This window comes from Enterococcus sp. AZ163, from assembly GCF_050498925.1.
GTDB lineage: Bacteria > Bacillota > Bacilli > Lactobacillales > Enterococcaceae > Enterococcus_A > Enterococcus_A ferrettii.
Genome location: NZ_JBIPAO010000001.1, coordinates 2,355,498 through 2,413,168, shown reverse-complemented (window position 1 = coordinate 2,413,168; position 57,671 = coordinate 2,355,498). Strand labels below are relative to the sequence as shown.

Genomic DNA, 57,671 nt, shown 5'->3' with positions numbered 1-57,671 from the left:
GGCAAAGTAGTCCGCGCCAGCCTCCTCAAAATTTAATCCAATTTTTTCTTTAGCGACAATCCCTTCATAAGTTTTAACATCTTCTTCGGTTAATTTAGATTTATCGTAATAAAGCATCATGCTTTCTACCCCATAAGGATAGCCATATAGTTTGTCTTGATAAGTAGCACCGTTGACAGCCTGTTCAGTATTGTTTTTGTTTACATCATCTGCATACTTCGTGTTCTCATAAACCACCCCAGCATCTACTAGCTGACCAAGCTGATCATGAGGCATACTGAATACATCGGCAGCAGCATCCGGGTCCTTCTTAACGAATTCCTGAGCCTTTCCAGTGTCAGACTCAATCACATCAATCGTGTAGTCAATTCCATTGCTCGCTTTGTAATCCTTTACGACATCCTTATAGAAATCACCTGTACCAGGATCTACCCAGACCTTTAAGTTCACATCGTCTGAATCTGTTTGGCTGTTAGAGTTGTCTTCTCCTCCACCGCACCCTGTTAACAGTAACGCTGCAAAAATCGTAACAATACTTAAACCTACTTTTTTCTTCATGGCTATTCTCCTTTAATTTTAATAAATTGTGAAAACGATACCTCATCATTTAACAGCAACCAATAGAAGGCGTTTTCTTTATAGATCGAGTATATGTCAATCGTTTTCATATGTCAATCGTTTTCATAATATTTTTTTGTTGCTATATAGGCATTTTAGTCTATAATGAGTATAAGAATTCATAAAAAATAAGGAGTAAATTAGATGGCAAGTATCGAAGATGTAGCTAAAAAAGCCAAGGTTTCAGTCACCACTGTTTCTCGGGCTCTCAATAATCATCCCTATGTGTCAGACAAAACTAAAAAGAAAATTTATAAAGCCATGGAAGAGTTAAACTATTATCCAAATAACGTTGCTCAACAACTGAGAGGCAAAGGCTCTAAAATGATTGGTGTGATTATCTCATACATTACGAATCCTTTTTTTGCTTATTTGGTTGATGCGATTGAAACGACGGCTTTAGATTTGGGATATCACCTGGTAGTCATGCAAACCCGCGGCAATCCTACTATGGAAAAGTTTTATATCGAAATGGTTCAGAAGAAGCAGTTAGATGGCATAATCATGACCAATTTAGAAACTGCGACTAAAGAGGTAACCGCTTTAATTGAAGAAGGAAAAATTGTCCTATGCAATCGTTACATTGGCAACGAGAGATTACCCGTTATTCACATTGATGAAGCAGAAGCAAGCTACAAAGGAACCGACTATTTAATCAGACAAGGTCACAGAAAAATTGCTTTTTGTACTGGTAATGTGATGAATCCTCATGATCATCGCTTTAAGGGATACCTGCAAGCATTGCGAGATAACAACTTGACGTTTGATGAAAACTGGTTCTTCAATGATACTTTAGGCATTGAAGGCGGAAAAAAATTCCTGAGATGGTTGGTAGAACATCCGGAAACCGGAATAACTGCTGTTTTCTCTAATGGAGATGAAGTTGCGGCTGGAATTATTAGCGAAGCTCGCAAATATCAAGTTAATGTTCCTGAAGACTTAGCTGTTTTAGGCTTCGATGATCAACCAATGGCACTGTTAACCTCACCAGAAATCACAACAATTCGCCAGCCAATTAAAAAAATGGGTGAATACACGACGAAAGTCCTAATCGCTAAGATAGAAAAAAGGAAACTCTCTCTTATTGAGAAACCTGACCTAAAAACTGAATTAATCATTCGCGAATCCGTTTAGTATCAAACGTCACAATGAATTAAGCATTGCGGCGTTTTTTTATGCATTCAATCACATACTAGATGTTTAAGAAAATCAGTAACTTTTTTTTAACTGCAAAATTGTTCTACTTTACTAATTAAAGCAGAATATAACTTTCTATTCTCATTAGAAACCACAACTTTCTCAATCAACAGAACGATATTTAATAAAAAACTGTTCTCATTAAGCAAAAAAATAACGTTGGGAAATGGTTTACAAAGCGGACTTCCTCCACTTTTTTTGAAAAGATTGAAAAAAAATTCAGATTTTTGATAATTATTCTTAATTAGGTCTGAGTTTTCTGGTATAATCTTCTTGAGAACGGTCACATTTATCTCTTGTTTGTAAAGAAGAAAAGTTGATAAACGTCTCATCGTGCTCAAGGAATAGGTAAACCCGCGGTTTTAACCAGCTGCACTTTATTGTCCGTCACTATTATTGTGAAAAAACAAGCAAAGATTCTATCTACTATTTGAAAGAGAGGTTTTTTGATGTCTAAAACAGTAATTATTGGAGCTAATCATGCAGGAATCGCTGCAGCAAACACGTTATTGGATACTTACAAAGATCAGGAAGTTGTGATGATTGACCGCAATACCAACTTAAGCTATTTAGGTTGCGGAACCGCACTTTGGGTGGGACGCCAAATCGATTCATATGAAGGGTTATTCTATACGAAAAAAGAGGATTTTGAAGCAAAGGGCGCTAAAATTTCTATGGAAACAACAGTTGATCGTATTGATTTCGCAAAAAAAGAAGTTCACGCGGTCAAAAAAGATGGCGAAAGCTATGTTGAATCCTACGACAAATTAATTCTTGCTACTGGTTCTGTACCTATTTCGCCAAACGTACCAGGTCGTGACTTGAACAACATCCATTTCTTGAAACGATTCCAAGACGGCCAAGCCGTAGATGAAATCCTTTCTAAAGACACTATTGAAACAGTTGCTGTAATCGGTGCCGGCTACATTGGTGTCGAAATTGCTGAAGCAGCAAAACGGCGTGGTAAAAACGTACTATTGTTTGATGCTGCAGGACGTTCTCTGCCAAATTACTATGATAAATGGTTTACAGATGATATGGATAAAGTACTAGCTGATCATGGTATTGAATTGCACTTTAATGAGCTTGCTCGCGAATACAAAGGTCGCGATACAGTTGAAGCCATTGTTACTGATAAAGGGGAATATCCAGTTGACTTAGTAATAAATGCGATCGGCTTCCTGCCAAACAATGCACTTGGTAAAGAACATTTAGAATTGTTTGCTAATGGTGCTTACTTGGTTGACCTGCATCAAAAGACCAGTGATGATTCAGTTTATGCTGTAGGAGACTGTGCAACAATTTACTCAAACGCATTGAAGAAAACCACTTATATTGCCTTAGCAACTAATGCCGTTCGTTCCGGAATTGTAGCAGCTCACAATATCGGTGGCACTCCTTTGGAATCGACCGGGGTTCAAGGTTCAAACGGTATCTCAATCTTTGGCTATAATATGGTATCAACTGGTGTTTCAGTGGAAGCTGCTGAGAAAAATGGTCTGAAAGTAAAATATACAGATTTCCAAGACTCTCAAAAACCTGGATTTATGAAAGAAAACGATGATGTGAAGATTCGTATCGTTTACGAAGAAGATTCTCGCCGGGTTGTGGGTGCACAATTAGCATCTACCACAGCAGAAATTGCTATGGGCATTCATATGTTCTCCCTAGCAATTGAAGAAGGCGTAACTATCGACAAAATGAAACTATTGGACATTTTCTTCTTGCCTCACTTCAACCAACCTTATAATTACATCACTATGGCGGCATTAAGCGCTGAATAATTTAAAAAGCGATCTGTTCAAATTTCGAACAGGTCGCTCTTTTTTTACTATTAAAATTATAGTGAAAAATGTAGATTAACTTTTTAACGATCAATAATTGTGGTGTAATCCATCTCCGTCGAAACTTCCATATAAGCTGGACGAATAATTTTTTGAACATTAATCAGCTCTTCTATTCGATGGGCAGACCAACCGACAATTCTGGCAATTGCAAACATTGGCGTGTACAATTCTTGAGGCAAATCTAACATGTGGTAAACAAATCCGCTAAAGAAGTCAATGTTAGCACTAACCCCCTTATATACTTTGCGTCGTTTAGAGATAACCTCTGGAGCTATTCGTTCCACTTTACGATAAAGATTGAAATCCGCTTCAGCACAGGCACCCTTCTCACTTGCCAGCTTTTCGACGTAACGTTTAAAAATTTCGGCACGCGGATCAGACTCTGCGTAAATCGCATGCCCCATACCGTAAATCAATCCTTGTTTGTCAAAAGCTTTCTTACTCAAAATCTTTTCTAAGTAAGCAGCAATTTCTTCGTCGTCCTCAGGATCTTTAAGATTATCCTTCAAATCATCCATCATTTGCGTTACTTTGATATTCGCACCACCATGTTTAGGTCCTTTTAGCGAGCCTAAAGCTGCTGCTATGGTTGAATATGTATCCGTTCCACTTGAAGTAACTACCCGTGTTGTAAAGGTGGAGTTGTTACCGCCTCCGTGTTCCATATGTAGAACGAGTGCCATATCTAAAGTCTGTGCCTCTTGGAAGGTATACTTCTTATCCGGCCGCAACATCGTCAAAATTGCTTCCGCCGTGCTCAAAGATGCATCTGGGCGATGAATATACATACTTTCTCCTTTTGCATAATGATTGTAGGCATGATAAGAGTACACAGCAATCATCGGAAAGATACTAATTAATGACAGGCTTTGATCCAAAACATTTTCAATACTGATATCGTCCGTTTTATCGTCATAACATCCCAGTGTCAGGATACTGCGAGACATCATATTCATAATGTTGTGAGAAGGAGCCTTCATAATAACATCCCGTACAAAGTTTGTTGGAAGTGTTCGTCTTTTAGCAATTGTCTCAGTAAAGTCGTGTAGTTGTTTTTTGGTAGGAAGATCTCCAAATAATAACAGATAACTGACTTCTTCAAATCCTAGACGCTCTTCTGAAACAAACCCCTTCACCAAGTCGTTCACGTCAATCCCCCGGTAACGCAATTCCCCACGATTAGAAACCACTTGATCTCCTACCATTTTTTGGGGATGAATCGTCGATATATTGGTTAATCCAGCTAGCACACCTTTACCATCTAAGTCACGCAAACCCCTTTTCACATTATGTTTCGTGAACAAGGAAGCATCCAAATGATCCTTTTGACGGCATACCTCCGCCATTAACTCTAAATCTAACATGTTGATGTCCTCCTAACTTTCCACTTCTGGTGTTTTTCATTCAAGAAACATTATAACACCATTATTTTAAAATGAAATAGTTTTAATAAAGACATTTACTTTCTTTTTCTTTCTTCGTATAATATACCAACAAGCAAGTATCAATAACAGAAGGGAAGGATTATCAAAATGAACTGGACAAAGCAATTAACCATCAACAACGAACAATATACCTATCTTGATCTTTCATCGGTCGCTTCCTCCTATAGTAAGGAGCTATCAAATTATCCCTTTAGCATCCGTGTTTTGCTGGAGAGTTTAGCCCGTCATAAAGAACTGGAAGCCTTGGAAGAGCTGATTGAATACGATGCACAGAATCCTGAGGGAGTTATTCCTTTCCGACCATCACGTGTAATACTCCAGGATTTCACTGGCGTACCTGCCGTTGTTGATCTAGCAGCTATGCGGGATGCTGTGGTAAAGCTTGGCGGAAAAGCCGAGTATATCAATCCAGAAATTCCTGTGACTTTAGTCGTGGATCACTCGGTACAGGTTGATTGTGCCGGGACTCAAGACAGTTTAACCTACAATACCGAAAAAGAATTTGAACGGAACCATGAACGTTACCAATTTTTAAAATGGGCACAACAAGCCTTTGACAATTTCGATGTCGTTCCACCAGAAACCGGAATTATCCATCAAGTAAACTTAGAATTTCTTTCTGATGTCATCCTAAAACAATTAAAAGACGGACAAAACTGGCTATTTCCAGATTCATTAGAAGGAACAGACTCTCATACAACCATGATTAATGGATTAGGTGTACTAGGATGGGGAGTTGGCGGGATCGAAGCAGAAGCCGCTATCTTAGGTGAAGCATCTTTCTTTCCTACACCAGAAATCATCGGAGTCCAACTAACTGGTGCTTTGTCACCAACAGCTACTGCTACTGATTTAGCTTTACACTTAACACAGCTGTTAAGAAGTGAAAAAGTAGTAGGTAAATTTGTAGAGTATTTCGGTGAGGGGTATCAAAAATTAAGTCTATCAGATCGAGCAACCATTGCTAACATGGCACCAGAATACGGTGCAACTTGTGGTTACTGTCCAATTGACCAAGAAACCTTAAATTATTTGCGGGTTACTGGACGAACACCTGATCAAATTAAACTAGTTGAAACCTACGCTAAGGAAAATCACCTATTCTATGATGGAACAGAAACACCCAGTTATACGCGAATTATTCAGCTGGACTTAGGCGAAATTAATTCCTCACTAGCGGGACCAAAACGTCCACAGGATCGAATTCCTCTAGGCCAAGTTGCAGAAAATTTTACTGCCTCTTTGACTAATCCAAGCGGTCCTCAAGGTTTTGGCTTGTCTAAGCATGAGATAAATAAAAAAGTGGCGGTTACCAACAAGGATGACAAACTGCAAACAGGCGACTTAGCTTTAGCTGCTATTACCAGCTGTACCAACACTAGTAATCCAAGTGTAATGGTCGCCGCTGGACTATTAGCTAAAAAAGCTGTTGAAAAGGGCCTTCAGGTTCCTTCAACCATCAAAACCTCCTTGGCACCAGGTTCAAAAATTGTAACCTCCTATTTGGAAAAAGGACAATTACTGGAGCCTTTGGCATCGTTAGGTTTTGATATTGTTGGTTACGGTTGTACTACCTGCATAGGGAACTCTGGTCCCCTATCTGACGAAATTGAACAAATCTTGAAGGAAAATGATTTAGTTGTATCAGCTGTTCTGTCAGGGAATCGTAACTTTGAAGGTAGAATTCATCCATTGATTAAAGCCAATTATCTAGCTTCGCCACCACTAGTTATCGCTTATGCTTTAGCTGGTACAGTAACAAAGGATTTAACTACTGAGCCGATTGCTGAGACAGCAGATGGTCCAGTTTACTTAGAGGATCTATGGCCAAGTAAAGAGGAAATTGATGCATATATTCATGCTCATCTAGATCCAGATGATTACCAAGCCGCTTACGAAGATGTGTATCAATCCAATGAACGCTGGAATCAAATCCAAACTTCAGAAGGCGCCACATATGGCTGGGATGAAGCATCAACTTATATTGCAAACCCGCCATTCTTTGAAACCCTTAGCAAGACTTTGGACGCTCCTCCTTCACTAACTGGATTAAAGGTTTTAGCAAAATTTGGAGACTCTGTAACGACCGACCATATTTCCCCAGCCGGAAATATTTCTCTTAATTCACCGGCCGGACAATACCTTAAGGACCGTGGATTGGCTTATAAGGACTATAATTCTTATGGTTCACGTCGTGGAAATCACGAAGTTATGATGCGAGGAACCTTCGGAAATATTCGCATTCAAAATCAGTTAACTCCTGATGTTACCGGTGGATACACACGTTCAGCATTAACAGGTGAAGAAATGAGTATTTACGATGCGGCCATGGACTATCAAAAAAATGGGATTGGCACAGTTATCTTGACTGGCAAAGACTACGGTATGGGCTCGTCTCGTGACTGGGCTGCCAAAGGAACTTCATTACTTGGTGTTAAAGCCGTTATTGCCGAAAGCTACGAAAGAATTCACCGTAGCAACTTGGTAATGATGGGCATTGTGCCTTTGGAATATCTAGAGGGGGAAACAGCAGAAACCTTAGGCTTAGACGGTTCGGAAACCTTTACCATTGATATGCCGGAAGAACCAGTTATTAATCAACTGGTGGACGTAACGGCGGAAAAAGATAAAACAATTACCTTTCAAGCGAAACTGCGTTTTGATTCCAAAGCAGATGTAGACTACTGGAAAAACCAAGGGATCTTGCCATTGGTTATTCGTAAAAAGATGAGTGAGGAGATAAAATAAATGACAAACACTCCAATTATTCCTTACATTGAAGGCGACGGTATTGGACCTGAAATCTGGGCGGCAACGCAAGCGGTTATAGATACCTCTTTAGAAATTTGCTATGGTTCAGATAAAAAAATTCAATGGTTAGAAGTTTTAGCTGGTGAAAAAGCCTTCAACCAAACCGGCGAATGGCTTCCTGATGCGACTGTTGCTGCAATTCAAGAACATAAATTAGCTATCAAAGGTCCTTTAACCACTCCAATTGGTGGTGGTATTCGTTCGCTAAATGTGGCATTGAGACAAACACTCGATTTGTATGCTTGTGTACGCCCCGTCCGCTATTTTAAAGGGGTTCCTTCTCCTTTAAAAGAACCTGAAAAAACTAATATGACTATTTTCCGTGAAAATACCGAGGACGTCTATGCGGGTATAGAATTTGCGTCCGGCTCGGACGAAGCAAAAAAATTACTCGCTTTCCTTAGAGACACTTTATCGGTCAACAAAATCCGATTTCCAGAAACCAGCTCCCTGGGAATTAAACCAATCTCAAAAGAAGGCAGTGAGCGATTGGTCAGTTCCGCAATGGATTATGCAGTGGAAAACAAACTGACTCGTCTGACTTTAGTACACAAGGGTAATATTATGAAATTTACTGAAGGCGGCTTTAAAGCTTGGGGATATGATTTACTGGAAAAAAAATATCCTCAAGCATTCACAATGAACCAATATAAAAAAATTGCTGCTGAGAATAGTGTTGAGGCAGCAGATGCTGCCTTAGCAGCAGCCAAAGAAGAAAAAAAAGTAATCGTGGATGATGTGATCGCAGATAATTTGCTGCAGCAAATTCTTTTGTACCCTGAGAAGTTTCAAGTGATTGCTACGACTAACCTAAATGGTGATTATATTTCGGATGCACTAGCAGCTCAAGTTGGCGGTATCGGCATCTCACCTGGTGCCAATATCAATTATCAATCTGGCCATGCAATTTTTGAAGCGACTCATGGTACAGCGCCTGATATTGCGGGCAAGGGCTATGCTAATCCTTGTTCGCTTTTGCTCTCAGCAACTATGCTTCTAGATCATTTAGGCTGGTACGAAGCAAGTCGAAAAATCACTGTGGCAATTGAAACAGCTCTTGAACAAAAAGTTGTTACTAAGGATTTTGCTCAGGCATTAAACATTCCAGAAGTTTCAACTAGTGAGTTTGCAAAAGAATTAATTAAACTGATGAAATAAAGAAATGACTCTTTAGGGATGTCCTAAGGAGTCATTTTTTAATGGGAACTTTTTGGGGTTCTCTACATGCTTTTGACTCCAATCATACCAGCCACCGTCAAATAGTCGTACTTTTTGCCACCCAAGCTCTTTAGCAATAAAGAAAGCCACCGACGCTCGCCAGCCGGTTCCGCAATAAAAAACCACTTCTTTTTCTCTAGTAATCCCATTTGCTTTCCAAGCTTTTGCAATGTCGACTAGAGGTTTAATTTTCTTTTCTAAAGTCAGTAAATCAGCGACATCATTCTTGCCACAACTTGCTTTAGCCCATACTGCTCCAGCTGGCTCACCCGCTTGCTCAATATATGCGTAGCAACTGGTAGTACCTTGATATTCTGTGAGACTTCTTACACTGGCTAAAACCAGCTCAGGGTTGTCTTTTTGGGCCTTCAGCAAATCCTCCGAAGTAGAAATAAGAATTTCTGACCTTTTAGGATCATGCAATCCAAACGAACTCGCTTTTTCGCAAGATGTCCAGTCGCTTTCCAATGGATAGTTTAACTTTTGCCAAGAAGCTAAGCCGTCCTCCAAGATTTTTATATCTGTAAGTCCCAGCCAATAAGCAATAAAAGCAATACGACAAGCAGCACTTAAACTAGATGAATAAATTAATAAAGAGGTGCTACTGGTGATCCCCTTATCACTCAACACACGCATACAGAATTCCGCCGATAAAATGTTCCAGCCGTTCTCCTCGGATTCAATTTCATTTGTATTTAGATAATAAGAACCTGGTAAATGGTCGAGTCCCGCTATCCGTGAGTGACTTCCCACCTCAAGAGCTTGATATCCCATCTGCAGCAGCTGGTAAGCCACGTTAGCATCAGTAAAAAAATGAGTATCAGATTTCGTTATTAACACCTCCTATTTTGATCATACCCCGCTTTTCTTTGTGGAGCAACTTGCTGAATCGTTTATTTTTTTTTACAATAGAGAGGGAGGAATAATTATGAACTATTACGATTCTATTAGCGACTTAATGTTAGATTTAAGAGGTGACCTAGATGAGATCGGAAACGAAGATATTTGGGTTTATTATGATGAAAAAGGCAATATAACAGATTATCGTTATAAAAATACGCCTGATGAAGCTAGACCAAAAGAGCGGGAAAATCAAGTAATCAAAGAAATGCCTGCACTAAAGCTTTTAAATGATTTGTCTATTTAAAAAAACGAGTGTTTCTGCTTGATAGTCAAGACTAGAAACACTCGTTTTGTGTCATCTATTTAACTGAAAAAACACTTAGAAGAGACAATTCCTGCTACTTCGTTGTATCTAATTAAAACTTTACCGTCAACCTCGTCAATTTTGTCTGCATCTAATCCGTAAAACCGCTCCACATTTACGATACAGCCTTCATCGGTCTTCTGTAAAACTTCCCCAATAATCGGGCGGGCAAAATCTTGTTTTCGACACTCATAATTTTCTCCAACAATAATCGCTTCTTTATTCATTTAATCACCTCAATGGACGTATTTACTACACATTAATAGTACCATTAATCTGATTAAAAGACTACATTAATCCTTTTTTTCCTCAAAAAGTGATTATATCTGAACATTACTCAACATTTTGCAGCAATAACGTGACGTATTGTTCTAAGTAAAACTGATCAATCTGATCATACATACCAATTTCCGAACTATCTAAATCCAAAACTCCAATCAGCTGGCTGCTTTTTTTCATGGGTACGACAATTTCCGATTTTGCTTTCGAATCACAAGCAATGTAATTGGGGTGATTAGTCACATCCTCAACAATCAGTGTTTGATTTTTTTCAGCAGCTTCTCCGCAAACACCTTTTCCTAACGGAATGTGTACACAAGATACACCTCCCTGAAAAGGGCCTAAAATGAGTTCACCATCTTTAAAAAGATAGTAACCGGAGAATACCGTATCTTTTAAAGTTAGTTTCAGCAAGGCTGAAGAATTGGCTAAATTAGCAATTAAATCTGTTTCTCCTTCCAGCAATGCTTTTTGCTGTTCTAGCATTAACTGATAGGCTGCTTCTTTTTCCTCTTGACTACTCCAAGTCATAAATAAATTCCTCCTTTTTCCTAACTTATATTTTACTGTAAGAACTACCATAACACCATTTATATAAATAGAACAATTTTCATTAATCTCCATAGAGTTCTAATAGCTTTATCATCAAACCAAAATAAAGTCAATAGGAGTTTTACGCTTTTTCCTGAAATCCATATTTCAATTTCTTTACAAACTATACGGTTACATAAAAGTTTAATCTTTCTCAACTTTTTCTTCATATTTTCTTATATAATCAAAACGTTGATAATAATTAGAATCTATAAGTATAAGTGAGGAACGAAATGATCAAGTTGAAAAAATACACAGCACTAGCTTTATGTGCTGTCACTCTGGGTGCGCCATTGAGTGCGAGTGCAACTGAATTTGACCAAAAAATCGCCGATCAAGATAAAAAAATTGAGGGCCTACAACAAACAGCGCAATCTGCTGAAGCACAAAAAGCAGCATTAGAGCAAGAAGTTGCAGCCGTTGAAAAAGAAGTCAAAGATGTGTTGACTAAAAAAACGCAAGAAGAACAAAAGTTAAGCGAATTAACTGCTAAGATTCAAGATCTTCAAGCAAAAATTCAAAAACGTGAATTACAGTTGAAAGAACAAGCAAGAAACGTTCAAACCAACAACAGTGCAGTAGCATTAGTAAATACTGTAATGGAAGCTAAATCGATTAGTGAAGCTGTTGAGAAAACCATGGCTGTATCCACTATTCTGTCTGCTAACAAAGAAGCTATGGAACAGCAAACTCGTGATAAAGCTGAGCTTGAAAAACTACAGCAAGAAGCACAACAACGTTTGGCAGTTGTTACTAAAAAAACAGAAGAACTAAAGGTGAAGCAAGAGCAACTAGTTGAAGCCAAGCTAGACCAACAAGTAAAAGTAAATGAGATCCAAGCAAGTATAGCTTCTGAAACAGCACAAAAGGATAAATTCCAGCAACAAAAGGAAGACGCTGAAAAGAAACGTCAAGAAGCCTTAAAAGCTTTGGAAGAACAAAAGAAAAAAGAAGCTGAAGCTCGTGAAAAAGCGCAAGCTGAAGCTGAAAAGCAAGCAAAAATTGCCGCTGAACAAGCTCAAAAAGCTTTGGAAGAAGCGGCAGCTGAACAGGCGGCGGCTGAGAATGCGCAGCAAAAAGCGCAAGCTGAAATTGCAGCCTTGGAAGCAAAACAACAAGAAGAACAAGCTAAGCAACAGGCTCAGCAAGTTCAAACTGTTACAAATCCCGAAGCGGCTCAAGTGCCCTCAGCTCCAAATACTGAAACAAGCACTCCTGCTACTAATAGTGGCGGCTGGGCTTCTCCACTTTCAATTGGTTTAGTTGTAACCAGTCCATTTGGTCCACGAGTTGATCCTACTGGCTTGTCCGGTTCACAACATGATGGTATCGATTTTGCTGGCGCTGCGGGTACATCCATCCATGCAGCAAAAGCTGGAACAGTTGTCGAGGCTGGTTTCCATTGGTCAGCTGGTAATTATGTCATCATTCAACATTCTGATGGCTACTATTCTTACTACATGCATATGATTTCTACACCGAACTGCAGTGTCGGTCAGCAAGTAAGCCAAGGTCAAGTTATTGGTGGTATGGGAACTACTGGTAACTCAACTGGTGTTCATTTACACTTCGGTGTATCTACAGCTGTTTGGTCTGGATTTGTTAATCCAGCACCACTATTAGGTGTATAATTCAAAAGCCATCCAACATTGGATGGCTTTTTTTATTCTGCCTCAGCGATATCCTTTGCAATTTCGTCACTATTGATCTTATGTTCTAAGAATTCCTTGTTGTGGATCGGAAAATGTTGACGAAATTCTTCAATTTCCATCCATTCAGCAGTACCCTCTTTCAAGATATAATCCATTACATGTCCACCAAAAGTTCGATCCTTACTAATGAAATGTAAATGAAAGCCTGCTTGGGCAGCTCCTTGGAACAATTCAGGAGTAAAAAGACCAACGATTGTTCCCTCAACCTTTTCCTCAGAAAACTCTGGTTGGTTGCGCGCTGCCTCAACAAATTTTGGATAAGGTTTTTCCTGTTTAGGAGAGACTCTCACATGCATAGAAGAAAAGACACCTGAAATTTTCACTGCTGCAAAAAGATTATTACTCATTTTCGCTAACAATCGATTAATCATTTCTTCCGCTTTCATTGGTCTGTCAATTACTACTTTTTGAAGAGACTTAAATTCTGTAACTGCTGCATAAGGTGTCCATTCATTGCCAGTCAGAATAGTAACATTTCCTGATTCGTTGACATGATACATCGTATGGTCCAAAATAATTACTTCCCCATTTGAACCTGACAAAGTGCCTAAACCAAAATCACCGTATTTGCCTAATTCACCGATCTTCTCAGTACCATCCATTAGATCACTCATGAGTGCGCCTAGAGTGCCATGTTGATATAAGTAACTCATTCTCTCCACCTCTTAATAAAATTGATCAGGTAATACAATCTTACCCAATTCCTTATTGTCACGATAATCAATAGGAATATCAATAATCACAGGACCTTCTGTTTCCATGCCTTCTGTTAAGGCAAATTCCAATTCTTTTGGGTTCGTCGCTCTTAATCCTTTTGCTCCAAAGGCTTCAGCGTATTTTACAAAATCAACCGGACCAAAGCTAACTCCTGCTGAGCGATTGTACTTCAGCTCTTCTTGAAAACCGACCATATTGTAGCTGCCGTCATTCCAAACTAAATGCACAATTTTTTGTTTTAAGCGGACCGCGGTTTCTAGCTCTTGTCCTGAGAATAAAAATCCACCATCGCCGGATACTGAAATAATTTGAGTATTTGGACGAACAAGGCCAGATGCAATTGCCCAAGGCAAAGCTACACCTAACGTCTGCATTCCGTTACTGAACAACAAATGACGTGGTTCATAGCTTCTAAAATGACGAGCCATCCAAATATAATGACTCCCTACATCCACTGTTACCGTCATCTCATCTGTTACTTTTTTCTGCAAGGTATGAATCACATCTAAGGGATGAATTCGACCATTTACTCCGTTCGTGACAGGCTCACTAATTTCTTTTATTTTTTCGTGCAGTGTTGCTAAGTACTTCAGCGCATCTTCAGGCAGCTGATACCCTTTAAGTACAGCTTTTAATGAACCGATATTAATAGCAATGTCACCAATTAATTCTTCCTCCGGCTGCAAATAAGGATCAATCTCAGCCGAAACCTCATCCAACACAGTAATCCGAGCATCCTTTTCTGCATTCCAATTTCGCGCTTCATACTCGATCGGATCGTAACCCACTGCTATAACCAAATCACTGCGTTTTAACAGCATATCCCCTGGCTGATTACGGAACAAGCCTACTCGACCGAAAAAATGCTTCTCCAGCTTGCGTGAGATTATCCCCGCCCCTTGGAATGTTTCTACAACTGGCAATTCGGTTTCCTCAATTAATTCCCGAATTGCTGCAGTTGGTGCTTCTGCTGAAGCTCGCATGCCTACTAACAACACAGGCAGCTTCGCTTGATTAATTTTATCAGCTAAAATTTGGATGTCTTTTTGAGCTGCTCCTCCTAATTTAGGAACGGATAAGGGGCCAATTACCTCGCCCACTACTTGACCGTCTGTTACATCTTGAGGAATTGACAAAAAGCTTGCACCCATTTTAGCTGTTTTAGCCATTCGGTAAGCATTCGCAATATTTTCAGAAATTGTTTCAGGGTCTTGAATTTCAGTACTAAATTTCGTAATCGGGCTAAACAAAGCCGCATTGTTCATACTTTGATGAGTTAACTTAGACAAATCAGATCGTTTCACTTGTCCAGCAATAGCTAGGACAGGATCACTTTCAGCTGTCGCAGTTACCAGTCCAGTAGCAAGATTGCTTGCACCTAGTCCACTGGTAGCAATTACCACACCTGGTTCACCAGTCAGTCTACCAATAGCCTGTGCCATAAAAGCCGCATTTTGTTCATGTCTTGCAATGATTAGTTTCGGGCCTTTATCCTCTAACGCATCAAATACACCATCAATTTTAGCACCAGGAATTCCAAATACAAATGGTACTTGATGGTTAATCAAACTCTCTATAATAACTTTTGATCCTTTTTTACTCACTGTTATACACCCTCTGCTTTTCTGTATTACCAACAACAAGAAATATAGCACCGATATCTGATTTTATCAAACAAGTAACACTTTTATGAACTGTGTTACAATAAACTTTTATTTTAAAAAAAACTCAAGTGAAATTTCTTTCACCTGAGTTTTTTCTACTATGCTTCAAAATTGAATTCCCGCGACCAATCAAATGATCCTGAATCTTCGTAGCTTTGCGGCCAATGAGAACACCATTCAGGACTACGATAACTCGTGACAATTTCAGAGCTGGGTGTGTAGGGTTTGATATCCAACAGTGGACTACTATCCTCGGCATCCAAATAATCCAAAGTAATAATCCCTTTTTCCTGATCGAATGCAATAATTCCAGCAACTGAAACTGCGATTGGGTTAGGTCTGACAGGTCCTCTTGTAGCAAATATACCCAATGTTTCAGGACCATTAACATAGGGTTTTTCTATTAACCGTTCTTCTCTAAGTTCTGGAACATCCAGCTGATCAAACCAGTATAGAATCATAACATGACTGAATTCACTCAGTCCAGTTAAACCAGCCCTCATTTCCTCCTCCAGTACCAGTGTGGTCTCTCCTGCTTGTTGCGCTACTTTGCCAATTGCCTGTAATTTCATTTTGACATCCCTCCTGTAATAAGAGGATACTCCCTCACGTAGTGTGAGAGTCAAGGGCAATTAACGGAATTTGTAATTCGGTGATATATTCTTCTGAATCTTCGGTTTCATCAGGGCCAATATGACAAACTTGGCGTGTTGTCTTGATCATTTGATATTCTGGATGTTGGTCTAACCAACAAGCAAAGCTTTGATAAACAATTGGTAATTGATGATAATTTCCTTTAACAATAATGCTAGCAGCCAAAGGTATTTTAGGCATTACGTAGCTTACCAGCGGTGAAGATACTGGAACAATCTCCTTGGTTTTCAAAACTATTTCAATATCATTGTTCTGCTCTTTGTATTCCTGATCATAGAAAATTGTAGTACTTCCCATGTCCTCCAGAGCAACAGCAAGCTTTTGCTGAGCCATTTCTTCATAAAAATCGCGCCAAAGCTGACCTTCGTGATAAAAGCTTGGAATAACTTTACGCAAGCCAATTACCGGAAAGCCGGGGATTCCACATAGCCTTATCGGATAGGAAACTGGTTTATCAATTTGATCAACTTTCCGTTGGATCGCTTCAACCCGAAGCTGATCTTGAGCAATTTCTGCTTCAATCTCCATCTGCTTACTTAACAATTGCTTCTTTAAAACGATTGATTCCGCTGACAAAAGTTCCTTTATCTCCTGCAAAGAAAATTTCAATTCTTTCAATAATAAGATGGTATGCAGTTGTCCAAGCTGTCTTACCGAATAATAGCGATACCTAGATTCTTGATCAATTTTTTTAGGCCGTAAAAGTCCGATGTCATCGTAATACCTCAACATGCGAATTGAAACGTGGCCTAATTGAGAAAATTCTCCAATTTTTAGCATAGCTTTCCTCCTCCAACTTCTTCATTATACTGGTACTTTTCCTTGTTGTCAGGAGGATTTTGTGGGATAATCAAAGAGAACAAATGTTCTGGAACAAGGAGGGCTCTTATGCACTATTCCAGCTATAAAACGATTCTTTCCCCAAATAATAATATGAATCTTTTTCGCGGCTGTACGCATGGTTGTATTTATTGTGACAGCCGAAGCGACTGCTATCAGATCAATCATCCTTTTGAAGACATTGAAGTAAAAGAGGATGCCCTTGAAATTTTAGAAAGGCAATTGATGCGAAAACGCAAACCTTGTATGGTCACTACTGGCGCTATGACTGATCCTTACATTCAACTGGAAGAACGTTTGAACATCACGCGAGATTCACTAGCTCTACTTAATAAGTATGGCTTTGGCGTCTCGATTCAAACAAAATCGACGCGTATCTTAAGAGACCTCGATCTGCTAAAACAAATTAACAAAAAAACTAAGGCTGTCGTACAAATGACATTGACTACTTATGATGAAGAACTTTGCAAAATTCTGGAGCCTTATGTTTCTACCACTTATGAACGGTTCGAAACACTGCAGGTATTCCAAAAGGAGCAAATTCCGACAATTGTCTGGTTATCCCCAGTTCTACCCTTTATTAACGATAGTGAAGAGAATCTGGCTGGGGTACTTAATTATTGTTTGAAAGCTGACGTTAAGGGGATTATGTGCTTTGGTTTTGGGATGACTTTGCGGGAAGGCAATCGTGAATACTTTTATCAAAAACTGGAACATCATTTTCCTGGCATAAAGGAAAAGTACCAGCGAGCATTTGGTAATCAATATATTTGCAACAGTCCTAACCATAGTAAACTTATGAAGCAATTCATAAACTTTTGTCAAAAGCATCAAATCATGTGGCGAACCGATGAGATTTTTGCCTATTTAAATAAATTTGAACAAAAAGAACAACAGTTAACACTATTTTAAAAAGGCTGAAATCCTGTTATGTAACCAGGATTTCAGCCTTCTATTTTTAGAGTGTAGGTGATTTCAATTCCAGATAAGCAATTTCTTCTGATGCTAAGTGAACGTTTTGTGCTTTCAAACTAGAAAGCAGTTCTTTTTTATTCCGAGGTCCAATCGAAGCAAAAACATCAAAGCGGTCATTCAATACATAGGCTAACGCTATATTGATTGGCTCTACACCCCGTATTTTCGCAACTTCTTCCACTCGAGCAAGCTTTTTAAAATTATTTTCAGTGAAGAATGCCTCTTTAATATCTTTAGGAGCATCGGCATCCATATCTTTCCATAATGGTACGAAGAATCCAGCGCCTTGAGCACCCCAGCTCATAACGGTAATACCCATTTCATTGTTCTTTTTCACATAGTCGGCATCCACATATACTGATCGATACCAGCGTGGTTTATTGATGTCAGCTAATGTAAAAGACGGACTATTTATGCTTAATCCTAAATAACCCTTTTCTTTACAATAGTCATCTGCTTCCTTAATCCGGTTCACTGACCAGTTACTGACACCATAGGTTACAATTTTTCCTTCTAGACGATGCTGTTCAAAGCAATCCATTAATTCCTCAACTGGCACTTCCTCATTATCTCGGTGCATAATATACATGTCAAAATGGTCAACGCTCATATTTTTCAAGCTATATTCTAAATCCTCAGTGATGTAATCCGCACCAACCCGACTCTCATCTGGAAACTGTACATTATTTTCATCTACGTAATGGTGACAGGCTTTATTTACTAGCAGCAATTGATCTCGATTGCCTCGTTTCTTTAACCATTTGGTAATCACTATTTCAGCTTTACCACCATTGTAAAAACGCCCTGTATCAATTACGTTCCCACCGTTTGCTACATATGCATCCAGCAATTCGAAGATTACTTCTTCATTATCTGGACCAAACCAACCGGTTCCTAAAGCGATTCGTGCAACTTTTGCATCCAATCCTTTAATCTGACAATATTCCATTTTTTCCCTCCTGCTTTTTTATTTAAACAAAATTTAGTCCCTGCTCATTTATTCTATCCAAAAGGTTGATTGTTCTTTGAACTAAAAATAAATCAGCACAAATTCAGTAATTCACAATTTCTTTATATTCCCTATTCTAAGGTATTTCCTTAGTAAGATTCAATAGCACTTTCTTCTATTATTCATAGCACTAAAGTTATCAGTTTATATAACCTCTCGACGTATTTTGATTTCTGCAAAAAAAAGATGCATTTTTTTGATCTTATTGATAAAATAAATTTATAGATGAGGTGAAAGCAATGAATCTGCGACAACTTGAATTTTTCTTAGCTTTAGCTGAAACTGAACATATGACTAAAGCAGCTAAGCAGCTCCAAACTTCCCAACCAAATGTTAGTCATGCTATGTCAACCTTGGAACAAGAACTAGGTGTTCCCTTGTTTAAGAAAAACGGACGAAATATAAGTTTGACAAGGTACGGACGACTATTCTACAGTTATATCTCTCCTTCCTTGAAAGAAATTTATAAGGGACAAAAAATATTAAGCGACATGGCTAACCCCATATCCGGGGAAGTTCGTTTTGGTTTCATTTATACAGTAGGATCAGTTATCGCTCCAAGAATTACACAACAATTTCTTAGTCAAAAAGAGCACCGAAATGTTCATTTTGATTTCCATCAGGGAAACTCCAATCGAATTGTTGAATTGTTAAAAGATGATCTGATTGATGTAGGGATTTGTTCGAAGGTAAAAAATGTTCCTGAAATTCAGTTTTCCGTTCTTTCACGAGAAGAAATGGTGGTTGTAGTTCCTGAAGATCACCCTTTAGCTGCCGAGGACGCGATCTATTTAGAAAGGATCATTCGCTATCCGGTGGTTTATTACCGGAAGCAAAGCGGCTTGCGCCCTTATCTGGATGAGATTATGGCAGACTTAGCCATTCATCCACGTATCGCCTTGGAATTAGATGAAGATCATAGTGTCTTAGGATTTGTAGGACATGGTTTTGGCCTGGCTTTAATGCCAAATATTCCATCCATCTCTTCCTATCCAGTTAAGAAGATTAAGATTTTAGATCGCTTGCCTGATCGTAATCTCTATTTAGCAATTAAGCGAAATCATTTGCACACGGCATTGGTTCGAGACTTTTGGAATTTCTGTCAAAACAAATTTGTATTAAACGAAGAATAAAAATAGATCTTGACCAATGATGGTCAAGATCTATTTTTATATATTTATTCTGCTTCAGATCCATAGTAAACTTCTAAATGTTGAGGCAAAATCTTGAAATGTAATGGCAAACCCGGACCTTCATCACCATCCACACTCGGATGCAACTCTACTTTTTCTTTCACTGCCAGACTTCCTTCAGTGAAAGTCTCATAACCAATGTAATCCGTAGAATGATCAATCCCCTTTAAAATATCAGGCACACTTTTAAGCATATCCGCAACATTATGATTCTTTAAATATAGCAAGTACATTTTACCATCGTCAGGTTTAGCTTCTGGTACAATATGGCTGTAGCCACCAATGGTTTGAGTTAGGACGACTACAACTGCACTGCTTTCCACACTTCGCTTTTCCCCTTCAATGTCCAGGTCGAAATGATAACTTTCATCCTTTATTACTTGCTTGAATCCTGATGTAAAATAAGCTAATTTGCCGAACTTGGTTTTTTCTTCAACATCTACATCACTAATAGCTTCAGGAATTCCACCTACAGCAACAATATTCATGAAATAATCTTCATTGACTTTTCCAATATCTAAAGACATTCGGCGATCTAAATCCAATTCTGCAATTGCTTCTACAGGATCCATCGAAATATGCAGTGAACGAGCTAAATCATTTACCGTACCTAAAGGAAAGAAACCAAATCTCGGTCGATACTCCTGCTCAGCCAACCCACTGATTACCTCATTCACCGTACCGTCACCACCCATTGCAAATACACTGTCCACTTTACTTTCAACTGCCTGTTGAGCAAACTTAGTAGCATCGCCAGCATCTTCTGTATGCCGCACCTCTACTTCGTCAAATATATTGACTAATTTTTCTTTAGCCAGTTTTTCGTATTCTTGTGCATCCTCATTACCCGAGCTAGGATTTACAATCAATACTGCCTTTTTCATTATTGCTCACTTCCTTCCTGATTCTTACTCTTTTCAGTATAGCAGGAATAACCTTTTTTCATGTGTTCTGAGGATTGGGCTATTAAGAATATTTTGATTATTTCTATATTCTGGTGCGAACCACTAGTCCCCAAATTTTCTTTGTACTTTCGAAATCACTTGAGCATCATTTTTTTAAATGCTTCACCTAAATTATAAACTCTAAACAAAAAAAAGCCCTTGAAAACAAGGGCTTTACTACCATTCGATAACGATAAATTAACGACGGATTTCTTTGATACTTGCGAAAGTCATTTTATTGTTGTTATATCAACGTTTCCAGTCAGATTGACTACATTCTGACTACATTTCAGTGATATAGCAGTGTGGTTGAATAAGGAAATCTAGCTTTCCAAATCAATAAATGCTTGTAATGGTTTTAGCCGTTCGTCAGCTGTTAAGTGACGATAAATTTCTGACGTTGATTTATCTGCATGACCTAGCCGAGCTTTTAAAACGTCCCAGCTACAATGCTCTGCCACCAAGCTTGCCATTGTATGTCTTGTTAGGTGAGTATGAAACGGCTTCGTAATGCCACACCTCGCAACACAGGTTTTGATGTGATCATTGACGTACTCTCTTCTAAAAGGAAGGCCCCGTTTAGAAGGATTTAGGTAGACAAACAAATAAGGCTCTTCAATAACAAAATCTAAATTAGCTCTCATTTCATCAAGAACATTGATCAAGTGTTGAAGCTTCTCCATCACAAGCGGAGTAACGACAACTCTTCTTGCCGAACTAACACTTTTGGTTGTCTCAATCCGAAAATCAATTTGCCGCCCACTTACAGCAGTTTGCTTGAAAAAGAGAATTTCATTTTTTCGAAAGTCAATATCTTCAGGCTGCAAAGCCAATGCTTCACTGATCCGGCATCCAGTATAAAACAAAACATGAAATAGGGTGGAAAGAGTTAGCTCTTCGTGTATGACAGAATAATTTAAAAGTGTTCTCAATTCATCAATCGTCAAATATTTTTGATCTAAACTTTCCAAAGAATTTTTCAAGTCTTGTACACTTTTCTGGTACTTCGGAAGGGTTATACCAACTAAAGGATTTTCATTTAATAGATTGCATTTTACGCAATACTTGAAAATTAGATTGAGCGTTTGTTTAAAGCTATAAAGAGTATTTTTAGCGTAACCTTTCTCTTTTAAATCAAAGAAAAGATTGGCTAAGAATTCAGAATCTATATCCTTCAACTCTTTATCACCAATCCACATTGAGAGAGTTCTTACAGATTCTTTTCTCTTATCATAGGTACTTTGCTTTTGCTCTTTTAACTCTCTATAGTGATCAAACCACATCTCAGCAACAACAGCAAATTTTTCATTGCTACCTACAATCTTTTTCCTTCTTTTGTTTTGCTTTTCAAGTTCTAAATATGCAAGCTGCGCTTCGCGTTTTGTTTTAAATCCTCTTCTCGTTGTACGAAATGCCTGGAAGTACCAAGTGACCTGACCAGAAGCAGTAACTTTTCTTTTGAATCTATCTTTTGTCTTCATCGTTTCCTCCTAATATAAGGAGGAGGCGAGGTTATCTAAGACTTTACCGAAGTTTTCTATACTAATCATTATACTATGATCGCCTCCGAAAATAAATTCTACAACGAGCGAAGAGCCCGCATTTTTTCTATGAATAGGTCATAATTTTTATTCCGATACCATTCTAGGATGTCCTCTCTAGAATAATGTCCGCGTATTCCGTACCAGCAGGTAGGAAAGTCAGCTAAATTGATCAAACGATTGAGTGTACTATCACTGATTTGAAACTCCCTTTTTAAATCTTCATTCGTCAGAACTAAAGGTAATTGTTCAATTTTTAGTAGGTGGGAAGTATATTCCTCCAATAACTCTTGAATGATCGGGAAAATTTCATTTTTGAAAAAAGACTCAAAATCTTTGTTAGACATACTTTCACTTCTTTGTTTATAGTTTTTTAGCATTAAACGCTTTAAAATAGATGAACTGATCTAAAGAATAGATAAGCTTAGTAGCAAGAAAATACTGATTTAGCAGCTTTTCAAGCGATTTTTAACTAAATTTTCGACCTCTCCCCTATTTTTTATAATATTTTACCAGAGACCACTACAGTACCTTGGAAATTTGCGATTTAACCACTCTAGTGGTATCATGATTAAAAAAACGGAGGGAGTTCAATCACGCATGAGTACTGGGATTGCCAATATTGACATAATCACGCGAATTTTGAAGCAAAACACTGCAAAAGACATCGCTGAAGGTACCGGAATAAAGATTGGCACCATAAAAAAACTGAAAAGCGGCGAGCGTTCTGTTGACCGAATGAACCTGTCAGATGCTATTAAGCTGACTGAATATGGAAAGAGTAGTTTATCGGCCGAGATCACCATTTGGAGAGAGTAAGTTGGGTTTCTAATTTGCTCTCTTATTTTTTTGTTGGTAAAGTTCTTTTTTAGCCTTGCGTAGCTCGTACTCAAGATACTTATCATCTGAGTTTGAGCTTATCTGAAATATACACATAATTATTACTCCGATAAATCCACCTAGTAAAAAAAGTGAAAATCCAATGACGATGTTCATAAATTTACCTCCATTTTTTCGAAATTAACTGCTAAGTATTCCATCTACTACAATGGAATCATAGGGATTTCACCTCTCCGCTGTTTATGCCGAGCTTCACAGAAGTATCATTATCATTTCAAGTGTCCTAGCAAATATGGTAGCGACATATTAAGCAACGCCTTCTTTTCCGCTCAGTTTTTAATTAAACATCTTGGCGAAAGACTTACTTCGGCTCTACTTGAAATTAAACGTACCTAGCAGTTTGTATTTACTTTTCAAAGAACACTGCTCTAAGATTTACTTTTAGAGACCTTTTGACCTTTACACTAAATAAACATCCATCGGGCGAAAAAAATGAAACTCAATTCAATAATAAATTCTCGAAATTTTCTATCAAACCAGCGTTTGTTATTTATGAACAAAGAAACTTAAAGTAGCTGCAATTGAATGAAAGTATTTGACCAGAATTTTTTTGTATATTTAATTAGTTACGGCTCTTAAAAGCAGCATCAAGGATCTCTTCAATCACGATCTCTCTTAAATAGAAACCAAAGTATTTTGCCATACTGTGGTCATCATAATCACGAAAAAAGAGATCAGAATGTTCCGACTCATATGCTTTAACCCTTCCATCCAGCACCAACGACGTATCCTCCGACTGTTCTGGCTCTTACCAATACCCAATTTAAAAAAAGTCGATAAAACTAGACCTTGAAGTATATTGAACATGCTCTTTCTATAAAAAAGACAGAAACGTTTGACAGTACATAGACATTCATCTATATTATAGACATAGATGAATATCTATATAAGGAGGACCACAAAATGAATTACGAGGAAATGTCTGTCATGCTGAAGGCTCTTGCTGATCCGAAGAGGTTGAAAATTATTGATTTGTTATCTTGCGGTAGCTTGTGCGCTTGTGATATTTTAGCACACTTTGACTTTACTCAGCCTACGCTTTCACATCATATGAAGGTTTTGGAAAAAGCTGGTGTTGTCTTAGTGACTAAAGAAGGTCAATGGCACCACTATCAATTGACCGAAAGCTTTGTAGATAAATTTATGGGTACAATGATGCATTTATTTTCTGATGAGGAAGATTGCGTTTGCCACAATAAAAACTGTAGTTGTAAAGGAGAAAAAAACGATGAAAAAATTGGAACTATTTGAGCCAGCAATGTGCTGCTCCACCGGTGTTTGCGGACCATCTGTTGATGAAGAATTACTGATGGTTACCTCAGTCTTCGAGACATTTGAGGGATTAGACTCGATTGAAGCATCACGTCACAACTTAACCAATGACCCCGATGCCTTTGTTAACCACCCCACCATCTTGAAATTACTTCAAGAAAAGGGCAACGACATTTTACCGGTTACTCTCTTAGATGGTGAAGTTGTGAAAGAAGCTGCTTATCCTACTTTGGAAGAGTTCGGTAAATATGCAGAAGTGCAATTTGTTACACAAGCTGCCAACAATTCTGGCGGATGCTGCGGAGGCGAAGGCTGTTGCTAAACAGCCTTTTCCTAAGCCAAGATTTATACAAGGAGGAAACAAAATGATCCAATACCTTCCCGAACGCATGGGATTAACCAAATATTTGTTCTTTACCGGAAAAGGCGGTGTGGGTAAAACAACGACTGCGTGTGCCACTGCCACTTCTTTAGCACAAGACAATAAAAAAGTTATGCTGGTAAGTACTGATCCGGCTTCTAATTTGCAGGACGTTTTTCAAACCACCTTAACGAACAAACCCACTCCGATTGAAGGAATCGACAATCTTCAAGTAGCTAACTTTGATCCGATTACGGCTGCGGCAGAATACAAAGAAAGTATCGTTGGTCCTTACCGGGGAATACTTCCAGACAGCGCGTTAGCGAACATGGAAGAGCAGCTATCTGGTTCCTGTACGGTAGAAATTGCGGCCTTTAACGAATTTGCCAATTTTTTGACTGATCCTGAAGTTGCCAATCAGTTTGACTATGTCATTTTTGATACCGCACCAACTGGTCACACCTTGCGCATGCTGCAGTTACCTTCTGCTTGGAATAATTACCTGGATGAAAATACAACGGGTGTTTCTTGTCTTGGTCAGTTATCCGGACTGGGCGATAAGAAAGATATGTACGAAAAAGCAGTAGAAACGTTAACGAACGCTGAACAAACAACCTTAATTCTAGTCACTCGCCCACAAAAAGCACCACTGATTGAAGCCGAGCGTGCTTCAGAGGAACTAAGAAAATTAGGGATTCAAAATCAAAAATTAGTTGTGAATGGGTTGCTGGAAGTCCATGATGACGAAATTTCTCAACTTATCTATCAAGAACAGACACATGATTTAGAGAATATTCCGGAACCTTTGAAAGATTTTGAAACATTTTACATTCCGCTTCGTCCGTATAATGTGACGGGGATTGATAAGCTGCAAATTTTATTGAAGGATCAGCAGCTAGCCCTTGAGGAACAGACAAAAGAAGTGACTGATTTTCCACATTTGGATAAGGTAGTTGAAGAATTTATCCGCACAAACAAAAAGATCATTTTTACCATGGGCAAAGGCGGCGTTGGCAAAACGACGGTTGCTATCAAAATTGCTAAAAAATTAGCTCAAGCTGGTAAAAAAGTTCATCTGGCAACCACAGATCCAGCTGATCACTTGAATCTGTTTATCGCAGGAGACCTGCCTATTTCGGTTAGTCATATTGATGAAGAAAAGGAATTGGCTGATTACAAAGAAGAGGTTCTGTCAAAAGCACGAGCAACGATGAACGACGATGATGTAGCCTACGTGGAAGAAGATTTGCGCTCTCCTTGTACTCAAGAAATCGCAGTATTTCGGGCTTTTGCGGAAATTGTTGACAAGTCTGATGATGCGATTGTCGTGATTGATACGGCACCGACCGGTCATACTTTACTGTTGTTGGATTCGACTCAAAGCTATGCTCGGGAAGTGGAAAGAAGCTCTGGTGAGGTACCAGTTTCGATTCAAAAACTCTTGCCGCGCCTGCAAAATTCTGATGATACCGAAGTGTTGATGGTTACTCTACCTGAAACGACACCGGTTTATGAATCCATGCGCTTAGATGAAGATTTAGACCGGGCAAAAATTTCTCATACCTGGTGGCTGGTTAACCAAAGTATGTATGCAGCTGATACGCAAAATGACGTATTAAAGGCTCGTTCCTTCAATGAGTTAGAGTGGATTGAAAAAGTTGCGGAGCTATCTAATGGCCATTTCGCTGTGGAAGAATGGCAAGCAGATTTTAGTCCTGTTGGGGCATAAAAATTTTGATCCATACATAGATAATCGTCTATGTATGGATTTGGACAATTGTGGAGGTTTCAAATGGAAAACGAAGAAAAAAAAGGATTAGGTATCTTTGAAAAATACCTGACCCTATGGGTAATTATTTGTATGGCATTAGGAATACTTATTGGTAAATTTTTGCCGGCTATCCCGAATACTTTAAGTCAATTTGAATACTATAACGTTTCAATTCCGACTGCTATTTTAATTTGGTTAATGATCTTTCCTATGATGTTGAAAATAGACTTTAGTAGTATTGTTAATGTATCGAAAAAGCCAAAAGGCTTAATTGTAACTTGTGTGACAAACTGGTTAATCAAGCCATTTACCATGTACACGATTGCTGCATTTTTCTTTTATGTGGTATTTAAAAGTTGGATACCACTAGATTTAGCAAAAGAGTATGTAGCTGGAGCAGTTATTCTCGGTGCAGCACCTTGTACCGCTATGGTTTTTGTTTGGAGTCACCTCACCAAAGGAGATGCTGCCTATACCCTTGTTCAAGTGGCTGTTAACGATCTGATTATTCTAGTCCTATTCGCGCCGATCGTTGCCTTCCTTTTAGGCGTTGACAATGTCGTGGTTCCTATGGCGACGTTACTGCTATCAACAGTTCTTTTCGTAGTTGTGCCGCTATTCTTAGGTTTCTTAACACGTTCCTTAATTATTAAAAGCAAAGGGCAAGTCTATTTTGAAACGGTCTTTTTGAAAAAGTTTGATTCAGTAACGATTATTGGTTTATTACTGACACTGATTATCATTTTTTCTTTCCAAGGAGAAAAAATACTAGCTAATCCACTTCACATTTTGTTAATCGCTATTCCATTGACGATTCAAACACTACTCATTTTTACTATCGCTTATAGTTGGGCTCGAATCTGGAAGCTCCCTCATTCGATTGCTTCACCAGCTGGAATGATTGGTGCAAGTAATTTCTTTGAGTTGGCTGTAGCGGTTGCGATTTCTCTATTTGGTTTGCAGTCGGGTGCGACATTAGCCACTGTTGTTGGTGTTTTGGTAGAAGTACCAGTGATGTTGCTGTTAGTAAAGATTGCTAATAACACGAAGCATTGGTTTCCTGGCGAAATTGAAGAAGCAGCACGAATCGGAGGGAATCAAGCGTGAAAAAAATCTATTTTCTTTGTACTGGAAACTCTTGTCGCAGCCAAATAGCAGAAGGCTATGCTCATAAACTCTTGCCAAAAAATCAATTTGAAATTAGAAGTGCCGGGATTGAAACCCATGGCTTAAATCCTCGAGCTGTGAAAGTAATGGCTGAAGATGGAATTGATATTTCTAATCAGACTTCTGATTTACTTGATATGAGCTACTTTAGCAAGGCTGATTTAATCGTTACTCTTTGTGGTGATGCAAAGGATAAATGTCCTCTAATCCCCAAAGGAAGAGAACACTTTCACTGGAACTTACAAGATCCTGCTAAAGCAACTGGAACCGAGGAAGAAATTTTAGCGGAATTTAGAAAAACAAGAGACTTGATAAAAAGAAACATTCTAGCCATAAAAAAATAGTTTTACCCAAAAAGATGTCATTAGCATTAGCCTGTAGTGTTGGCATCTTTTATTTTTTTGCGTGATCAACGAGCTTTTCCTGACATATAGATGAAATTAGATAGTATGATTGATAAAATTTTAGAGATTAACACGAATGCTTACAGAACATTTTCAAAGACAAAGTATGTGTGTATCCGCGTATAAAAAGCAGAAAATCCACCCTTAAATTAAAGCACAAAATAGATTAGAATTAGCCATAATTTAGATTTCACCAAAAGCTTGCTAAGGCTATATGAATAATGTCAAGTTGAAACTAAATTACTAAACATGGAATGGTAGTATTACTATTTTCAATAAATATTTCGTGAAGATGGAACGATTCTCTAAGCATCCATCAATCAGTCTTCAAGTAAAAAATCAAGCAACATATAGTTACTTGATAAAAAAAGTATCTGATTGATGATCATCCTTGTTTATGTTGTTAATCATCTAGATTACTAAACGTAATATGCTCCTACCAGTTTCATTTAATAGCTCTTTTGGTGTATAACTTTGAGTATAAATGCTGAACTGTACTCCATGTCAAGGAGTTTCCTTCATATTTTTAAAGGGTTCTGATTTTCCATAAAACGTTATCAATTTACCGCTGTTTTACGAAAATCTATTTGACTATCATTGATATTTTATTTAAAATAGTATTCATATGATAGAGAAGAAAATAAAAAGGCACTTGGAAGATTAGCGCCAACTAATCATCCAAGCCCTGATTAAGTCACATCCCTGACCAATCAAGTTGCCCTTAGTCAATGTGAACCATTGACAATAAACATTTTACTCAATTTCACGGGAAATTTCTAGCTTTTTTCTTGAATTTCCATAATTTGTGAAAATAGGTAAAAGTACATGCTTATTTAGTGTGTTCTGTTATTGAAGGCTAAGCAACAGTATTGGTGATAGTTTGCCAATACTGTTTTTTTATTGTCTTCCCTATCACAAAATTTATGAACAGAATTATTCTACGATTGTTTGTATTTTGCTCCACAACTTATGGACATAATCGAATCTCAATTCTGTTCTGTTTTATTCGTATGAAATGGATATTTTACAATTTATATCCTTGAAAGGTACAACTGTTGATTGTACCTTTCAAGAATCACTTGCTCATTAATGAAACTTAATTACCATCGAATTTTTTTACTGCTTTGATAAATCTTTCTGCTAAAGTTTGATAACAATCTTCATCAATAGATCCATTATCGTTACGTGACAATTTTTTTAGTAGATTATCAAAAGTAGCAATCAATTCAGACATTGCCTCCTCATCTCCTTCTTGTGCACGAAGGATGAGAGGAACTAAACTTGTAAAATTATCCATTTCATCTCCTCCATTGTTAGTTTTTTTACTAACTTGGAGGAGCTCTTATGTTAATGGCGATTGCAGCTATTCTTTTCTGACCTGTAGCTTGAGTTTTTTTAAGATTCCACGTTTTCTTTTTGATACTGCTTGGCTTGATATTCCGAATTCTTTTGAAATTACGGTGTCCTTTTTACCTTCGACATACTTCATGAATAGAATCAATTTTTCTTTACTTGTCAATTTTTCAATGGCAGCTGCTAAATCTTCGTCTGAAATATAATCTTCAAGATTCTCATAATCATGTTTTTCCTCTAAAGAATCGGTATTGTAAATTGGTGAAAAATCTCTTTGGTTTTCATCTGAATAAACAAGGTCCTGGATTAGGGTTTCATCATTAATGACCTTAATACCATTTCTAGCATATCTTTTTTTGTCCGATTTTTGAATGTATTTTATCTTTTCATGGATCATTGCTTGATTGATATAACTTATAAATTCATAGGTGATTTTCTTCTCATTTTGCATATCATTCAATACCTCTTCTTCGATACTGATAGAAACCTCTTATTGCTTTTTCGATAGAATACTTATCAAGATCAATCATTTTCCTTAAAATATTATTTGTTAAGTTTGCGTAACCTATATAGACCTCATAATCACTTTGCAGTTTCTCATGAATCACTTTACTGCTAAGAGGAATCCCTTCTTTTCTCAATATTTCAATTACATAACCTGCTACTCTCTCGAATGGATAGCTTTTCCGTTTTCTAGTAGTAGGTATTGGTAAAGCATATTGTCTTCTGATTTCAGAATGCTGTTCTTTAGCTTTTTCTATCAAGTCATGTTTCAAATTTTTTTGAGCATTTAGAATCGTTGATTCTTGCTCATTAAGAGAATTTAGATGCTCCTTCAATTCAAAGTAAGCTTTGCTAATTTCCCTCCTCTCTTCGATTAGTTGCTTCATTAATCCATAAATTAATCGTTTTTCTTCCTCAATTTCCAAAAAGATTCACTCCTCTTTATTACCGTTTATAAGTAAGCATCCTTTGGAATAAAAAAATGAAACCTAAAACGCAAAAAAAGTGACAATTCATAGAATCATCACTTTTCTTAATATATAGACAATAAAGTCGGATTCCTGCTATATCAAACTTCATTCCTTTTAATCAGCTCAACAAACCTTGTGCTTCTAAGTTTTCTTTAGTAACAGTTTTAAGTGTATCATTCTCAAAATAGTTGAAAATAGACTCACTCCAAATTGACCCTTGAGTCACCTTACTATCGATTAATAATTGATCGTAATCATTAAAAAAATCAGATGGAATAGTATTATAATTTTCTTCAAACACATTTAACGCTTTAGGTAGTCTTGGACTTTTAGTTGGGTTATCCAGAGGCTTACCAATTGATAATCCGAATAGTGGATAGGTAAATTTAGGCAAGTTAAAAAGTTGAATTGTTTCTTTTGCATGATACCTTACTCCACCAACAATTACGCAGCCAAGTTCTAAGCTTTCAATGGTATTTACGGCATTCATCGCAGCTAATCCTGCATCAATTCCTGCCACAAACAAGTTGTCAATATTTTTTCCAAAATCATGTTGGATATCATTGGATTCCATAATAATTCTAGACCGGTTAAAATCCGCAATAAAGAGTAAAAATACAGATGACTTCAGTATATGTCCATTTAATGGATTAAGTTCAACAAGTCTTTTCCTTTTTTCTAAATCTCTTACTACTATTACACTATAAAATTGACCGTTAATATGTGTTGGAGCTTTTTTCAAACAATCAATAATTGTCTGTATTGTTCTATCATCAATCTCAAAATTTTTATCAAATATTCTATGCGTTACGTGATTTAGCATTGTATCAGTTACTTGATTCATTCTAGTTTGTTCCTCTTTCTTTAATATCTTTTTCTTTTTGATTAAATATTCCACTTGATTTGTAAATTATTAATACGATTAAATAAGTAAGAATAGTGAAAAAAGCTATCCCAAAAAACCCGGTGAACCTCGTGAACAGAATTCCACCAACAATTCCACCAATTGTAGTACCGGTATACATGGCTGCATTAGACAATGACGATACAGTACTCCTTGCGGTAGTTGTAGTACTTTGTAAAGTAGTCATAAAAATTGGGAAGATAAAACCATTAACTATAAAAGCCAGAGTAAGTAATACTTCTGCTACATATAACGAGCTTGAAAACGGAGTAGCAAAGTATAATACGCAAAGTAATATTATTCCAATCAACAGTGACTTTGAAAGCCCCCATTTAGCTATAAGTTTGTTACCAAACAATGTACCGAATAAATTACCTGCTCCTATTGCTATCATTGCTGTACCAACTCCAGATACACTCAAATAAAAGTCTCTGGTCAGCCAAGAACCGATGAATGTCATCATACAAAAATTTCCTGTTTGGAATACTAAATAAGCAAATAAGTATTTTAATGCCAATCTGTTTTTTAGCAATGCCCCATATATTTTTCCAATTGTGACATTATGATCAATTTGACTCTGAATATTTAGAGAAGGCAAAAGTATACTCACCACAAGTACCATAACTAGTGAAACAATTGAAATAGCAAAAAATGGTGCTCTCCAAGATATCACAGCTAGATAACTACCGATAGGCACTCCAATTAATTGAGAAACTGCAAGCCCAGCACTAGCCATACCCATCATTTTCACAATTTTTTCTTTTGGAGCAATAACAGGTATTGATGCCCAAACTTGTGGGGTTACAAAAGAAGCACTAACACCAGCTAAAAATCTAAATAATATCATTAGTTGAAAACTTGTTGCGAATCCACATAAAAAAGTAGCTAATGCAAATCCGATAAATCCAAAAATCATTACTTTCTTTCGATCTCTTCCGTCTGAGAATGGCCCGCTTATCAAAGCAAACAGCGCATATCCTAAAGCATATGCACTTACCATCCATCCAGAAATACTTGAAGAAATTCCATATAGTTCTGAAAGCGTTGGTAAAAGCGGTGATACTAAGAAAGTATCTGTTCCAATAAGAAACATGACAAGGAAAAAAATGATTGAATACTTTTTCATAAAAAGCAACTCCTAACATAAATTTGTTTTATTGTTGTGAAACTATCGAAATTTAGATGATAACAGTTCGATTGTTCTATAATTATGAATATATCGTATAGAAAGAAACCCAGATTCTATAAAGAATCTAGGAATCCAGGAAGATATTTATCAAAGGTATCTTTATTTAAGGTGACGAATTTTTCTCTAGATTCTTTTCTAGTTGACGTTAATCCGGCCTCTCTAAGAGCTTTAAAGTGATAAGAAACAGTTGATTTACTTAGTTTAATATTTTCACCAACCTCTCCACAACCAACTTCTTTGTCACTATTTTTTAGTAACCTGATGATCTCTAATCTAGCAGGTTCAGCTAAAGCTTTTAAGATTTTCACTCTGATTTCATCTTCTTGCTGTTGCGATTGTTTTATATTCATGAAACTATCATAGTACTAAATGGCTCGCTTTGCAAGAATAAACAATATTTGTTCATTCGTTTTTTTCTAACGATACTGTTCAATATCGTATAATGGAATAATTTTGATACTTCTATTACTTTAGAAATATAGAAACGAGGTGACAATACATGGATAAGAAGTTGAGTAAACAAATTCTCTTGGACAAGAATGTACGTATTGACAATTCAAGTTTAGGAAACTTTATTTGGATTAGAACAGGTACAACCATCAACAACTCTTTTATCGGAGATGATGTTTTCATTGGTTTCAGATGCAAAGTTAATAACTCTAATATTGGGAACTATGTCCAAATTGCTTCTAAATCTAAAATTGGAGGTGGACTAAAAACTACTAAAATAGAGGATTTTTGTTGGATAGGAGCTAACGTTTCAATCGCTGATGGAGTAACAATTGGTAGAGGCTCGGTTATCGGAGCTAATTCGGTTGTAAAAGAAGATATACCACCAGATACAATTGCATATGGCACAGGGTTATTAGTAAAAAAAACAAGGATGTATATTAAAGATTCTGTTCCAGATTTCAGATCAGCTCTAAAGTCCAATCTAGCGAAACAAGTTCTTGGCGAATATCTTTCTGCTGATAAAAATGGGAATTCCATATCTGCTCATATAATTTGTGAGCATGATTATCAAATTGGTTTTAATAATATACTAATCGGGGATGAATCAACCGGTGGTTATATTCAATTGGGGAATAACGTGTCTATTTCTAATGGCTGCATCTTTGAGGGAGCCGGAAGAATCATTGTTGGGAACAATAGTCAGATTGGGAACAATGTACACATCGTTTCTAACAGTCATGATTATTCACAACAATCACTTCCTATGATTTATCAACCAGTCAAAATCGGAAGTAATGTAGTTATTGATGATAATTGCTTAATTTTAGGTGGAGTTTCAATTTCTGATAATTCATTTATCAGTAGCAACAACTTTATTTTAAAAAATGTATAGGAGGACAAATTATGAGGAAAGTACTTTTAGCCCCAAATCCTACAGGAACAGGTCACAACATGAGATTACTTGCTATTGGTAAAAAGCTTAAACAAACCAACGATAGTTTGGAAATCAAAATTTTGCTAGGATCACGTCAAGATGTGTTTACAGAACTTTTTGAAAAAGCAGGAATAGAAGTTATCGATTTGAATCCTACAGGTATTATAGATTATTCAAACAAATCCCACTTGAGTAGGACTCTTAACTGGAAAACTATGATTACTAATTATTTTATTCCTACCTTTTTCAATGGTGATAAAATCTTAAAGTATGTTGATTTAATCAATACAATCGAGCCTGATTTATTAATCAGTGACTACAACATTAACGCCTCTATCGCCGGAATAACAACAAATACTAAATCGGTCTTTGTAACTGAAAGACATAACTTCACATTAGTTGATGTTGAGATAAATGATTTGATTTCCGGAGGATTTGACGTAGATATTCCCGAAATTACTGCCGCACAGAATGATTTAAACAGACTTTTCTCGTGGCTGATTGAAAACACAGATTTAGTTATTACGGACAAAGTCTTTTTGGAAACTTTCAAAAGTGATGTTCAACTATCGAATAATGACAAAGTGCATTTTGTTGGCTCCATGTATGTAGAGAGAGAAGATACAGAAGCAATAGAGTTTGAGTCTTTACTTATCAATAGAAATGATCCGTATATTGTTGGCACTGTCAGCAATACAACTATGTTGGAAGAAGACAAATTCAAAAATCTTGAGGTTTATATCGATACTTTTAAGAGACTAAAAACGTTTATTCCAAATTTACAACTAGTTCTATTAGGAACTAGTGAACAGCCTAAAAGAGATAGTGGGATTGTTTATTTACCTTATCTTCCAAATTGGAAAACATTAATTGAAAATAGTAATCTTCTTGTCTCGCATCCTGGTTGGATTACTGTAACGGAAGTAGCTTATCTTCACGTTCCAACAGTCTTCTATCTTCCAAACTTCATGGAGTATCATGAGGTCGAGGCATATCGAAGATTGGAGCAGCTCGGATTGCCTGTTTTTTCTGGATACAACACAAATAAATTCAGCAACCTCATTCTTGAGATACTACAAAACGATAAAGATAATCTTTTTTTAGGCTATGAAGCATTGTGCCCTTCCGAAGATGGAATTGATAAAGCAATAGGGTTAATTAACAACTTGATAGAAAATGAGGTGACAGTTTAATGACTAAAATTATTGATAGTTTGGAAATGTTTACTAGAGAAAACTTCTATGATCAAAACTACGGAGGATTCCATGCTGCGATTAATCAATCAAAAAATGATATTGTCACGGAAGATAAAACGTTAGTAGACATTGGATTAGGTCTTTTAGCCTTCTCAAAAACTCAAAATAAAGATATGCTTAGTAAGCTATTATACGATCTAGAACTATTCAAACATTCCAAAACTTTAGGCTTTGATGAGATTATTGATACTGTTTCTTTGCCTTATGATGCCGGTAAAGTGAGAACTACCTTCACACAAATTTTGGTTCAACTAGGTATATTCGAAGCGGCAAAAGTTTTAAGCAAGGAAGAGCTCTTAAATCAATCTGAATCATCAATCAATTCAATTGTTTCTAAATATTTTTCTTTTAATGGTCCATCAAGATTTTCTCGCGATTGGGAAATAGTCATGAATGAAGAAAAGAAACTTACAGATATCTCGTTAATAATTATTACTCTAGACTTAATCAATAATCAAAAATATTTAAAACAAAGTATCGACTTATTAACCAAATTTTTCGATGAAAATCAAGGCGCTTTTTCCTCCTTGAATGATAGTGGTTCTCCTCTAATTTCTAGAGGAAAAAAATTATTAGACATATCTCTACTAATTATTGCACTAAATTCTTTGAAGAAATTTGACTTGCTAAAAGATATTGATTCCATAATTGATTCTAATATTGATTATATCGATCAAAATTTTCGACATCCCTTCACAGGAGGATTTTGGGATAAAGCAAATGTTAATGGGATAGTTTCAGTAGATACAACACCAACCTATTATAGTTATGATGAATCTCCATTTCCGATCAAATCCATGACAAGCCATTCTGTTTTTCTGATTGCTTTAAAAATAATTAACCGAGATCAAAATAAGTCCAAACTAAAATCTATAGAATATGATGTTTCATATCAGTTAATGAATTTTTTTGATCAGAAAAATGGGGGAATAGCTCTTGGGCAAGGCAACTGGTTCTCTACTCCTACAAATCCTACTGTTCCATTAGCTAGACATACAATGGTCCCTGCTTTCACCATAGGGTCATTTTCTGTAGGAAATACAAATTACCTTCCCCTTCATGAAAAAACAGCGTCACTACAATTTTTAGCCATGTTAGCTTTTGATGAGGAAGTATATGAAGATCGAATAAATCTGCGAGAAATAGATTACTTGCCAACCAATTTTGAGACCAAAATGGATTATATTGTCTCAGATCAATTATCAGATAATTATTTTGATAAGAAAAAATATATAGAATGGTCGAAAAAAACTGAATCGGGATATGCTTACGGCTTAACTGCTTATCGATCCCCATTAGGTTTTAAATCGGATAGAAGTCCTCAAAATTTTTCGGCCCTTCATGTTGTGGCGGATATGACATTACTTGGTGAAAGTATTCCAAATTCGACTGAATTAAAAGTGATATTGAATTCTTCACAAAATGACGATGGCGGATTTGCTGAACAAGCATCACTTTTATCTGAACTATTTACAACTTATTGTGTTGTTTTCACCGAATATATCTTAGGCGATAGTACTTATGACGTCGAAAAATGTGTTAATTTTGTTAGAAGCTGTCAAAATCCTGATGGTGGGTTTGGGAATGCACCAGGTTATCCTAGCGACATCTGGCACACAAATTTTGGTACTTTGATCCTGCATGTTCTTGATGCACATCCGAATGATAAGGAACAATTAATTCAATATTTATTAAATGCACAAAATAGTGATGGTGGATTTGGTGTTGTTCCCAACGGTATTTCAGAAACATTTTCAACATTCAGGGCGATTGATAGTCTCTTGGTTCTTGGTGTAGACATCCCTGATAAGAAGAAAACAACCACATGGCTGCAGAATTTACAGGATAATAGCGGTGGTTTTTACTATCAAGAAAATAAAACAGTCAGTTTTGTTGGATCTTATCACGCTATTGGTGCTCTATACTTATTAGGTGAACTACCAAAAAATGTTGAATCTGCAAAAAAATGGATAGCTGACCATCAATCTCCTGATGGAGGATTTTCACGTGCTATTGGTGCACCTTCTGATACCACAGATGAGGGCTTTATCGCAATCCATGCATCATATATGTTAGAAAGAAAAATAAATCCTTACTGGGTGGCGATTATCACATGACAAGAGAAGAAAAGATGAAGTATCTAATAACAGGAGGATCAGGTTTCATCGGATCAAATTTTTTAAATTTGATGGTACCAAATCATCGAGATATTCAATTTTTCAATGTAGATGCCTTAACCTACGCCGCAAATAATAATAACATCATAGTAAGCAACTACGAAAATTATACATTCATCCAATTGGATATATCCGATAAGGAACAAGTAAATCATTTGTTTTCTGAAATTCATCCAGACGTAGTAATCAATTTTGCTGCTGAATCTCATGTAGATCAAAGTATTAAAAATCCAGAAAAATTTATTTATTCAAATATTATTGGGACTTTTAACTTGCTACAAGCAGCATATGCTAGTTGGAAAACCTATGATCAAAAAAGATTCCATCATATTAGTACTGATGAAGTTTTTGGAAGCTTAGGTACAAAGGGAGCCTTTACTGAGCTGACATAATTCGCACCTAATAGTCCCTACTCTGCTTCTAAAGCATCAAGTGATCATCTAGTTAGGGCCTATAATAAAACATTTGGGCTGCCTACAAGCATTTCTAATTGTAGTAACAATTATGGGAAATACCAGCATGACGAAAAACTAATCCCAACTATTATTAGGAGTGCACTCTCTGGAAGGCAAATTCCCGTCTATGGAAATGGAATGAATTTTAGAGATTGGTTATTTGTTGAAGACCATTGTGAAGCAATTTGGAAAATTGTTCATAGTTCACAATGCATAGGAGAGACTTATAACATTGGTGGCTCTAAAGACATAAGTAATTTGAATCTGATTGAACATGTTTTGGAAATTCTTTCTAGTAAAACCAGTGATTCATTAGATTACTATAAATCTTTGATTACCTTTGTAGAAGATAGAAAAGGTCATGACTTCAGATATGCTATTGATTATTCCAAAATTGAGAGACTTCTAGGTTGGAAGCCAAAATCGACCCTATCTGATGGACTGACCACTACCATAGACTATTATCTAAAAAAATATTCAAATTAAAAGGGGAATAATTTATGAAAGGAATTTTATTAGCTGGTGGAACTGGAAGTAGACTATATCCGAATACAATTGCTATCAACAAGCATTTACTACCGGTTTATGACAAACCAATGATTTATTATCCACTTTCTGTGTTTATGTTAGGTGGAATAAGAGATATTCTTATAATATGTAATGAAAGTGATTTAAATCTATACAAGAAAATTATTGGTAATGGTGAACATATCGGACTAAATATTCAATTCAAAGTTCAAAAACATCCAAATGGAATCGCTGAAGCTTTCATTATCGGTGAAGAGTTTATTAATGGTGAAAATGTATGTCTACTATTAGGAGATAATATTTTCCATTCTCCAAATCTTGGTAAAAAAATAAATGATTGTATCAATCTTAGATCTGGAGCATATATTTTTGCTTACCCGGTAGCCGATCCCAGCCGATATGGCATTGTTGAATTCGATGACAAAAACAAAGCAATTAGTATCGAAGAGAAGCCACTTAAGCCACGAACTAACTATGCTGTTCCAGGTATCTATTTTTATGATTCTAAAGTCTCTGAAATTGCCAAAAGCATTAAACCTTCTGATCGAGGTGAATTGGAGATTACTGACATTAATAATTATTATCTTAGTAAAGGCGAACTCAAAGTTAAAAGGTTTGGACGTGGTAGTGTTTGGTTTGACACAGGAACCACCCAAAGCTTATACTCTGCTTCAGAATATGTAGAAATCGTAGAAAAAAGGCAGGGCTATAAGATAGCTTGTCTTGAAGAAATTGCTTTAAATCATAATTATATTCGTAAGGAAGACATGATAAATTATGTAGAACTTTTGCCAAATAGTGACTACAAACAATACGTTGAAAACTTAATCTAAATAAGACAAAATGAAGTGACTATCTTAAGAATGACAATTCTCAAAAATTTAGAAAGCTAGAATAGCTAGAAAATCCTAGAACAAAAGGGTTTTCTGGCTATTCTATTTGTGTAATTACGACATTTTAAATGTGGTATAGAAACTCTTTGTATTTCTCCTTTATATATGCAACTCTTTTTTCTATATCTGGATAAATATTACCTTGATTTATTCCAAGTGCATCCAAGTCTTGCTGTATTTCTTCTTTTTTGATAAGGAATAATGTATCTCATCAATTTACCATCAACTTTATAACTGAAATTCCTTTGAATAGCTTTTACATAATCACTTTGCTCCCCTATGGAACGAATTTTTGTTAGTGAATCCATAATTAACAAAAGCACCAAGCTTATTTGTTATTCAATCGTTATTTCTTAGAGGTAAGCAAATTAAGAACTTAAATAAATCACCAGGATTTATCTTGGCTGAATATAAAAAAACACTTTTAGAAGCTTCATGCTAATAACTTTTCAACCTCCCCTTTCTAGCATCCATATTTATAAGCTCACACAAGAAACCAAACAACGGCAACAACTGTTATAGAAGAGGATTTTAAAAATGCGCTTAGAAAGAATTATGGAAATATACCCCATCAAACAAAATAGCCGAACGATCATAAACCTCATCATAGACAAGTGTGCAATCATTCAGCATTATTGTTGATGTTGTTGTTAAAAAAGCTTCCAACTCCATACTTGTTCTCTTCAAGCTATACTATTTTCTTAAATTCAAAATCTAATAGGAATTTCAAAAACATATTCACTGGTACTGTTTCTTCAAGATAAGAAACATAAGAGTAGGACAATGGTGGAATAATAGTTTTTGGTTCTATAATCCTCATTTGCCTCATATTTGAGCTATTAAGAACACTGATTGGTAAATAGCCTACCGCGCTTCCAACAGCTATAAGATTTTTTACTATCTTCACATTATCGATGATTTTAAATTCATTTGTACTGCAAATCTTCATAATTCTTTGCTTTAATATTTTGTTTGGAGGAGAACAGTTTTCTAGTATGATTTGATGTTTTGCAAAATAATCTCGTTCATCTTTCTCAGAATCATAAGAACTTATTGGAACAATCAATCGTATATCACTTTTATCAATGATCAGATTTTTGACTCCTTCAAATACTAAACTACTTCTTCCGATCATAACATCACATTTTTTATTTAGTAACAATTCCTGCATGTATTCATCGCTAACTGTAGTTAATCTAAGATCAATATTTGGATTTGAAGCCATAAAATCAGTAAGAATTCTTGGTAACAGATAATCGGCAATATACTCAGATACTCCAACTTTTAAAATGATAATTTTTTTTGTCTTAATTTGATTCATCACATTGACACTGTTCTCGAATGTCTCTACAGCATTTACTGCTAAAGGCAAAAATCGTTCACCTTCTGTCGTCAAAATTATATTTCTACCTTTTTTCTCAAATAGTTTAACGTCTAGTTCATTTTCAATATGCTTGATTTGTGTAAAAATTGATGGAGGAGAAATAAAAACTTCTTCTGAAGCTTTTCGATAGTTTAAATGCTTGGCAAGAACGATAAATGTTCTATACCAGTCAATGTTCATTTCTCTGTCCTCCTAATTGATTGTTTATATTAGCACATATCTTAGAAAATGCAACTGTTATTTTATTTATATGGCAGAATGACCATTAACGAGAATTCTTTATCTGTAGTGTCAATATTGATAACACCATCATATTTTTCAACAATTTGTTTGATGGCAGCTATCCCATATCCATGGTTATTCTTATTACTTTTTGATGTCCTATTAACATTTACTTCGCCCTGAATTGGATTATTTGATTGAACATATAGATGTTTATGGTTAGTTACAACCTTTAGCTCTACTTTCCTTCTTTCATTAGCTAACAATCTCAAATTTGCCTCAACCGCATTATCAATAATATTTCCCATCAAGACAGTTATATCAATGTCGTCTATTTTGAATTCCTTGTTCTCAATATTTGCATCAATGAAAAGCTTGATATTATGTCTATCTGCTAAATCATGGCAGTAATCCAACATTGAATCAATTCCTACATGTCCCGTCACTATTTTTGAAATTGAGGAATTAACCATTTCTAGATATTCAGCTAAATGCTGAATGGCTTTATCATTTTGACCATCTTCTAACAGTGCTTTGATTAGAATTAAATGTTTATTCGTATCGTGAGTTTTCTTCCTGACATCCTTGAATTGCTCAACATTTTTTTTTGCGATATTCCGTTGATACATTAACTCCAATTCCCTATTGGCCAATTGATTTTTTGTCTCTACGGTAACTACATTTGCTTTGATCATCATAAAAAAGCAGAAATTCATTCCGGCTAACAGGATCAGTGCCATAATCTTGTATTCAGAGGTATGTAAATCAAAAAAGAACATTACGGTTAGAGTGATCGAAAAGAGCGGAGTTAAGATATAATATATCTTACTCTCAAAATAGAAAATCTTTTGCATTTTGAACACGAACGTTGAGAGTAACTCAATAAGTAGTATTAGGAAAATAGAAGCTAATAAAATTGATAAAAATCTGTCTACATAATTATAGGAAATAGGAGATGATGGTAGCAAAGCAATTGTAGATGCCGCCAATTCTTCTGCAATTGCGGCAAGAGAAATGTACGCAAATATCAATAGCATTTTAACTGCAACTTTTTCTTCGTACTGAAACGAGTATAGTAGTAATACTACAGCCGTAATTACAATTCTCACAAATGGTGAAAATATGAATTGAGTAGAAGTGAACAATAATAAAAAGTTAATTACCCACACTAAATAATTTAAGTGCCTCACTATAGAATTTTTTCTCATTACTGCAACAAAGTATTGAGAAATTATTACATTTTCTATGATTGACGATGTTATTGATACTAGAGTTTCGTAGTGTAAGCCATTCATTTTATTCCCATCCTTTTTTATAAATTTTAGCACTAAGCACTTTAGAACCAAAAAAATACCTCTTAGAACAAAGTAAATATTTAATTATCGAAACGTGCTAATATACGTTCATTGATAGTTTAAATGTTTGGTAAGTGAAGGATGTAATTTGATGGATAAGTTAGTAAAAAGGATATCACACTTTATTCTAAAGTATGATCCTTCTTTTAAAAACTCGAAGGAAATACTTGAATACTCTATTACTCTATTTCTAGAAAGTTTTATTGTTTTAATTAGTTTCGTGTGCTTAAGTTTAGTTTTTCATCAACTAGAGTCAGGTTTACTATTCATATCAACTTTAGTTACAGTGCGTAATTTTTTTGGAGGAGGTCACGCATCCAATTTTAAAAGCTGTTTTTGTATATCGAATTTTGCTTTCGTAATGGGTCTACTTTTAGTTCTCAATTTGAAGCAACGGTCAATATTTATGATAGTTCTTTTACTTATTGTATCAGTATTTCTCTATACAATGAAAAGCGACCATATATTGAAAAACTTGTCATTCTCAATTTTGGTAATTGCATCCATTTTAATGGTATTAGTAAATATCCAATTAGGATATTACTTAATAGTTAGCTGCTTTTTGACAGCACTAGCAGACTTGTTATTCAAAAAGGTAGGTGAAAAAAATGAAAAAGAAAATGCAATTCGCAAAACTTCTTAGCTCAGCGTTATCAGTAGTAGCTATTCTAGGCGCTAACACAAGATGCCTAGTTTTCGTACATGAGCCTAAAAAGCCCGAAGATTTAGACAAACTCAAATTTTTTAAATAGCAAAAAAAGAGAAGCGGAATGTCATTCCAAATCTCTTTTTTTACTATAGGTGTTTATCATGAACTTTGAATATTTTTCAGTTAACTCTTTCTTATATTTCCTAGATAATGGGAATTCGTCTCCGCCTTCCATTATCACTTTATCGTTTGATATCTTATTCAGATAATTTAAATTTATGATAATTGATCGATAAATCTTAAAAAAATCATTGTTCACTAATTCTTCCCAATATGAAGTAAGCCTCCCGGTAACATCATATGTATGATCGATTGTTTTTAAAACAATCCATCTTTTGGGAGAATCAACTAATTCCAAGGAAATTATTTGACCTTTTCTAACGATTTGTTTTTCACTAGTAGACTTTAACTTAAAAACAATTAAATCATCTTTATTCACTCGTGTCAGCTTTTCATATAATTTCATAATCAAGTCTACAAGTTTTTTATGGTTTATAGGTTTTACTAGGAAGTGGAATGCAGATACATCAAAAGATTTGAAAACATAGTCGCTGTGACTTGATACGAATATAATTTTAACAATTTGATCCTGAAAAGAATTTCTAATGCATGAAGCGATATCCATTCCATCAGCTCCATCTAACTCTATGTCTAATAACAAAATGTCTAAATGATTAGTCTTATAAAATGCTAATAATGATTCTCCGGTCTCAAAGAAATATAATTTAAAATCTAGATTATGGCTAACTGCTAGCGATGACAGAATGGCATGGATTTCTTCTATAATTTTTAAATCGTCGTCGCAAACCCCAATTTTTATCATCTATGAAATCCTATTTTTTATTTCTTTAATAAATTGAGTCTTTGTATCCATGCTTTTCTTATTTCTTGGATAGTAATCTGGAGTATCTGTAAGACCGACAATATAATCTAAGCTTGTATCGTAGTAAAAAGATAAATTTGTTAGTACCCACAAAGGAACTTCTCTTTCATTTCTCTCGTATTTTGAATAGAGCGATTGATCACAGTGCAAAATACCAGCAATTTCTTTTTGAGTTTTATCATAACTTTCTCTTAAGTCTTTTAGTCTCATCCCTTCCCACCTCGTAGTAAATTTTACAGCAATTTACTAATGACAAGGCTTTTTAGGACACATAGTCCTGAAAAATGATTAATGAAAATTGCAAGAAAATATTTCAATCATGAAAGAAGGAGTTTTTATGCTCGATTTAGGAATAATCGGAATAGTAATCTCGATGATACTAATTATTTTATTAGCAATTAAAAGGGTAAGTATTCTTGTTGCTGCACCAATTTCTGCCTTTATTGCATTAATCTTTAGTGGTTATGATTTAGGCAGCAGTCTAAATCAACTAATCGGTAAGGATAATTCATATATGTTTTCTTTGTCATCGTTTGTCGCAGATTTTTTCCCGATATTTTTATTAGGAGCGATCCTTGCAAAACTGATTGATAAGAGTGGTGCTGCTAAGTCAATCGCAAATAGAATTATTAAGCTTATTGGAACTAGAAATAAACTATCTGCTTTGTTAGCTATTTACTTGATTAGTGTCGTTTTTACATTAGGTGGAATAAGCCTATTTGTAATAGTCTTTGTAATCACACCTTTAGCAAGACCCATCTTCAAACATCTAAATATTCCTTGGGAAATTGTTCCATTACCTATTATTTTAGGAGGAGCCACTTTTACGATGACTATGCTCCCTGGTACCCCCTCGATTCAAAATGTCATACCAGCAAATTATCTTGAGACTAGTCTAACAGCCTCACCATTAATAGGGATAACTTCATCAGTTGTTTCTATCATAGTGTCTATACTATTCATGAAGTATTCCTTGGATAGACAAACAATTAATAATCTGAAAAATATAGATCGTGAAACAAATACTGCATTAAATTTGATGGATTCCTCTTTACCAAGTTTTGTATTATCTATCAGTCCATTACTATTCTTATTAACCATAATTATCTTTGGAAGTATTTTTAAGGTAAATAATATCTTAGTTATCGGTCTAATATCAGCTATCATACTATCTGTACTACTATTTAAAAAAAGATATCCAACTTGCGTGAAGTAATTAATTCTGGAGCATCCGACTCATTAAATCCTATACTGTTAACTGCTTCAACAGTAGCTTTTGGGATAATTATTACTCATACATCAGGGTTCAGTCAAATTTCGGATTTTCTCTTTTCAAGTAACCTCCCATCAATTCTTAAGCTGTCACTAGTCACAATAATTTTTGGCGGAGTGACCAGATCTGCATCTGGGGCGGAGGGGATTGTATTACAATCATTTAGTGGAACATTTGTAAATTCAGGACTTTCATCCGAATTAATTCATAGGATTGTAGCTATGAGCTCTTCAATTCTCGCAAATATGCCTCATTCCGGTGTTGTTTTAACAATGCTCTCTTCAACAGATCTTAATTACAAAACTGGTTATAAAAATATCGTCCTTGGGTTCACTTTAGTGAATCTTGTGGGTCTATTAACTGCTTTGCTGATATATTTTCTTACCTAACTAATTTGATTTGTATCTTCTCAACACTAATTCCACGCTAAATATGAGGAACGTTCATTTCTCATATAAGAGAAATACTTAGTAAGTTTACGTAAAAGGTTGAAGTATATATGATAGTGTTACAGCACAGAGAAGTATATTCAAACAGAAATAGAAAAGAGCCACTCAAAGCGCCGATATAATAACGTTTTGAGTGGCTCCTTATTTTCTAAAAATATCTAAAATTTGATAATAGTATCAGTTTTTTTGAATTACTTTTTAATAGATTTTATTTTTATCAACCCAGTATTTGTAAAACATAATACTACATCTTAAGAAAAATACACTTGGTAGAAAGTAATTCTCCATAGAAACAGAATTTACTATCAGGCAGTGTACATTTGCTTATATAAAGACACATTTGAAGTAACGCTCGTTCAACTCTCAGAGTACGAAACGCCTTAATCTTTATAATGAACTTACGGTTCCAAGAGAATCTTGCCCATGCTTTTTCCAGACTCCAGAAAATCATGGGCCTTCTTTCCTTGAGCTAGTGGGAATACAGTTGGTTCACTGATTTGGATTTTTCCGTCTTGGAAATAACTGAATAGGCGCTTACTTCTAAATTCTCGTTCATTTGAACTGGTTAAGTAATCCCATAAATCACCAGTCAAAATACTTTTTGACTGAGAGAGCAATCTTATGAAGTCAATTTCTGGTGGATTACCACCTGCCATCCCGAAAAAGACTACCTTTCCACGATTTTTTATAAAAGAAATACTGTCAGCTAGGGTACTACCAATACCGTCATATACAGTATCGAAAAAGCTGGTATACTCCTTTTCCCATTCAGAATTTCGCAAAAACACTTTTTCTGCACCTTGTGCCAACGCTAACTGCTGCTTTTCAACTGTCGAAGTAGCACCGTAAACATTTATACCGTCTGCTGATAATATTTGAGATAGAATTTGACCGACACCTCCGCTGATGCCATGAACAAATACATTTTCACCTGGCTGATTTTTTCCCAGATCATGGGCTAGAAAATCAGCTGTTAATCCTTGCAATCCAATGCTGGCGACTAATTTTTTGTCTAATCCGGCTGGAATTTTGATTGCATTTTCCACTGGAACCAAAACTTGTTCTGCATTAGCAAAGGGAACATCAACAAATAGGATGTCATCACCTTTTCTAAATTGTTTTACATTTGAACCGCAAGCAATAATGGTTCCAACGCCTTCATAACCATTGATATATGGTAAGTGCTTTTCAATGTGGTATTCTCCTTTTCTACGATAGATGTCAGCGTAGTTCAAGCCAATTAAGGTCATCTTAACTAACAAATCATCGTCACCTATTATTGGTGCTGGAAGCTCACCATAAGTCAGAACACTAGAATCACCAAAATTTTCAAAGTATAGAGCTTTCATCACATTGCCTCCTAATCTAAAACTAATTGCCTTATTATCTCAAAATTATTTTACATGTCAAATTGTTAATGAAGGAAAATTATTAAGCGACTAATGATAATGTTTCCTATTCCAGTTAAGACCGGCAATCAGAAACTATAAACTTGAGGTCACCCTCACAAAATTCAAATTATAAAATGATGCGAACAAACCATAAAGATACTTACATTTATAGAGACACCAGAGAAATGTTTGAAACTCGATTTCTGTCAATTATCTCAAAGGACTATGTTATAACTTTTAGATGCTTAATCAAATTTTGCGTGATTTTGTAGCGACAATAGGCAGTAGTTTTCCCTCTAAGACATTATTATTTTCGACCACTACTGACCAATTCGAGACAAGTAGTATTTTGCAACATTAACCTTTCCGAAAAAGAATAATCCAACAGCCACTTCCTAATTTGATTTTTTTGTAAGATTACCGGCATCCTATCATGAACTGGGCAAACGGATTCATTCGCTTTGGTTGTTAAAACAACACTCCGGCATCCATCATCAAATGTCTTATAGAATCCTGCTAGATAAAGGGCTTTTCCATTGCTATTGCTAAACAATACTTTCCGTTTGTTTTGGTCCCATTCATAAAATCCAGTAGATAGAAAGACACAACGATTTCTTTCAAACGCTTCAGCAAAGCTTGCTTTTTCTAAAACAGTTTCTGACCTGGCATTAATGAGCAGTTGTTTCTTTGGTGGCATCTTGAATCCCCAAACCATGCTGACGGCCTTCACTCTGTTGGTGCCATCATTGACTAACACAGCTGCTTCTTCTGATGGAAAAATTTCGTCCTCTTTGTAGCTATAGCCATTCTTCTCTACGTTTTTGATAATTGCTTGAAGCTCTTCTTCCTCTTGAAGCGTGAGTTTGATTCGTCCACACAGAATAATCCCTCCCTTACTCAATCCAGTTTGCTGTCTGATTAAAGTCGTCAATAAAATGAAGGTCTGACCCTAAGTAATAATAAATATCTTTCTCTTCTGAGATTTCAAACGGGTTATGCTCCTTGCGATATTTTTTTATTTCTTCTTTCTTTTGATCACGTTTAAACAGCTCTACCTTGAACCATTTTTCATCATAGAGCACTTGGATGTTTCGGATATCCTCCCATAGAATCCATTCATCGCCAATTAATAATTCGTCATCTCTGAGATACCCTTTGAATTCACCAATAACCGACTCGGTTTGCCGCCCGAACTTATCTTTTCGATTTAGTTGTATAGAAACTGGCTTTTTAAAATTATAAGCTTCCGGCAGCGCTTCATCGATTTCCAGTTGACTCATTTGTGGAAGAATCGGAATATCTTTCAAGGCTTCCATGCGATTTTGTTCAATTCCTTTAACCAACTCATCCATCGCGTAGGCTATTACCCATTTCATAAATCCTCTGTCATGGTAATCATTATAATCAGTAAATTTTTTCTCTGTGCGCTTAACCATGAGATTCACCACTTTCAATTCCTGCCATACCACCTGCATGACCCTCAATTAATGTAGAACGAGCAATTGCTCTACCACCTTCTAAGAGACTAACTGCATGAACAATCGATTTAAAGCCAAACTTTTTCCGAATCGTGTCTACAACATGCTCAATTTTTGCCCGATCGACTTGCTTTTCACTATCTTCAAATAGGTTCAATTGCAGTGCATCCGTGTAAATCAAGCCACCTGTATTGACACCAATGGTCCGAATATCCTGATTCCGATAATAGCGATCAAAGATTTGGCGCAAATACTCATTAATTTCTTTGGATGAGTTTGTTGCGGGTACTTTCATCTGTTGGTGAAAACCTCGCTTGCCATTCCGATCAAGATACCCCATGCTATAACCACAAAACAAACTGATCACTTGAGCTTTGGCACCGTTTCTTCTAAGACGAGTTGCCACTTGATTTGCCATCTCTAAAAGAACGATTTCGAGCTCACTGCGGTATGTATAATCTTTGTCCAACACCTGACTGTTCCCAATGGATTTAGATGCTTCTTGAATAGATTCTCCCAGAAATGAGCGATCAATACCCCAACTGTGGGCATACAATTGCGCTCCCATCACCCCTAAACGTTCTTTAAGCAGATAATAATTAGTGTGCGCTAAGTCATAAACGGAAGAAATGCCATCCTCTTTAATCGGATTGCTGTCTTGTTACCTATTCCCCAGAAATCAGTGATATCTTCAATTTTCCAGAGAGTATTAGGAACATCTTCATACCGCCATTCGGCAATCATATCTTTTGTACGTTTAGCTGCATTATCTAGAGCTAATTTAGCTAATAAAGGATTATCACCGATTCCCACAGTTACATAAATTCCCGTGTATTTTCGTACATCTTCTTGAATTTTACGGGCTAGTTCATAGGCATTTTTACAGCCAAAGAGCCGAATCGAATTAGTTACATCCAAAAAACTTTCGTCCACTGAATAAACATGATGATTGGCTTCATCCGCGTATTTTTTGTAAATATTATTGATTTCCTGGTTCTTTTTCATATATAGCAACATTCGTGGTGCTGCAATCGTTAAATCTGCTGGATAAGGAAAAGGTAAATCATGTGCTCGACTGACATTGCTGATACCATAAGCCTTTTTCGCCATTCGTGAAGAAGCAAGAATCAACCCACTTCCACGCAAAGCCGGATCATCTGACGGATAAGACATAACTACTAATTTTGCTTTCAAGGGATCAAGTCCTCGTTCAATACATTCGACACTGGCATAAAAACTGATACAGTCTAGGCACAAAACGTCTCGGCTAGGTTCCTTTCTAATATCGAAGATTAAGTCCGTTTCATACATGCTCATCGCTCCAATCTCTATAATATCATTATACGAACATACGTTTGTTTTTGTAAAGGGGAACATTTTACTTTTCTTAAATTTTCTAAGCTACTACTGTATCCACCCAAATTACTCAGACTTATTTTAGGCTTCTTTGTTAGATATTTTTATTCCAGTATGTCAAAACGGTGATATTAAGGAAGTATTAGTCTAATGGGAGACATAGCTATAAAAATTGTTAGCAATTGCAACCAATTACGCGCATTTTCTATTCTTTCAAAATTCTCAATTTGTTCTGCGTGATTATCCAATCCATAATATTAACTCATTTCATAGATAACGGTGGGCAGATATGTTTCATATGCCTTCTAAGTTAATAGTGGAGCACTTGATTTTTTAGACAAAGCCGGTACAGATGAAACAATTGGTTCAAGATTAAAGGATACTATTCATTTTATTCAGAAAAATATTTCCCCTTCGAATACTAGAGAGATTCTTTCATTCTCTGGAAGATACTATCATTTTGAAGTTTTCAAAGATGATATCTATTACTTTGAAACTACTGGAGCTAAACATAAAATAAAACTTGTTTCAAAAAACAAATCTATTGAGTTTATTTCGACCTTAAAAGAAGTTGAGAAATTGAATCATTCATTTTTAAGAACACATCAGGGATATATTGTAAATTGGGACAACGTCATAGGATTGGATAAAAAGAGAAGAGAGCTTTTTCTTATTGATGAAAAAAAATGTCCGGTTTCAAGATCGTATTATGCATCATTAAAGAAGAAAATATCAGAGATTAACGAGCTAATACAATAAGTAACTGCCCGTTATGTTTGATACATAGCTGGATGGGAATAGAACGAATTCTGGAAAATCTTTTCATAACCTACCTCCAGAAAAAGACGCAAAGCTCTGAATTGAGAACTTTGCGTCTTTCTGGAGGTATCCTTATTAAGTTTACGGTTCAAATAGGATCTTGCCCATGCTTTTTCCAGACTCCAGAAAATCATGGGCTTTCTTCCCTTGAGCTAACGGAAATATGGTTGGTTCACTAATTTAGATTTTGCCAGATTTAAGTTAGCTGAGAATCCTCTCACTTCTGCTGGTTCTCAGACCTGAATTGGTTAAATGGTTCCACAAATTACCAATCAGTATACTTATAGGTTGAGAAACTGATTTTACGTAGTCAATCATTGGTGAATTACTGCAACCAAAGTCTAAAAGAATAATGACACATCAAACAAACAGCTAGACAAAAGGAGCCACCTAGCTGTTTGTATTTCTAGTTCATTTGGTTTAGTCCGCTACTTCAGCATCAGTTGATTAGTTCAGTCGCAAGAAATATAACTAATTTTCAAAATTGAAAGAGTAATCTCACGATTTGTACTTCGCTAAAAATTCTTCCCGATCTGAGCTGTAGCGATGATATTTGCCATCTTCGTCTACCGACAGCAGCAACAGCAGCATGTCAATAATCGCTAAATGAGCCATTCTAGTTGAACTGACTGCTTCGAAATAGGTTTTCTCACTGGTATAGCTTAACAGTAAGTGGTCGACTAAATTGACTAATGGAGATTTTTCATAGCTGGTGATAGCAATCGAAGGAGTGTTGCGTTCCTTCGCAATCGTCGCTATATCCAAGATCATATTGGTACTGCCTGAGTTAGAGATCAGCAAGCACGCATCCTTTTCCGTCATTCGAAAAGCAGCATTCGTCTGCATTTCCGGTCCGATATCCACATTTGTACGAATGCCGTATTGGGTAAATTGATATCCGGCATAGACTGCGATGGGATTGGTGTTTCCTGCGCCAAAAATGTAGAGCGTATCACAGGTCTTAATTAATTCCAGTGATTTTTTTACCGTCTCGCGATTAATTAATTCATCGCCCTTTTTCAGCTCTTCACATTTGAACTGAAAAATATTGTGAATGGAGGTATTAAAATCATTCAAATCGATTTCATAACTCTGGTCAGTATTTTCATCTTGAATATTTCTAGCTAAGGAAATTTTAAAATGATAAAAGCCTTTGCATCCAGCTTTTTTCGACAGCCGCATAATCGTTGCTTCACTGACGTTTGAATGCTCTGCCAGTTCAGTTACACTCATATTGGTTACCTCGCTGGGATGCTCTAAAACAAAGTCTGCGACCTTTTTCTCTTGTTCAAAGAGATCATCATAAATGGCTTTCAATGATTGTAAAACATTCGTATCGTTCATAATTCACACCTCGCACTATCCGACTTTTATTCATTATAAACGATAGCGGCTGTATAACCAAATTTAATTTAGTTCAACCGTTGCTACAAGATTATGCTTTTGACCATTATCATTTCCAATAACATCAATCTCTTTAACTGCTGCCATATTAGTAATCACAACAACCATTTCATCTGACTTGCCTGCAGCAGTGATTTTTGCTAAATCTACTTTAGCAATTGGCGTTTGCTCAGTAACTTTATCGCCCACTTTAACTAAGAGATCGAAAGGCTCGCCTTTTAATGCTACTGTGTCAATTCCCATATGAACCAATACTTCTAATCCATTGTAGGTTTCAATTCCGATAGCATGCTTGGTTTCAAAGATGGTTTTAATGGTTCCTGAAACGGGTGCATACATAGTTGAGTCTGTTGGTTTGACAGCATAGCCGTCACCCATCATTTTTTGTGAGAAGACTGCATCAGAGACTTCTTCCATTTTCAATACTTTTCCATCACAGATTTGGAACATATCCACTTCCTTGATGTTTTCAGCGATACCAGGTCCGTCAGCAGTTTCAGGGAGATCAGCAACTGCCACTACTTCATCTGGCTCACCATCGTATTGGCGTTTGTCTTTGGCGCTAAAGATATACGTCATGGCAAATCCAGCAATGGCCGAAACACCGATGGTTACTAAACAGAAGATAAAGTTAGTCATGCTGCCATCTGGTGAAATATACACTGGTGAAGTCACAAGTCCTGGACCTGCATATACGTATTGCTTCAAATCGACTAAACCAGCAAACACTGACCCGATTGCAGCACCCGTCATAGCACCTAACAAGGGTGTCCTGAAGTTTACACAGATACCATACAAGGCAGGCTCGGTGATCCCGATAATTGCCGTGATTCCTGAAGAGGCACCAATTGCTTTCGTATCAACATTTTTACTCAAATACCAAACAGCTAGCGCTGCACCACCAATCGCTGAGTTCCCTGCAAGTCCCCCAGGCAAGAAGATATTGTCAAAGCCGACTGCATTCAAGTGTTCCATATTAATGAAGTAAACGGCTTTGTCCATCCCAGTAATGATACTTAGCGGTGTGAAGAAGCCCCAAATAGCTAAAGCACCTAGTTTAAATTGACCAGCAATCATGTTCAAGAAAGCCATCAATTGAGTTCCGGCCACGTAACCGATTGGTCCTAAGATGACTAAAGTAACTGGAATCGAAATTACTAAGGTTACTAACGGCAGCAAGAAGTAACGTCCAGCTTGCGGAATTTTGTCTTTGAAGAAACGATAAACCATCGCCATGAAGGCAGCACCCAACAGCATTGGCAAGAATGAGCCATTGTACTGAACCGCGGTCACTGGCAATCCTAAGAAATCAAGTCCAGTTGCGTTGTTGATTTCAGGTGCTAACAAAGCCATCCCAAGTAACGCTCCTAGCGCTGGATCGGCTTTTAGTTTTGCCATGGCTGACCAACCTAAAACGATTGGCATGAAGTAGAAACCAGCACCAGCCGCGCCATTCAAGATCACAACCACGCCGCTATCCGCATCTAAGCCTAAGAAATTGGTACAAATTGTCAGAAATGCCAACAGCATCCCACAACCAAGGTAAATCGGAATTACCGGAGCAACAGTTCCACTAAGATACTCAACCACCATCGCACCGGCACCTTTTAAAGTCAGCTTGCCTTTTTTAGCTGGTGCTGAACTTCCGCCGCCAGTTCCCTTAAAGCCCGTGATATCCATAAACTCTTCGTATACGGTACTCACATCAGTCCCGATGATAATTTGGATTTCGTTACCTTCCATAACCCGGACACCCATGACAGATTTGGTCTTTTTCAAACCAGCCTCATTCAGTTTGTCCATATCTCCTAGTTTAAAACGCAGTCTTGTCGCACAATGCGTTGCACTTTCAAGATTACTAATACCACCGATATTCTTTACAATTCCGTCCACAGTAGCTTCATATTTCATATTGAATACCTCCTTTTTTCTTTACCACATTTTTTTACCCTTCTGACGGCAATAATCGTCTTATTCGCTGTTCATCTTGTATTTACTATATAACGTAACTTCCATAAGTGCATGATTTATTATCAATTACTTGTAGCGTAGTAAGAATCATTGCTGTAGATTGCGAGCTGTTCCTTAAAATCCTTTTGCAAACGTGCTAGTTTGAATGTCTGGTTGCATCAAGAACGTAACGGTTCATTTTCGTTCCTGAGTTGCCATCATTCGATTAAGTCCCTCCTTATTTGATTTTTATAGCGGATGATAATCAGAAGTCACTAAGATCATCACCTATAACAGACTAAGTACTGACGGTTCGTTGATTGAAACGAAGGAATCAGAACGATCAAGCTCATCTACCCTAAATTTAAAAGGTCTTTTTCAGTTTTTATTGATGTTCGTTTGATTGACTTGCATAAGGAAGCGGTTACACAATTGCTATATTTTGACTTCAGGCAGTTGCATGAATCCTGAATGTCAAATCATCTATTTATAAGTTCTAAAAATTTTCTCAATTCCTTAGCTTTGTGAAATCAATTAGCGAGAAGCCACAAGACATACTAGAGTTGCATGTCTTATGGTTTTCTCAAAGATTCCTCTGAAAAATACTTTTTTCATTTACTAATTGAGCTTGATACTACTTAGTCTTATTACCCATGTAAATTATAAGCTTTTAGCAGCTTCAACAATTTTCTCAACGGTTAAGCCGTACATTTCGAACAATTTGTCCGGGTTACCAGATTTACCAAATTTATCTTGTACGCCAACCATTTTGATTTTCTTCGGTTCGTTTTGAGCTAACAATTCGCTAACTGCGCCACCTAGTCCACCGATAACGTTGTGTTCTTCAACAGTTACGAAACCTTTGACTTCTTTCGCAGTTGCTAAAAGTAATTCTTCATCTAATGGTTTGATAGTTGGGATGTTGATGACTTTCGCATCGATTCCAGCTTCGGCTAATTGTTCAGCCGCTTCCTTCGCTTTGGCAACCATTAATCCAGTTGCAACAATCGCGATATCTTTACCTTCCCGCATTACTTCACCTTTACCGATTTCGAATTTGTAATCTTCATCGTGTAAAGTTGGTGTTGCAACGCGGCTCATACGTAAGTATACAGGTCCTTGGAATTCAGCAGCGGCAAGCACGGCTTGTCTTGCTTCTACATCATCACATGGATGGATAATTGTCATATTTGGCAGGCTGCGCATAATCGCGATATCTTCAATCGCTTGGTGAGTCCCACCATCTTCTCCAACACTGATCCCAGCGTGAGTACCGACAATTTTTACGTTAGCTTTAGGGTAACAAACTGAGTTTCTGATTTGGTCAAACGCTCTACCTGTCGCGAACACTGCGAAAGTGCTGGCAAAAGGAATTTTGCCGCTTAATGCTAATCCGGCAGCAGTTCCGATCATATCTGCTTCCGCGATCCCCATATTGAAGAATCGTTCTGGGCATTTATCGGCGAACATCATTGATTTAGTGGCATGCGCTAAGTCGGCATCCAAGACGACAACATCTTCATTGTCGATTAATTCTACTAAGGTTTTTCCAAAAGCTTCTCTAGTTGGTGCGTTCATTATTCGTTACCTCTCAATTCTTTGATTGCAGCATCATGTTGTTCAGCATTTGGAACAACTCCGTGCCAGCTTCCATCATTTTCCATGAATGATACGCCTTTGCCTTTAGCAGTTGCGGCGATAATTACAGTTGGTTTGCCTTCAACTTTTTTCGCTTCGTCGATGGCATTTGATATTTGATCGATATCGTGGCCGTCGATTTTGATGACTTCCCAGTTGAATGCAGCAAATTTTTCGTCGATTGGATTGACAGTCATGACTTCATCGTTGGTTCCATCAATTTGTAACCCGTTGTGGTCAACAAAAGCAATCACGTTGTCTAAGTTGTAGTGAGCAGAACTCATGGCTGCTTCCCAAACTTGACCTTCTTGTAATTCACCATCACCGAAAATCGCGTAAATTGTGTGATCTTGTTTGTTTAATTTCGCAGCTAACGCCATGCCGTTCGCAATACTTAAGCCTTGTCCTAATGAACCAGTTGATGCATCCACACCAGGCGTTGATTTCATGTCTGGGTGTCCTTGCAGCATTTCGCCGGCTTTACGAAGCTTCATTAATTCATCCTTCGGGAAGTAGCCTTTGTTCGCCAATGTTGCATAAAGGGCTGGAGCTACGTGTCCTTTTGAAAGAACTAAGCGATCGCGGTTTTCCATTTTAGGATTCTTCGGATCGATGTTCATTTTGTCGTAGAACAATACGGTTACGATATCTATGATTGATAATGAACCGCCTGGATGTCCAGAGCCTGCTTCGGTAAGCATGTCGATGATGTCAATTCTCGCTGAATTGGCAATTTGTTTCAGTTCTTCTGTTCTTGCTGTAGTCATTTTTAATCCTCCAAGTTTATTCTAAGTTTGAGTGTTTTTTGAACATTTCTTCATTTTCTTTATCTGATTTTTCCATTAGTCCTAAGACAATTGAATCGCCTAGCAGCAGTACTGATTGTTCATAAAGGGATGCCATCGGTTGAGCTGACGTGAAGCTGCTTTCTTCCACATTTTTACTTGGTGCTGGAATGACTACTTTTGCATCTGCCAGATTAGCTAATGTTGAATTGCCGTTTCCAGTAAACGCTAATACCTTACCTCCAAAGCCTTGGGCCTTTTCTGCCATCTGCAAAAATTGTTTCGTCTCACCTGATCCAGAAGCAATGACTAACAAATCATCCTTTTCAAAATTTGGTGTGATTGTTTCACCAATTACATAAGAATCTTTACCCATGTGCATCAAACGCATCGCGAACGATTTAATCGCAAATCCTGCTCTACCCAGCGCCAACACGAAAATTTTAGGTGACGCTTCAATTAGCTCTAATGCTTGATTAAACTCTTCATCAGAAATTTTAGCTAACGATTGTGAAATCTCTCCTACAATTTGTTCTTCATACTTGTTCAAACTCAATGTTTCTTCCTCCTATACGAAATATATTTCGTTTACAAATAGAAGTATAAGCGGTTCCAGCTCAACAGTCAAGACTTTTCGCAAAATTTCTTTCGCATAAAGCGTATTCATGATCAAATATATTGCTTATGGAGAAAATTTATGTCGTGTACGCGAAATTATTTTCTTTAGATATAAAGTGAATACGTGAACAAAAAAGGCGAAATACAAGCATTTATCTCTGTTTTATGCTTGTACGCCGCCGCGAAATCACCCAAAAAGGCCACCAGATATCTTCAATCAGAAAATATCCGGTGGCCGAAATGATTTAAACTATACTATAGAAGAAAGTTCGCATGTGTCCCAGTTATTACCGTTGTGTCACTGGTACTTTCAATGCTTCCCATTTCCAGTTCTCAACTTCAGGAATATCGGTTCCTTCGGTTCTGATAAAGTCATGGTGGAAACTTAAGGTTTCGTCCATCTTGTTAGAGAATTCCGCAGCCTTTTCACCTAATGCAGCATTTGCCCCGTCTTGTGCTAAGTGGAAACGATCCATTTCGCTAAATACCCGCATATCAAACGGA

Annotated in this window: 57 protein-coding genes and 2 pseudogenes (2 of these 59 cut by a window edge); 24 read left to right on the top strand and 35 right to left on the bottom strand. The window is 36.6% G+C overall.

Features of this window, described 5'->3' with window-relative positions; genetic code table 11:
• Positions 1 to 558, bottom strand: the start of a protein-coding gene (locus tag IGI46_RS11490) for an extracellular solute-binding protein (protein WP_429963279.1). 669 nt of this gene lie to the left of the window's left edge; the window shows 558 of its 1,227 coding nt (coding positions 1-558); the start codon lies at positions 556 to 558; the stop codon falls past the left edge of the window.
• Positions 559 to 762: 204 nt separating this feature from the next.
• Between IGI46_RS11490 and IGI46_RS11485 the strand changes: the two genes are divergently transcribed.
• Both IGI46_RS11485 and nox read left to right on the top strand, forming a co-directional pair.
• The gene (locus IGI46_RS11485; RefSeq protein WP_429963278.1) at positions 763 to 1,752 is read left to right on the top strand and encodes a LacI family DNA-binding transcriptional regulator; all 990 of its coding nucleotides are present in this window, start codon (positions 763 to 765) and stop codon (positions 1,750 to 1,752) included.
• 512 nt (positions 1,753 to 2,264) lie between these two features.
• On the top strand, positions 2,265 to 3,599 hold the full coding sequence (nox, locus tag IGI46_RS11480) for a H2O-forming NADH oxidase (RefSeq protein WP_429973494.1): 1,335 nt from the start codon (positions 2,265 to 2,267) through the stop codon (positions 3,597 to 3,599).
• A gap of 83 nt (positions 3,600 to 3,682) precedes the next feature.
• Here the strand turns inward: nox and IGI46_RS11475 are convergent, their stop codons facing one another.
• Entirely contained in the window at positions 3,683 to 5,026 is a 1,344-nt protein-coding gene (locus IGI46_RS11475; protein ID WP_429963276.1) for a citrate/2-methylcitrate synthase, read from the bottom strand.
• A 168-nt stretch (positions 5,027 to 5,194) separates the two neighbouring features.
• Here IGI46_RS11475 and acnA point away from each other — a divergent pair, with 168 nt between their 5' ends.
• A complete protein-coding gene (gene acnA, locus IGI46_RS11470; protein WP_429973493.1) occupies positions 5,195 to 7,855 on the top strand; it encodes an aconitate hydratase AcnA in 2,661 nt (886 codons plus the stop codon).
• Entirely contained in the window at positions 7,856 to 9,076 is a 1,221-nt protein-coding gene (gene icd, locus IGI46_RS11465; protein WP_429963274.1) for an NADP-dependent isocitrate dehydrogenase, read from the top strand.
• A gap of 12 nt (positions 9,077 to 9,088) precedes the next feature.
• Here icd and IGI46_RS11460 read toward each other — a convergent pair whose 3' ends face one another.
• Positions 9,089 to 9,910, bottom strand: coding sequence for a sulfurtransferase (locus IGI46_RS11460; protein WP_429973492.1), 822 nt, complete (start codon positions 9,908 to 9,910; stop codon positions 9,089 to 9,091).
• 154 nt (positions 9,911 to 10,064) lie between these two features.
• Between IGI46_RS11460 and IGI46_RS11455 the strand changes: the two genes are divergently transcribed.
• Positions 10,065 to 10,283 carry a hypothetical protein gene (locus IGI46_RS11455; protein WP_207704959.1) on the top strand — a complete coding sequence of 73 codons (219 nt, stop codon included), beginning with the start codon at positions 10,065 to 10,067 and terminating at the stop codon, positions 10,281 to 10,283.
• Positions 10,284 to 10,342: 59 nt separating this feature from the next.
• Here the strand turns inward: IGI46_RS11455 and IGI46_RS11450 are convergent, their stop codons facing one another.
• Both IGI46_RS11450 and IGI46_RS11445 read right to left on the bottom strand, forming a co-directional pair.
• Positions 10,343 to 10,570, bottom strand: a complete 228-nt coding sequence (locus IGI46_RS11450; RefSeq protein ID WP_207704958.1) for a hypothetical protein — start codon at positions 10,568 to 10,570, stop codon at positions 10,343 to 10,345.
• A gap of 106 nt (positions 10,571 to 10,676) precedes the next feature.
• Positions 10,677 to 11,153, bottom strand: coding sequence for a GAF domain-containing protein (locus tag IGI46_RS11445; RefSeq protein WP_429973491.1), 477 nt, complete (start codon positions 11,151 to 11,153; stop codon positions 10,677 to 10,679).
• Positions 11,154 to 11,446: 293 nt separating this feature from the next.
• Here IGI46_RS11445 and IGI46_RS11440 point away from each other — a divergent pair, with 293 nt between their 5' ends.
• Positions 11,447 to 12,844: a peptidoglycan DD-metalloendopeptidase family protein gene (locus IGI46_RS11440; RefSeq protein WP_429973490.1), complete on the top strand. Its 1,398-nt coding sequence runs from the start codon at positions 11,447 to 11,449 to the stop codon at positions 12,842 to 12,844.
• Positions 12,845 to 12,876: 32 nt separating this feature from the next.
• Here the strand turns inward: IGI46_RS11440 and budA are convergent, their stop codons facing one another.
• From budA to IGI46_RS11420, 4 genes are all read right to left on the bottom strand, one after another.
• Positions 12,877 to 13,578, bottom strand: a complete 702-nt coding sequence (gene budA / locus IGI46_RS11435; protein WP_429973489.1) for an acetolactate decarboxylase — start codon at positions 13,576 to 13,578, stop codon at positions 12,877 to 12,879.
• Between the two features lie 12 nt (positions 13,579 to 13,590).
• Positions 13,591 to 15,246: an acetolactate synthase AlsS gene (gene alsS / locus IGI46_RS11430; RefSeq protein ID WP_429973488.1), complete on the bottom strand. Its 1,656-nt coding sequence runs from the start codon at positions 15,244 to 15,246 to the stop codon at positions 13,591 to 13,593.
• Positions 15,247 to 15,404: 158 nt separating this feature from the next.
• Entirely contained in the window at positions 15,405 to 15,878 is a 474-nt protein-coding gene (locus IGI46_RS11425; protein WP_429963268.1) for an SAM-dependent methyltransferase, read from the bottom strand.
• A gap of 34 nt (positions 15,879 to 15,912) precedes the next feature.
• Complete coding sequence (locus IGI46_RS11420; protein ID WP_429973487.1) at positions 15,913 to 16,740, bottom strand: MerR family transcriptional regulator; 828 nt, start codon at positions 16,738 to 16,740, stop codon at positions 15,913 to 15,915.
• A gap of 108 nt (positions 16,741 to 16,848) precedes the next feature.
• On the opposite strand from IGI46_RS11420, the gene IGI46_RS11415 reads away from it, so the two are divergent.
• Positions 16,849 to 17,712, top strand: coding sequence for an SPL family radical SAM protein (locus IGI46_RS11415; RefSeq protein WP_429963266.1), 864 nt, complete (start codon positions 16,849 to 16,851; stop codon positions 17,710 to 17,712).
• Positions 17,713 to 17,758: 46 nt separating this feature from the next.
• Here the strand turns inward: IGI46_RS11415 and IGI46_RS11410 are convergent, their stop codons facing one another.
• On the bottom strand, positions 17,759 to 18,724 hold the full coding sequence (locus IGI46_RS11410) for an aldo/keto reductase (protein WP_429963265.1): 966 nt from the start codon (positions 18,722 to 18,724) through the stop codon (positions 17,759 to 17,761).
• Positions 18,725 to 19,023: 299 nt separating this feature from the next.
• Here IGI46_RS11410 and IGI46_RS11405 point away from each other — a divergent pair, with 299 nt between their 5' ends.
• Positions 19,024 to 19,917, top strand: coding sequence for a LysR family transcriptional regulator (locus tag IGI46_RS11405; protein WP_207705386.1), 894 nt, complete (start codon positions 19,024 to 19,026; stop codon positions 19,915 to 19,917).
• Between the two features lie 44 nt (positions 19,918 to 19,961).
• Here the strand turns inward: IGI46_RS11405 and IGI46_RS11400 are convergent, their stop codons facing one another.
• The 3 genes from IGI46_RS11400 to IGI46_RS11390 all read right to left on the bottom strand — a co-directional run bounded on the left by IGI46_RS11400 (position 19,962) and on the right by IGI46_RS11390 (position 22,809).
• The gene (locus IGI46_RS11400) at positions 19,962 to 20,861 is read right to left on the bottom strand and encodes a diacylglycerol/lipid kinase family protein (protein ID WP_207705385.1); all 900 of its coding nucleotides are present in this window, start codon (positions 20,859 to 20,861) and stop codon (positions 19,962 to 19,964) included.
• A gap of 383 nt (positions 20,862 to 21,244) precedes the next feature.
• Positions 21,245 to 22,402, bottom strand: a complete 1,158-nt coding sequence (locus IGI46_RS11395) for a tyrosine-type recombinase/integrase (RefSeq protein ID WP_429973486.1) — start codon at positions 22,400 to 22,402, stop codon at positions 21,245 to 21,247.
• A gap of 98 nt (positions 22,403 to 22,500) precedes the next feature.
• Entirely contained in the window at positions 22,501 to 22,809 is a 309-nt protein-coding gene (locus tag IGI46_RS11390) for a DNA-binding protein (RefSeq protein ID WP_429973485.1), read from the bottom strand.
• Between the two features lie 253 nt (positions 22,810 to 23,062).
• Between IGI46_RS11390 and IGI46_RS11385 the strand changes: the two genes are divergently transcribed.
• Positions 23,063 to 23,281, top strand: a complete 219-nt coding sequence (locus tag IGI46_RS11385; RefSeq protein ID WP_429973970.1) for a hypothetical protein — start codon at positions 23,063 to 23,065, stop codon at positions 23,279 to 23,281.
• A 9-nt stretch (positions 23,282 to 23,290) separates the two neighbouring features.
• On the opposite strand, the gene IGI46_RS11380 is transcribed toward IGI46_RS11385, so the two are convergent.
• A complete protein-coding gene (locus IGI46_RS11380) occupies positions 23,291 to 23,458 on the bottom strand; it encodes a DUF3789 domain-containing protein (RefSeq protein ID WP_429973484.1) in 168 nt (55 codons plus the stop codon).
• Between the two features lie 466 nt (positions 23,459 to 23,924).
• Positions 23,925 to 24,083, bottom strand: a complete 159-nt coding sequence (locus IGI46_RS11375) for a hypothetical protein (RefSeq protein WP_429973483.1) — start codon at positions 24,081 to 24,083, stop codon at positions 23,925 to 23,927.
• 182 nt (positions 24,084 to 24,265) lie between these two features.
• Here IGI46_RS11375 and IGI46_RS11370 point away from each other — a divergent pair, with 182 nt between their 5' ends.
• The 5 genes from IGI46_RS11370 (at position 24,266) to arsC (ending at position 28,277) form a co-directional block, all read left to right on the top strand.
• Complete coding sequence (locus IGI46_RS11370; RefSeq protein WP_429973482.1) at positions 24,266 to 24,613, top strand: ArsR/SmtB family transcription factor; 348 nt, start codon at positions 24,266 to 24,268, stop codon at positions 24,611 to 24,613.
• Positions 24,591 to 24,956, top strand: coding sequence for an arsenite efflux transporter metallochaperone ArsD (arsD, locus tag IGI46_RS11365; RefSeq protein WP_429973481.1), 366 nt, complete (start codon positions 24,591 to 24,593; stop codon positions 24,954 to 24,956). The genes IGI46_RS11370 and arsD overlap by 23 nt, the downstream gene beginning before the upstream one ends.
• 43 nt (positions 24,957 to 24,999) lie before the next feature.
• Positions 25,000 to 26,724: an arsenical pump-driving ATPase gene (gene arsA, locus IGI46_RS11360; protein WP_429973480.1), complete on the top strand. Its 1,725-nt coding sequence runs from the start codon at positions 25,000 to 25,002 to the stop codon at positions 26,722 to 26,724.
• 63 nt (positions 26,725 to 26,787) lie between these two features.
• Complete coding sequence (gene arsB, locus IGI46_RS11355; RefSeq protein ID WP_429973479.1) at positions 26,788 to 27,873, top strand: ACR3 family arsenite efflux transporter; 1,086 nt, start codon at positions 26,788 to 26,790, stop codon at positions 27,871 to 27,873.
• On the top strand, positions 27,870 to 28,277 hold the full coding sequence (arsC, locus tag IGI46_RS11350; RefSeq protein ID WP_429973478.1) for an arsenate reductase (thioredoxin): 408 nt from the start codon (positions 27,870 to 27,872) through the stop codon (positions 28,275 to 28,277). Before arsB ends, arsC begins: the two co-directional genes overlap by 4 nt.
• Positions 28,278 to 29,433: 1,156 nt before the next feature.
• Here the strand turns inward: arsC and IGI46_RS11345 are convergent.
• From IGI46_RS11345 to IGI46_RS11320, 6 genes are all read right to left on the bottom strand, one after another.
• Positions 29,434 to 29,634, bottom strand: coding sequence for a helix-turn-helix domain-containing protein (locus IGI46_RS11345; protein ID WP_429973477.1), 201 nt, complete (start codon positions 29,632 to 29,634; stop codon positions 29,434 to 29,436).
• A gap of 66 nt (positions 29,635 to 29,700) precedes the next feature.
• A complete protein-coding gene (locus IGI46_RS11340; protein ID WP_429973476.1) occupies positions 29,701 to 30,141 on the bottom strand; it encodes a sigma-70 family RNA polymerase sigma factor in 441 nt (146 codons plus the stop codon).
• A gap of 1 nt (position 30,142) precedes the next feature.
• Positions 30,143 to 30,619: a hypothetical protein gene (locus IGI46_RS11335; protein WP_429973475.1), complete on the bottom strand. Its 477-nt coding sequence runs from the start codon at positions 30,617 to 30,619 to the stop codon at positions 30,143 to 30,145.
• Between the two features lie 163 nt (positions 30,620 to 30,782).
• Entirely contained in the window at positions 30,783 to 31,508 is a 726-nt protein-coding gene (locus IGI46_RS11330) for a nitroreductase family protein (protein WP_429973474.1), read from the bottom strand.
• 1 nt (position 31,509) lies between these two features.
• Positions 31,510 to 32,694 carry an MFS transporter gene (locus IGI46_RS11325; RefSeq protein WP_429973473.1) on the bottom strand — a complete coding sequence of 395 codons (1,185 nt, stop codon included), beginning with the start codon at positions 32,692 to 32,694 and terminating at the stop codon, positions 31,510 to 31,512.
• Positions 32,695 to 32,810: 116 nt separating this feature from the next.
• Positions 32,811 to 33,107 (bottom strand): ArsR/SmtB family transcription factor, encoded by a 297-nt coding sequence (locus tag IGI46_RS11320; RefSeq protein ID WP_429963247.1) that lies wholly within the window; start codon positions 33,105 to 33,107, stop codon positions 32,811 to 32,813.
• A 149-nt stretch (positions 33,108 to 33,256) separates the two neighbouring features.
• On the opposite strand from IGI46_RS11320, the gene IGI46_RS11315 reads away from it, so the two are divergent.
• The 5 genes and pseudogenes from IGI46_RS11315 (at position 33,257) to rfbA (ending at position 39,393) form a co-directional block, all read left to right on the top strand.
• Positions 33,257 to 34,102 carry a DapH/DapD/GlmU-related protein gene (locus IGI46_RS11315; RefSeq protein WP_429973472.1) on the top strand — a complete coding sequence of 282 codons (846 nt, stop codon included), beginning with the start codon at positions 33,257 to 33,259 and terminating at the stop codon, positions 34,100 to 34,102.
• Between the two features lie 11 nt (positions 34,103 to 34,113).
• Positions 34,114 to 35,337: a glycosyltransferase gene (locus IGI46_RS11310; RefSeq protein ID WP_429973471.1), complete on the top strand. Its 1,224-nt coding sequence runs from the start codon at positions 34,114 to 34,116 to the stop codon at positions 35,335 to 35,337.
• The gene (locus IGI46_RS11305; RefSeq protein WP_429973470.1) at positions 35,337 to 37,517 is read left to right on the top strand and encodes a prenyltransferase/squalene oxidase repeat-containing protein; all 2,181 of its coding nucleotides are present in this window, start codon (positions 35,337 to 35,339) and stop codon (positions 37,515 to 37,517) included. Before IGI46_RS11310 ends, IGI46_RS11305 begins: the two co-directional genes overlap by 1 nt.
• A pseudogene (gene rfbB, locus IGI46_RS11300) lies at positions 37,514 to 38,518 on the top strand (dTDP-glucose 4,6-dehydratase). The gene IGI46_RS11305 and the pseudogene rfbB overlap by 4 nt, the downstream one beginning before the upstream one ends.
• A gap of 14 nt (positions 38,519 to 38,532) precedes the next feature.
• Positions 38,533 to 39,393: a glucose-1-phosphate thymidylyltransferase RfbA gene (gene rfbA, locus IGI46_RS11295; RefSeq protein WP_429973469.1), complete on the top strand. Its 861-nt coding sequence runs from the start codon at positions 38,533 to 38,535 to the stop codon at positions 39,391 to 39,393.
• Positions 39,394 to 40,141: 748 nt separating this feature from the next.
• Here the strand turns inward: rfbA and IGI46_RS11290 are convergent.
• Together IGI46_RS11290 and IGI46_RS11285 are read right to left on the bottom strand one after the other, a co-directional pair.
• Positions 40,142 to 41,017 (bottom strand): LysR family transcriptional regulator, encoded by an 876-nt coding sequence (locus IGI46_RS11290; RefSeq protein ID WP_429973468.1) that lies wholly within the window; start codon positions 41,015 to 41,017, stop codon positions 40,142 to 40,144.
• A gap of 62 nt (positions 41,018 to 41,079) precedes the next feature.
• A complete protein-coding gene (locus IGI46_RS11285; protein WP_429973467.1) occupies positions 41,080 to 42,354 on the bottom strand; it encodes a sensor histidine kinase in 1,275 nt (424 codons plus the stop codon).
• A gap of 151 nt (positions 42,355 to 42,505) precedes the next feature.
• Here IGI46_RS11285 and IGI46_RS11280 point away from each other — a divergent pair, with 151 nt between their 5' ends.
• Entirely contained in the window at positions 42,506 to 43,057 is a 552-nt protein-coding gene (locus tag IGI46_RS11280) for an accessory gene regulator B family protein (protein WP_429973466.1), read from the top strand.
• A complete protein-coding gene (locus IGI46_RS11275) occupies positions 43,023 to 43,166 on the top strand; it encodes a cyclic lactone autoinducer peptide (protein WP_429973465.1) in 144 nt (47 codons plus the stop codon). Before IGI46_RS11280 ends, IGI46_RS11275 begins: the two co-directional genes overlap by 35 nt.
• A 21-nt stretch (positions 43,167 to 43,187) precedes the next feature.
• Here IGI46_RS11275 and IGI46_RS11270 read toward each other — a convergent pair whose 3' ends face one another.
• Both IGI46_RS11270 and IGI46_RS11265 read right to left on the bottom strand, forming a co-directional pair.
• On the bottom strand, positions 43,188 to 43,946 hold the full coding sequence (locus IGI46_RS11270; RefSeq protein ID WP_429973464.1) for a LytR/AlgR family response regulator transcription factor: 759 nt from the start codon (positions 43,944 to 43,946) through the stop codon (positions 43,188 to 43,190).
• Complete coding sequence (locus tag IGI46_RS11265; RefSeq protein WP_429973463.1) at positions 43,947 to 44,216, bottom strand: helix-turn-helix domain-containing protein; 270 nt, start codon at positions 44,214 to 44,216, stop codon at positions 43,947 to 43,949.
• A 109-nt stretch (positions 44,217 to 44,325) separates the two neighbouring features.
• Between IGI46_RS11265 and IGI46_RS11260 the strand changes: the two genes are divergently transcribed.
• Both IGI46_RS11260 and IGI46_RS11255 read left to right on the top strand, forming a co-directional pair.
• The gene (locus tag IGI46_RS11260) at positions 44,326 to 45,222 is read left to right on the top strand and encodes a GntP family permease (RefSeq protein WP_429973462.1); all 897 of its coding nucleotides are present in this window, start codon (positions 44,326 to 44,328) and stop codon (positions 45,220 to 45,222) included.
• Positions 45,210 to 45,668, top strand: coding sequence for a hypothetical protein (locus tag IGI46_RS11255; RefSeq protein ID WP_429973461.1), 459 nt, complete (start codon positions 45,210 to 45,212; stop codon positions 45,666 to 45,668). Before IGI46_RS11260 ends, IGI46_RS11255 begins: the two co-directional genes overlap by 13 nt.
• Positions 45,669 to 46,126: 458 nt before the next feature.
• Here IGI46_RS11255 and IGI46_RS11250 read toward each other — a convergent pair whose 3' ends face one another.
• The 4 genes and pseudogenes from IGI46_RS11250 to IGI46_RS11235 all read right to left on the bottom strand — a co-directional run bounded on the left by IGI46_RS11250 (position 46,127) and on the right by IGI46_RS11235 (position 49,908).
• Positions 46,127 to 47,077, bottom strand: coding sequence for a zinc-binding dehydrogenase (locus IGI46_RS11250; RefSeq protein WP_429973460.1), 951 nt, complete (start codon positions 47,075 to 47,077; stop codon positions 46,127 to 46,129).
• Between the two features lie 349 nt (positions 47,078 to 47,426).
• Positions 47,427 to 48,020, bottom strand: coding sequence for an SOS response-associated peptidase (locus tag IGI46_RS11245; RefSeq protein ID WP_429973458.1), 594 nt, complete (start codon positions 48,018 to 48,020; stop codon positions 47,427 to 47,429).
• Positions 48,013 to 48,555 carry a hypothetical protein gene (locus tag IGI46_RS11240; protein WP_429973457.1) on the bottom strand — a complete coding sequence of 181 codons (543 nt, stop codon included), beginning with the start codon at positions 48,553 to 48,555 and terminating at the stop codon, positions 48,013 to 48,015. Before IGI46_RS11240 ends, IGI46_RS11245 begins: the two co-directional genes overlap by 8 nt.
• Positions 48,548 to 49,908, bottom strand: a pseudogene (locus IGI46_RS11235) (Y-family DNA polymerase). The gene IGI46_RS11240 and the pseudogene IGI46_RS11235 overlap by 8 nt, the downstream one beginning before the upstream one ends.
• Positions 49,909 to 50,313: 405 nt before the next feature.
• Here IGI46_RS11235 and IGI46_RS11230 point away from each other — a divergent pair.
• A complete protein-coding gene (locus tag IGI46_RS11230) occupies positions 50,314 to 50,712 on the top strand; it encodes a LytR/AlgR family response regulator transcription factor (protein ID WP_429973969.1) in 399 nt (132 codons plus the stop codon).
• A 558-nt stretch (positions 50,713 to 51,270) separates the two neighbouring features.
• On the opposite strand, the gene IGI46_RS11225 is transcribed toward IGI46_RS11230, so the two are convergent.
• The 6 genes from IGI46_RS11225 to IGI46_RS11200 form a co-directional block, all read right to left on the bottom strand.
• The gene (locus IGI46_RS11225; RefSeq protein WP_270660511.1) at positions 51,271 to 52,116 is read right to left on the bottom strand and encodes a MurR/RpiR family transcriptional regulator; all 846 of its coding nucleotides are present in this window, start codon (positions 52,114 to 52,116) and stop codon (positions 51,271 to 51,273) included.
• Positions 52,117 to 52,179: 63 nt separating this feature from the next.
• Positions 52,180 to 54,087, bottom strand: coding sequence for a glucose PTS transporter subunit IIA (locus IGI46_RS11220; RefSeq protein ID WP_270660509.1), 1,908 nt, complete (start codon positions 54,085 to 54,087; stop codon positions 52,180 to 52,182).
• A gap of 699 nt (positions 54,088 to 54,786) precedes the next feature.
• Positions 54,787 to 55,704: a transketolase family protein gene (locus tag IGI46_RS11215; protein WP_270660508.1), complete on the bottom strand. Its 918-nt coding sequence runs from the start codon at positions 55,702 to 55,704 to the stop codon at positions 54,787 to 54,789.
• The gene (locus IGI46_RS11210; RefSeq protein ID WP_270660506.1) at positions 55,704 to 56,531 is read right to left on the bottom strand and encodes a transketolase; all 828 of its coding nucleotides are present in this window, start codon (positions 56,529 to 56,531) and stop codon (positions 55,704 to 55,706) included. Before IGI46_RS11210 ends, IGI46_RS11215 begins: the two co-directional genes overlap by 1 nt.
• Before the next feature lie 16 nt (positions 56,532 to 56,547).
• Complete coding sequence (gene hxlB, locus IGI46_RS11205; protein WP_429963229.1) at positions 56,548 to 57,105, bottom strand: 6-phospho-3-hexuloisomerase; 558 nt, start codon at positions 57,103 to 57,105, stop codon at positions 56,548 to 56,550.
• Between the two features lie 349 nt (positions 57,106 to 57,454).
• A protein-coding gene (locus IGI46_RS11200; RefSeq protein ID WP_429973456.1) for a phosphoketolase family protein crosses the window boundary here: on the bottom strand, positions 57,455 to 57,671 show its 3' end. It continues 2,165 nt past the right edge of the window; only the last 217 of its 2,382 coding nucleotides appear in the window; the start codon falls outside the window, past its right edge; it ends in the stop codon at positions 57,455 to 57,457.

Bases quoted from the DNA above. Each gene is read 5' to 3' on its own strand.
- budA (WP_429973489.1), bottom strand. From the start codon at position 13,578: ATGAGTTACTTATATCAACATGGCACTCTAGGCGCACTCATGAGTGAT.
- IGI46_RS11340 (WP_429973476.1), bottom strand. From the start codon at position 30,141: ATGCAAAATGAGAAGAAAATCACCTATGAATTTATAAGTTATATCAAT.
- IGI46_RS11315 (WP_429973472.1), top strand. From the start codon at position 33,257: ATGGATAAGAAGTTGAGTAAACAAATTCTCTTGGACAAGAATGTACGT.
- IGI46_RS11210 (WP_270660506.1), bottom strand. From the start codon at position 56,531: ATGACTACAGCAAGAACAGAAGAACTGAAACAAATTGCCAATTCAGCG.
- IGI46_RS11405 (WP_207705386.1), top strand. From the start codon at position 19,024: ATGAATCTGCGACAACTTGAATTTTTCTTAGCTTTAGCTGAAACTGAA.
- IGI46_RS11485 (WP_429963278.1), top strand. From the start codon at position 763: ATGGCAAGTATCGAAGATGTAGCTAAAAAAGCCAAGGTTTCAGTCACC.
- IGI46_RS11385 (WP_429973970.1), top strand. From the start codon at position 23,063: ATGAGTACTGGGATTGCCAATATTGACATAATCACGCGAATTTTGAAG.
- IGI46_RS11240 (WP_429973457.1), bottom strand. From the start codon at position 48,555: ATGGTTAAGCGCACAGAGAAAAAATTTACTGATTATAATGATTACCAT.
- IGI46_RS11445 (WP_429973491.1), bottom strand. From the start codon at position 11,153: ATGACTTGGAGTAGTCAAGAGGAAAAAGAAGCAGCCTATCAGTTAATG.
- IGI46_RS11215 (WP_270660508.1), bottom strand. From the start codon at position 55,704: ATGAACGCACCAACTAGAGAAGCTTTTGGAAAAACCTTAGTAGAATTA.
- IGI46_RS11345 (WP_429973477.1), bottom strand. From the start codon at position 29,634: ATGGATAATTTTACAAGTTTAGTTCCTCTCATCCTTCGTGCACAAGAA.
- arsA (WP_429973480.1), top strand. From the start codon at position 25,000: ATGATCCAATACCTTCCCGAACGCATGGGATTAACCAAATATTTGTTC.
- rfbA (WP_429973469.1), top strand. From the start codon at position 38,533: ATGAAAGGAATTTTATTAGCTGGTGGAACTGGAAGTAGACTATATCCG.
- icd (WP_429963274.1), top strand. From the start codon at position 7,856: ATGACAAACACTCCAATTATTCCTTACATTGAAGGCGACGGTATTGGA.
- IGI46_RS11420 (WP_429973487.1), bottom strand. From the start codon at position 16,740: ATGCTAAAAATTGGAGAATTTTCTCAATTAGGCCACGTTTCAATTCGC.
- IGI46_RS11370 (WP_429973482.1), top strand. From the start codon at position 24,266: ATGAATTACGAGGAAATGTCTGTCATGCTGAAGGCTCTTGCTGATCCG.
- IGI46_RS11325 (WP_429973473.1), bottom strand. From the start codon at position 32,694: ATGAAAAAGTATTCAATCATTTTTTTCCTTGTCATGTTTCTTATTGGA.
- acnA (WP_429973493.1), top strand. From the start codon at position 5,195: ATGAACTGGACAAAGCAATTAACCATCAACAACGAACAATATACCTAT.
- IGI46_RS11275 (WP_429973465.1), top strand. From the start codon at position 43,023: ATGAAAAAGAAAATGCAATTCGCAAAACTTCTTAGCTCAGCGTTATCA.
- arsB (WP_429973479.1), top strand. From the start codon at position 26,788: ATGGAAAACGAAGAAAAAAAAGGATTAGGTATCTTTGAAAAATACCTG.
- IGI46_RS11265 (WP_429973463.1), bottom strand. From the start codon at position 44,216: ATGAGACTAAAAGACTTAAGAGAAAGTTATGATAAAACTCAAAAAGAA.
- IGI46_RS11270 (WP_429973464.1), bottom strand. From the start codon at position 43,946: ATGATAAAAATTGGGGTTTGCGACGACGATTTAAAAATTATAGAAGAA.
- IGI46_RS11290 (WP_429973468.1), bottom strand. From the start codon at position 41,017: ATGAACATTGACTGGTATAGAACATTTATCGTTCTTGCCAAGCATTTA.
- IGI46_RS11260 (WP_429973462.1), top strand. From the start codon at position 44,326: ATGAAAGAAGGAGTTTTTATGCTCGATTTAGGAATAATCGGAATAGTA.
- IGI46_RS11380 (WP_429973484.1), bottom strand. From the start codon at position 23,458: ATGAACATCGTCATTGGATTTTCACTTTTTTTACTAGGTGGATTTATC.
- IGI46_RS11305 (WP_429973470.1), top strand. From the start codon at position 35,337: ATGACTAAAATTATTGATAGTTTGGAAATGTTTACTAGAGAAAACTTC.
- IGI46_RS11425 (WP_429963268.1), bottom strand. From the start codon at position 15,878: ATGAAATTACAGGCAATTGGCAAAGTAGCGCAACAAGCAGGAGAGACC.
- IGI46_RS11280 (WP_429973466.1), top strand. From the start codon at position 42,506: ATGGATAAGTTAGTAAAAAGGATATCACACTTTATTCTAAAGTATGAT.
- IGI46_RS11225 (WP_270660511.1), bottom strand. From the start codon at position 52,116: ATGAACGATACGAATGTTTTACAATCATTGAAAGCCATTTATGATGAT.
- IGI46_RS11400 (WP_207705385.1), bottom strand. From the start codon at position 20,861: ATGAAAAAGGCAGTATTGATTGTAAATCCTAGCTCGGGTAATGAGGAT.
- IGI46_RS11415 (WP_429963266.1), top strand. From the start codon at position 16,849: ATGCACTATTCCAGCTATAAAACGATTCTTTCCCCAAATAATAATATG.
- IGI46_RS11390 (WP_429973485.1), bottom strand. From the start codon at position 22,809: ATGTCTAACAAAGATTTTGAGTCTTTTTTCAAAAATGAAATTTTCCCG.
- IGI46_RS11330 (WP_429973474.1), bottom strand. From the start codon at position 31,508: ATGAATCAAGTAACTGATACAATGCTAAATCACGTAACGCATAGAATA.
- IGI46_RS11410 (WP_429963265.1), bottom strand. From the start codon at position 18,724: ATGGAATATTGTCAGATTAAAGGATTGGATGCAAAAGTTGCACGAATC.
- IGI46_RS11395 (WP_429973486.1), bottom strand. From the start codon at position 22,402: ATGAAGACAAAAGATAGATTCAAAAGAAAAGTTACTGCTTCTGGTCAG.
- IGI46_RS11460 (WP_429973492.1), bottom strand. From the start codon at position 9,910: ATGGGATATCAAGCTCTTGAGGTGGGAAGTCACTCACGGATAGCGGGA.
- IGI46_RS11220 (WP_270660509.1), bottom strand. From the start codon at position 54,087: ATGAAATATGAAGCTACTGTGGACGGAATTGTAAAGAATATCGGTGGT.
- IGI46_RS11320 (WP_429963247.1), bottom strand. From the start codon at position 33,107: ATGAATATAAAACAATCGCAACAGCAAGAAGATGAAATCAGAGTGAAA.
- IGI46_RS11285 (WP_429973467.1), bottom strand. From the start codon at position 42,354: ATGAATGGCTTACACTACGAAACTCTAGTATCAATAACATCGTCAATC.
- nox (WP_429973494.1), top strand. From the start codon at position 2,265: ATGTCTAAAACAGTAATTATTGGAGCTAATCATGCAGGAATCGCTGCA.
- IGI46_RS11250 (WP_429973460.1), bottom strand. From the start codon at position 47,077: ATGAAAGCTCTATACTTTGAAAATTTTGGTGATTCTAGTGTTCTGACT.
- IGI46_RS11440 (WP_429973490.1), top strand. From the start codon at position 11,447: ATGATCAAGTTGAAAAAATACACAGCACTAGCTTTATGTGCTGTCACT.
- arsD (WP_429973481.1), top strand. From the start codon at position 24,591: ATGAAAAAATTGGAACTATTTGAGCCAGCAATGTGCTGCTCCACCGGT.
- IGI46_RS11475 (WP_429963276.1), bottom strand. From the start codon at position 5,026: ATGTTAGATTTAGAGTTAATGGCGGAGGTATGCCGTCAAAAGGATCAT.
- IGI46_RS11450 (WP_207704958.1), bottom strand. From the start codon at position 10,570: ATGAATAAAGAAGCGATTATTGTTGGAGAAAATTATGAGTGTCGAAAA.
- IGI46_RS11455 (WP_207704959.1), top strand. From the start codon at position 10,065: ATGAACTATTACGATTCTATTAGCGACTTAATGTTAGATTTAAGAGGT.
- IGI46_RS11310 (WP_429973471.1), top strand. From the start codon at position 34,114: ATGAGGAAAGTACTTTTAGCCCCAAATCCTACAGGAACAGGTCACAAC.